Source organism: Nocardia tengchongensis (genome assembly GCF_054781395.1).
The window spans coordinates 1-57,671 of sequence record NZ_BAAGUM010000003.1 but is presented as its reverse complement, the minus strand read 5'-3'; the positions used below and the strand labels follow the sequence as shown (position 1 = coordinate 57,671).

Sequence of the window (57,671 nt, the reverse complement as noted above, 5' to 3'; positions counted from 1 at the left end):
CAGCTGCAATCTCATGTCGGCGCTGTTGGACAGATGGTCCAGCGTCATCGAGTGGAACAGCCACAGCTGATCGCGGGCTCGGGATACCGCGACGTTGTACCGCTGCACGGCGCCGTCCTGGGTCTGCGCGGGCAGCCGCCGATCCGGGCCCGGCGCGGCGACCAGCGACAGGAAGATCACGTCGCGTTCCGCGCCCTGGAAGTCGGCCGCGTCGCCGCAGTGCAGGTCCCGGCGCTGCATCTCCTCGGGTCCGATGCGCGTCACCAGCTTCTGCGCGATCTGCTTGGCCTGCGCGGAACCGAGCAGCGAGATGACACCGAACGACTTGCCGTCGTAGCGGGAATCGGCGAGGCACTGCTCGATCCGCTCGACGATCAGGTCGGCCTCGGCCGGGTTGACGCCCCTGGACACCTCATGGCCGTCCGGCACGTACACAGTCCGCACGGGGTCGAGCCGGTCGCTGCCGTAGCGGCGCACGGGCACCAGCCGCACACCCTGCGGCTCGTAGGCGATCTTGTTCGAGAACTCGATGATCTCGGGCACGCAGCGACGATGCTCGACCAGCGTGAGCCGCTTCGGATACCGCATGATCGCGTCGTCGAACAGGCTGCGCTTGGGATTCCGCCACGACGACAAGTACCGGTCGTCGTAGAGATATTGTCCGGCCAGCCGCTCGAGTTCGGATTCGTCGACACCGACCGCCGACGGCGACACCTGCTTGTCGTCGCCGATCACCACGATGCGCGGCGCCAGGTACTGCAGGAACACCGCTTCGACGCCGGCCTGCGAGGCCTCGTCGACCACGACGACGTCGAACATGTCCGCGGTGACGGAGAACTGCTCGACCACACGATAGATCGGCATGATCCACACCGGCACCGACGAACGGCAGTTCCCCAGCGCCTGCTGGATCTCGGCACGTTTGCGGTCCGCGTACTGGCCGGTGCCTCGGCCCAGGCTCTTCACCAGCTGGGCGTAGTGCTGCAGATCCGCGCGGGCGCGGTTGGTGAGCCGCCCGACCGCCAGATCCCATGCCGTGGTTGCCGCCCGGGCCGCGGCCTGGCCACGCAGTTCGGCTTCGACGTCATCGAGGCCGCGGCACAGTTCGTTGACTCCGCCGAGGTTGTTGGTGGCCAGCCATTGCCCGACCACGGCCCAGCGCCAGGCTTCCTCGAGCCGATCGAGCCGCTCGTCCCATTCCGGATCGGCGGGATCGGCGGCGATCGCGGTGCGCAGTTCCGGCAGGACGAGCAGGTCGGCGTCGATCTCGTGTCGCCGGGCGAGACTGCGGCGCAGTCGATTCAACTCGGCCAGTTGGGCATGTGCAGCCTGGTAGGCGGCCACGTCGCGTTCCTGCGTGGCATCAGCGAGGCGGTGCAGATTGTCCGTGGCACGCGGATCGTCCCGCAGCTCGCCCAGCCGCCGGGCCAGCTCGGCGAGCGGCACGGTCGTCCGGTCGAGCGCCTCACGCGCCTCGACGGCATCGAATGCCTCACGTGCGCTTTGCATTCCGATCTGGTCACCCCAGTTCGGTACGGGCAGACCCAGTTCGTTCAGGCGCATCGCGACGTAGTCGAGTCGGCCCGCGTAATCGAGCAACTGCGTCAGCAGCGTGTGCGCGGCCCGGTGCCGTGCGACCCGATCGCGCAGCAGTCCCGGTCCCGAAACCGGTGCGGGCCAAGCCATATCGAGCTGATCGGCGAAGCGCTCACCACGCTGTGAGTCCAGGAAACGAGTGAGCTGCTCGACCGTGGTGGGAATGCGACCGTCGATCCGCACGTGATCGAACAGCGGGTCGGCGAGCTTGACCATCCGCGCCGTGGTGAATCCGGTCCTGGGGCGCCCGTCGGGTTGCACTTTCAGCTCGCCGTGGGTCTCGATGTGCGACTTCAGGTTCTCGGCCAGGTCCAGCAGCGACGCCGGGTCGTCGACCGTCACCTGGACGGTCGTGTAGCCGAGCGAGGAGATCACGGAATCGGTGTGCCCGAGCAGATCGGCGACGGCCACGGCACGCGAATGCCATTCGAAGACGCGGCCGCCGTGGACATCCGCGAGGGCCGCGGCCGCCCATGGTTCCGGCCGGTGCCGCAGGTGCCGAACCCGGTCGCTGATCTCACCGAGCAGTGCATGCGCCTCCTGCCGTTCGGCGAGGGAGAGCTGCGTGATGCGCGCCGCCGCGGCATCGCCGTCAAACTGCGCGTACCGACGGCGATGATCCGCCGCCTGCTGTTCGGCCGTGCACCACTGGCCGAACCGTTCCGCGGGCGGCAAGGCGGTGGCCGCGACGAGTTCGGGCGCCGCCACTTCCGGATCGGCGAGTTGGTTGTCCAGCAAGAGGTTTCGCCACTCGGCTACCAGAGCGCCGGCGACCGGGCTTTCCGGATCCGCCTGGGGATGCACCAGCTCGGTGATCCAGCCGAACTGCGGCCGCTGCGCGCGCCAGTGCAGTGCGATATCGGCAATCGTCCCGGTGTAGCCCCCGACTGAGTGTGTGGTGACGTCGCGCTCTCGCAGGCTCAGCAGCTCCTGTTGGATCGACGCCCGCCGCTCGCGCAGCTCGGCAATCGCCCGGTCGGTGGCAGCGACCGAGGCTCGGCCAGCGGCCGGATCATGCTCGGCGGCGGCGTGGGAGATCTGATTGACCGAGGCCTTGAGATCCTCGAGCTCCTGCCGCGAGTCACCGACCACCGCGACACTGAGTGGCTTGATCTCCTCGGGCAGCTTGGCCCGCACCTCGTGCAAGGCGCGATCGGTGTGGGCCGTGATCAGGACCCGCTTACCCTGCGCGAGCAGATGCGCGATGAGGGCGGCGGCGGTGTGCGTCTTGCCGGTACCCGGCGGCCCTTGCACGAGGGTGTGGGCGTGGTTGTCCACGTGCTCGAGGATCCGCAGCTGAACATCGTTGAGCTGCAGGGGCAGAAACAGGTCCGCACCGTCACGAACGATCGCGCCGTCATCCGCGGTCGGCGCCGGCACCGGCTCGAAGTCCGGATCGACCAGATTGTGGATGCCCGTGGGCAGTTCGCCGGTGGCGCGAATGGTCTGTGCGATAGTCCGCAACGCGGTCACCATGCCGCGATTGCCACGCTTGCGCAGGATCACGGCCGGCGCGTAACTCGCCGTGGGGTGTGCCGCCGGAGCAGCGGGCCGAATGTCGTCGGTGTACACCGCATCCGGGTTGATGCAGTTGATGAACATGCGCACCAGGGCGCCCACGTTCTCCCGGTCGAAGGGGTCGATGTGACCGTCGCGCGCCTCGTTCTCGGCGCGCTGCAGGTCACCGGCCGCCGACATCTGGGATGGGTCGAGGATGTCCTGCAATTCAGCGGTGTACCCGGTGACGCCCGGGTCGATGGATACCGAGATCGCGCCGTAGTCGGAGTCGAAGCCCAGCACCACCGGCATGGTCAGCACATGTCGGCGCACGGTGCCGACGTCGCCGTGCCGCCAGGCCAGAAAGCCCAGAGCGAGAACGGCTTCGAGGGTCTCGGCCGCGCCGTCGTAGCGCGTGTACATCTCGTACATCGTCTGGTAGAGACGCCGCACGGGCAGTTTGGGGCGCGCCTGGTCGGCCCATTCCCGCCAGACCGGCAGCCATTCCGCGAAGGCGGTTCGAATCTCGGGATGGTCGTCGAGCCGGAGGGTCTCCCCACTCTGCCCCGGCCGAGTCGTGCGCAGAACCGGTTCCGTTTCGGGCTTGTCCCAGCCTGTTTCGAGCCAGCGGCGCAGTTCGATCTCCGGCTCCGGCGCGGACCCGATGGTCACCTTCTGGACCATGAGGAACGGCTTGCCCGGTTCCGCCTCCTGGTAGGTGACAGCCGGGTGCTCGGGCAGGTCGGCGACCCACAGGACTTCACCGTCCCGTTGATAGGTGGCGATGTCCTGGATTCGGGACGCGCGCAACGTCTGTGCCTTCGCCAGGAACTCGAACAAGCGCGCGCCGCGATCAGCGAGATCGTTCATGACCGGCATCCGATCGCCACCCATTGTCGGCACCCTCTCCTCCATCGTTTGTTCCGGTCATCGCGGAGGGCTATCGAAGGTTGATACGCATCCGCTACTCGAGCAATCCATTCCGCCCGAGATTGGCGGATTCATGGGTCTACGAGGGCTTTATGTGGTTGATCTGACCGGCGAGATCCACCACCCGCCGGTCCTGTTCCCCGTAGCGGAGCGCCATCTGCGAATGCAATCGCTTGAGCCGGGTCAGGGCATTTCGGGTGTCGCCCAGGTAGACATGGCAGGTGGCCAGCTGACGCTGGCAGTACATGACCTGGTCGTCGTACGGCCCGCGTTCGGCCGTGAGATCGTCGATCAGTCCGCGATACAGATCCGCCGCGGCGGCGTAGTCGGCGTTCTCGAACCGCAGATCGGCCAGCTTCACCCGTGCCTCGACGACATCGGCGTCACGCGAACCCAATAGTGGGACAGCGGCTTCGACGACGGTGCGTAGCTCGTGGATGGCCGGGGCGTAGCGCGAGTCGTCGGCGAGCTCGCGGGCACGGTGCACAGCTCGCTGGAGGTCTCCGCGGCTGAAATCGGGGACCGGGACAGGATCGGCCGGTCGCTCGACGAACTCGGTCCGATCGTTCGAGGGGGCAACCATTGTGGTGGCGGTTCGCGCGGAGGCCATCGATCCGACTGCCAGGGCATACATGCGAGCAGGACTGTGATTGTCATCGACTTCGGGTAGCTCACCGAGATCACTCGCGTACCGCAACAGCACCGCGTTCACCGTGGCGGCGTCGTCGGGACGCGCTTCGGGGGACTTCGCCAGCATGCTCATGACGAGCCGTGCCATCTCGACCGGAACGCCACGCCGCTCCTGCCGGATGTCCGGAGGAGTGTGGTCGATCTGCTGCTGCCACAGGTTGAATGTCGATTTGCCCGTCATCACCCGATCGCCGGTGAGCAACTCGTAGAGCACCAACCCGAGCGAGTAGAGGTCGGTCTGCGGCGCTACCGGCTTCTCCTGAACCTGCTCGGGAGCCATATACGCCGGCGTGCCGAGAGTTTGGCCGTGGCTGGTGTAGCGAGTGCGACCCGATTCCGGCGCGACGGCCAGCCCGAAGTCGAGCACCTTGACCGTGCCGTTCGCGCACAACATGAGATTCGCCGGTTTGAGGTCGCGATGATAGATGCGGTGCCGATGCGCCGCGGCGAGGGCCGCCGCCGCCTGCGCGCCGAGGTTGGCGACGACGCCGACCGAGTGTGCCCCGCGCCGCTCGAGCAGTTTGTCGAAGGTCGTGCCCTCGATGTATTCCATGACGAGATAGGGGCGTTCGGGCTCGCTCGGGGTGAACGATCCTCTGCCCACGTCATGGATCACCGTCAGCCCCGGGTGGTTGAACTGGGCCATCAGCTCGGCCTCGCGAACGAACCGATCGTCCCAACCCGGGTCATCGTCCAGGCTCGGATGGGTGAACTTCACGGCTACCCGGCGGCGCAGGTTGCGGTCGTAGGCCTCGTACACCCGCCCCATGCCACCCGTGCCGATCTGATCCCTCAGCTCGTAACGGCCGCCGAGGACCTGCCGCTGCACCGCCATTACCTCCGTGAGTCCTGAGAAACCAACACGCTATTGGCCATCCGCGACAGGACGAAGTGTGCCCCTCGCCAGCCCGCCGAATCCGATTCGCACCAATTGTCCGATATTTGCCCGCTGTTGTTGAAATGCGGTCTCCAGCTCGGTCAACTGCTCGAATGCCATGCCGTAGCGGCGTTGCTCGGACCGATCGATGCGAGGCACAGCGACTTCATAGATATCGATGTGATCCCCGTCGGCCGCTTCGAGCGCGGCCCGCAGGATCCCGGCCAGAAAGTGCGGATCGATACCGGAATTGGCGCGCACCAGCCTGATGCCCGGCCCCAACAGCGCACCATCAGACGTGCAGACCCGGACCGCCGGCTCTGTGCTGATCACCACCGCGACATCTCCGGCGCGGACGGCCATCGCACCCGGTGCATCGGCTTTGCCCCAGCGGGAAGGCGCGCGGCCGAGCCGGACATCCTTGGCGGACAACATAGGAGTGTCTCCGCCGGCGGACTCGACGGTCGGCGGAGCTTCATGGACAGCGAGCGCGCCCGCATCGACGAGTGCTTCGAAAGGAATCGGAGGGTGCGAGGCGGTATCCGGTTCCAGGACCGGAGGCTTCCATTTATCGAGGTCGAGCCGGGCCGAGCACCGGTCGTTGTATTCGCCGAAAAGATCCGGGAGCTGGACGATTCCCGGCGCCTCGAGCCCGCCGCCGTCGTCGGCTACTGCGCGGTCCCGCGGACCGGCGACCTCACCCACCATGCCCCCTACCCTCCCCGGCCCACACCAGATTTCCGATCGGCAGCAACGGTAACAGCGCCGTAGCCCCTACTGCGGGGTACGAGGCGAGGATGGCACTCATCGTCCGTCCTCCCGGTCCTCGGGGGCCAGCGCTCCCGCGGTAAGTCCGGTCGTGATCAACTCGGCGACATGTTCGGCGGCGGCGGTGGCCTGGCGAGCGGCGGTACGCAGATGGAACAACTGCCTGAACAGTTCGCCATACCGTTGCTGCTCGGCTAGACCCAGCACGGGGACACGCAGCCGGGACGGATCGAAACGAATGGTGGATGTCCGTGTCGCCGAGACATTCTCGGCGCCGGTCAGGAACCCGGCCAGAAACCAGGGGTCGAGCCGGTCCGGATCGACACGCAGGGTGTGGATGTGCGGACCCCGAATCGCACCGACGTCTCCTGCACCGGCAACGCGGGCGCTGCGTCCGCCGGTGCGATCACTGCGCGCGGCGGGTATCAGCACATCGCCCGCCTCGATACGGATGAGCTGCGCGGTCGCGGCGGAAGCCCCGGTACCCGAGGCCGGACCGCCGTTGGCGATATCAGGGGCGGTCAGCACCCGGACGGCATTCTCGAATTCGGGGGGCTCCCCGCTCGGCTGTTCGGATCGAATCCATTCCAGCTGACCATGATTGGCAAGGTCGGCAATGGTCACGAAACGCCACGACTTCCCTGGGGAGGCAGCCCATCCGCCCAGATCGTCAGAAGCCACCCGTAGGCCGGTCTCCGCGGCGCCGAACCGGCGAATCGCTTCCTCTACCTCGTCGGACACCGTGTCCGAATCCAGCGACGAACGCACATACTCGGCGGGCGTGAGATCGACCTCTTCGGTCAGTACATCCACCAGCCGAACCGCCACGGCCACACCCGATTCAGTCGCATCATCGGGGTTCGGCCCGTCGAAGACATGCCATGCACGCCGAACCGCGTCGGCGATCATCTGCTCCTGGCCGTCCGGGTTCGCGGCCGCTCCGGCCGTGTTCACGCCCGACCTGGTCGCTTTCGAGGCCAACCCGGTCGTATCGACGAACAGGACGGAGTCGGCGACCGGGGCACCCGGTTGCGGCCGACGCAACACCCAGATCTGCAACCCGACGTGCCAGGGTTGCGCGGCGCCCGGGGCCAGGCCGACCACGGCACGCAGTGCGCCTGTGCGCACCAGGTTGGCGCGAATCTTTCGTCCGGATCCGCGGGTCGCCACCGCCGGCGGAAGCAGCAGAACTGCGGTGCCGGCCGAGCGCAGGTGCGCGAGAGCGTGCTGGACCCAGGCGAGTTCGGACTCGGCCCGAGGCGGCAGGCCGTAATCCCACCGTGGATCGAATGCCAATTCCGATGCACCCCAGTCGCGTTGACCGTAGGGCGGGTTGCACAGGACGGCATCGGCGCGTAGGTCGGGAAACGCGTCGGCGGTGAGACTGTCGCCCGCCCGGAGGTGCAGTTCCATGCCGTGTTTCGTACTGACAGGGATTTCCTGCCCGGCAACGGATCTCGGGCCCGTTTCGGCTTCGATCTCGAGCAGTAGCCGGGCGCGCTGCACCTGTACGTTCAGGACGTCTTGTCCGTAGAGCGCGCCCGCGCCCGCTCGCGCCGACGCCAGCAAGAGCGAGCCGCTACCGCACGCCGGATCCAGCACCGATTGAACAGGGCCGGACTCCGGCGAATCCACCAGCGCGGCCATCAATTCCGCCACCCAGCGCGGGGTGACATACACACCGGTGGCGGCAGCGTCCTCGAGCCCGCGCTCGGCCAGGATGTCGATGGCCGCCCGGGCGCCTTCGTCAGCCGCCACCCGCTGCAATGTCCGCACCACCTCGTCGGCGAAACCAGGCACTCGGCTCGGCGGCACGACCCACTCACCATCGTTCCGACGCAGCTCCTCCAGCAATCGCGCGACCGCGTCCGGAGTGGCCTGCGAGCGAACCAGCGTGCGCAGCTCCTGCACCGCGGAGGTGCCGGTATCAGTCCCACGCTCGGCCAGCCATTGCTGCACTTCGACCAGGTCGAACTCCGGCCTGGCCTCGCTACCGCCGACGGACTTGGGAAAGTCGGCGTGCCGCCGCCGCCAGTTGCTGACGGTGGCCCGGGTGACGCCCGCCAGCCTGGAGATCTCAGCGGCATTGACGGTCGCTACGAGCTTCTTCGACATGTCCCTCCTCTCGTGTACGTTCCTCCCACCTTGCTCGACCGGTGAGCAAAAATCAATCTCCATAATCCGATTGACAATGTTTTCACGCCTTCTTAGTGTTTAGCATCGCAACGACATCGAGTCCGATGGATACATCCACTTCGGGCAGGTGGGACACACTGCTAAGCCGTCAGGGCATCGCCAAGCCGTCAGGGGAGGAACACATGACTCGGCATCGCCAACTCCGCAGCCGCGCGCACCGCCGTTCGATGCGCACCCGCGGTCGTGCGCTATCCACCCAGGTCGAAAAGACTCGCAATGCTCAGCGCGACCACGCGGCGCTACCGCGCTGCGTCGACGGCGGCAAGATCCGCTACGCCACCCAGCGCGAGGCCGACCACACGCTGAATACGCTCGATCGCGCCAATCCGGCACGGCGAGAAAAGAACTCGTACCGCTGCGCCGCCTGCGACGGCTGGCACCTAACCAGCTGGACACTCGCCGAGCACGAGAACTATCTCGCCGTCACGAGCGGCGCCACCGCGCACCGCCACCGGGCCTACCCGCTCACGGACTACGTTCCAGCAGTCGAGTTCATGCGGGCGCCAAGGGATCTGAGCAGTATCGCAGCGGCCCCGGCCGCGATCCCGACACCTGGGGAGGTCGCCGCCCGCACCACGCTGGCATCGCTCGAGATCGCAGCAGCGGAACCGCTCCAGCATGCCGAGCGACCGAGCCGCCGCACCGCGTCACCCGCACTCGCCGTGCCCCATCCGAACACGGTGGCGTCACCCGCCGATGGTCGCTCGAACGCGTGTCCCGCAGTCCCGGCCCGACCCAGCACGAATCCTGCAGCCGCGAAGCCGATTTCGCACGTGATGCCTTCACCGGCCGAGGTGGCGGCACGCACCGTGCCGATCAAGCGAGCCGAGGCAGCCCGACGGCAGGCCGAGCTGACCGCGAGCATGACCGCGACGCAGCGTAAGCCGACCAGCGCACCGGCCCGGCCCCGAAACCTGCTGCGCGCCATGCTGCAACGCCTGATGCGGCGACTGCGGCGCAGCTGACCCCACCCTCAGACGTCCGCGACCGGTTTCCCGGCCGCGGCGACCCCGCACGCCCATCCAGGGCGTCGCGGTCCCTTATCCACCCCGTTTCGCGAAGGAATCATGCGCACCATCCCGTCCCTGCTCGCCGCAGGCGCCACCGCCATCGCCCTCACCGCCGCCGCCCCCGCCGCACTGGCCGCTCCCAGCACCGGTTCCGCCGGCGGCTCGTCGAACGGCTCCTCGAGTCCCGGCTGCGCCCCGCGCAGCTCCGCCGACGTGCGGTTCCTGCGCGCCTCGTCCGAGGAAGACAGCAGCTGTTCGGTCCAGGACAGCGCCATCGGCCTCGCGCACGCGCAGTGCCAGTGGCTCGATGCCTACGGCAACTCGGCCCATAACCACATCGTGCTCGCCGAGAAGGCCCGCAGCGCCGTGAAGTACCCCTATCTCTTCCTCGACGCCGCCATCCGCGCGTACTGCCCGCAGTACAAGCTCTGACCGCCTGCCCGTTCACTCACGAAGGAACCGAAAGACCATGCGCAACACCAACTTCACCGCGGGCGGCATCGCCCTGGCCGTGCTCGCCGCCACCGGCGTCTCGCTCGCCGGCACCGCGCAGGCGGCCCCCGCCGCCAAGCTCCGCGAGGGCATGCAGGTGGTCGGCCAGGACGTCCAGCCCGGCACCTACACCACATCCGGCCCGCGCGAGAAGGACTACGGCGTCTGCTTCATCGAGTGGTTGCCCTACAAGGGAGCCAAGTCCTCCGAGGCGACCGACGTCGAGGCCTACACCGGCACGTCCTACGTGCGCCTTAACGCCGGCGACGTCATCAACGTCGAAGGCTGCGTCTGGACGCTCGAGTAACCGAGCCCCGAACACCGTCGTCACGCCCGGCGGGATGTGTGCTCGGCCATTCATCCCGCCACCCCATCGAAAGCGCAGGAATACCAATGACTTACCAGCAGCCCACTCCCCCGCCCTACCCTCAGGGCCCGTACCCGCCGCAGTACCCCATGCAGCCGGTCCCGCCCAAGAAGTCGAACGCCCTCAAGATCATCCTGCTGATCCTGGCCGGCATCGTCGTCCTCTGCGGCATCGGCGGCGTCCTCGGCGGCAAGAGCACCAAATCCGCCCAGTCCCACCCCACTTCGGCCCCCGCCCCGGTCGGCGATGCCCCGGCACCCGGCGCACCCGCCCCGCCCACCGCTGCACCGGCCCCGACCACCGAAAAGCCCGCCGCCCCCGGCCTCAACACCCCCGTACGCGACGGCAAGTTCGAGTTCATCGTCACCAACATCCAGACCGGCATCTCCGACGTGGGCACCAACCCCTACCTCCGCAAAACCGCCCAGGGCGCCTACACCATCGTCTCCCTCACCGTCCGCAACATCGGCAAATCCCCCTACGGCTTCTCCCCCTCGAACCAGTACGTCTTCGACCCCCAGAACCGCAAGTTCTCCAATGACGCCGCGGCCGCCATGAACCTCCAGTCCGACACCAGCCTCTACGCCAACATCAACCCCGGCAACTCCATCACCGCCCAGGTCGTCTTCGACCTCCCGGCCGACTCCGTGCCTGACCACATCGTGTTGCACGACTCGATGTTCTCGGGCGGCGCGACAGTGTCACTGCGGTAGCGCCGAAACCCCAATGAGCGAAGTCTCTTTCACCCCACCCATCGCCATCGTCGACCACATCGACGCCCAGTTCATCGTCTGGTATGTGAATGTCGGTCACGACCTCGGGCTAACTCGGTTGACCGGCGCATGGATCCTCACCGCTGACGAGGTGGATGTCGTCGCCAACCTGACCGTCAACCGTCTCATCGTGTGCGCATCGCCGGTCACATTGCCCGATGCCCTTTCCCCAGCCGGCTTCATCGATCTCGACCGCACTGTCGAGACGGCACGGTCCGAGATCGCCGCAGCCGACCGCCTTTTCACCGAACACCAGACCACAGTGGCCCATCGCCTGGTGCGTCCGGATTGGCCGGCGATGCCGCATCCCGGGCGCCCCCAACGACTGCCACCAACCCTCACCGAGGACCTGATCCCCACCGTGAGCCTGGCTTACGGACTGTGCGATCTGTCCGATGCGTGGGCGCGGTTCGAAGCCCTGCGCATCACTCGCGATTACCTCGTCCACCGCGGCGGACCGTCGGCCCGCCCACTTCCCTTGGAGACCCGTTGACCACCGGATTGTCCTTCGCCGCCATCGATGTCGAAACCGCGAATGCCAAGCGGGGCAGCATCTGTTCCATCGGCATCGCCGTCGTGCGTGACGGCACTCGGGTCGGCACCCACGCATGGTTGTGCCGCCCGCCTGCCCCGCTCGACTACTTCGGCCAGATGCAGATGTTCAAACACAAGATCACACCCGACAGGGTCGCAGCTGAGCCCACCTTCGCACAGCGCTGGCCCGAGGTGCTCCGCGAGATCGGCAACCTGCCGGTCGTCGCGCACAATGCCAACTTCGATATGGACAACATCCGCCAGGCCTGCAATTTCAGCGGAGTTCCCGTCCCGAGATGGGAGTTCGGCTGCACCTGTGAGTGGGCCAAGGGCCAGTTCGCCGATATGCCCAACCACCAGCTGAAGACGGTCACCCGGCTGCTGGGGATCGAGTTGAGGAACCATCACGAGGCGGATTCCGACGCCGCCGCCGCAGCCGACCTGGCGGTCCACCTCGCCCGCTTCGCGGGCGCTACCACACTGCCGGAACTCGCCGATGCCACCGGAAGCAGCTTGCGCCGAATGACCTCCTCCGGAATCGAGCGTCGGCGATGAGCGCCGGAGCGGTCGACCTTCCCGCAGCGCTCGGCGCCGCCTTCGAGATCGCACGCGGCAGAAGGGACGTGCGTCGCTTGACCGCTGCACTGGATGCCGCGAAACCGGGAGAGCAGAGCGTGGCGTCGTTCCGCTCACCGATGTTCGGACCGCACGTGTTCACCGGAGCGATGACACAGTCCGAAGCCACCGACGTCCTCACCATCGCCGGGCAACCACTCGAAACATCCGGCGCTCGCCGCGGACCCGTTCCCGAACTGCTGACTCTCACCACGTTCGAGCCCCTCCGGGACGAACCTGCCACCACAACGCGACCGCCATACCTGGACGATCTACAGCGAGCGGTCGATGAGCTGACACACGGCGACCTCGTCGAGGCGTGCTTCGAACAAGACCCCTACGGCCGATTCTCGGTAACAGGTTTCGCGGTCCGAGCACCCGCCAGCAACGTCTTCGTCGTAGGCGGCGGCTGGTTCATCACCGAGCCCCACCAGAGCGTCCCGGCAGCCCGGCTCGTCGACCTGACCCTGCTCAGCTCGGTACGCCCGGATCATTTCCGGATCCCCGAGCCGATTCACCGCTGGCCCGAGCCCGAATAACCGATCCGCAGACCCAGTCGAGTCATACCATGGAAGCAGCATTGACTATGAAATCCTCACGAGCACTGATAGTTTCGACACTCGCCATCGTTGCCCTGGCCGTTCCGCTGATCTGTTTCGCACCCACTGCACCGAATACCGCCGGCTACGCGAAGCAACTGACCTCCACGCTCGCCAGCGCCGAACTGAACAACGACTCGGCGAAGGGCGCTCCACAGCAGCAGGTCGTCAACGGCTGGACCAACAGGGACCTGACCGCACTACAGATCAAACAAACCAATGAGCTGATCAAGCAAACCCATATCCTGATCGTGATCTCGGCATCGCTGCTGACGGCCGCCGGCGCAGTTGCGTGCGGGATAGCGATCTCCGCCCTCGTCTCGATCCGGCATCGCCGGACCAGAGCGGTACCTCAGCCCATCTCCCCTCTGCAGCTCCGCAGCACCCACGATTAGCCCAACCGGCCCGAACAATGACGCGCTCAGCCCCGGTTTCTCGTCACCCGTTCGTGGTAGTTCGCTGGTGGCTCGCCCGGACTGCGACTCTACCGTTTCCCCTGTACTCGACTCGTTCGAAGGTGTCGAAACCCAACTCGTCGAGTGTCTTCAGCGCCGTGTGCGAGTTGTAGTTGTTGACGGAATCTGCAGACCCCGGGATACCGGTGACGAGCGTCATGAGCTGAATGGGCGGCCAAAGCGTGCCGTTCACCAGCACCCCGTAGGTCTGAATCTTGTCCGGTGTTCGTTCGCGAGTGGCTAGGAAGACCTCATCGTCCGTGAGCTGGACCGGACGGCCGCTGATCATGATTGTGGTGGAGCTGACCATGGCTACGAATCCTGCCAGATCCCATGGTTCGGGGGCGAGCATCACTTCCGAAATCCTGTGCCCGACTGAATAATTGCGGCAACCGGCGATGGTGGCCCATGACCCCACCGCCATACTGGTACCGCGACCCGAGGGCGGGCGGGCGCGGCGCGGACACGCACAACCCGCCGAGAGGCAGGTACGTCCATGACGAAACCTTTCCCGGTCGATCACTTGCTTCGTGCTGTGCGCCTGGAGATCGAGGCCGCGTTATTGGACACTCGATCCGATGACGCGTGTGTCCCGATGCGATTGACTCACAGCGACCAAGCCGGTGTGTACGAGTTCGAGACCCGCCGCAAGTCTCCCCCACTGTCCAAAGTTCTGATCCGAGGCACCGGATCGGCGCGATGGACTTCTGGATCGGCCATGTGGCTTTCGGATAATCAGGTCCGCGTGACCGTCGAGACTCCGATTCACGAGAGTCTCGACCACGCCGAATTGCGCGATGACAGCACTGCACCGCTACGAGCACTCGAACGGCGGATCGATAGCGCACCGGGGTCGATCGATATGGATCGAGCCGGCTGGGTGGTCGGTCAGGGGAGACCAGAATCGGGCCGCCGGGTGGATCCGGCATCGTGGATTCGGAACTATCGGCAGCTGCAGTTGAACACGCAGCAGCGGGCAGCGATCGAATCCGCGCTGGGCAGCGAGCTCACCTTCGTCTGGGGACCGCCCGGGACGGGGAAAACCGCGGTAGTCGGGCACATCATAGAAGGCTGCGTGCGACAACAACACCGGGTGTTGTTCCTCGCGCCGACGAATGTGGCTGTCGATCAGGCGCTGGAGCGGGTCTGCGACCTGCTACACACTGAGCCGGCATTCCGGCACGGCTTGGTTCAACGAGTCGGCAGCATCGAAGCGCTCTCGCTCGCGGATCGGTACGGATTAGCTATCGACCCAGAGCAATTGGCGAACCAGCTCGATTCCAACATCCATGGCCAATTGACAACCGCACAACAATCCAGAGAACAGTGGCTCGTCCTGCTGGATGACCTCGAGGAGCGAGACCAGCTCAGCGCGTGGCGATCTGCTCGAGACGCAGAGGCGAAGATAGCGAACGAGATTCGCCAAATCGGGCAGCCGTCAGGCCTTTTTGCGCAACGGGCGCACCGCAAGCTCGAGCAGCTCCGCCGCGACCTGGCGACACAGCAAGGCGAGCAGGCGCGGACCGCAGCCCTCGTAGGTCGCATTGGGCAGGTTCGCAAACGGCGGATGCCCAGGCCGGAGTCGGTCGATCCTCGAATCGCCCAGCTATCCGAGGCACTCGCCGGTGTTGAACGCGAGGGGATCACTGCTGCCCTCGACGAGATCGACGCCACCGTCGCAAACCTGAACGACCAACGTGGAAAGGTGCGCGAACTGATTGCGGCGCAATGCCGCGTGATGGGCGCCACTGTTTCGAAGGCGATTCAATCCCCACGCCTACTGGATAACGTCGATGTCGTCATCGTCGACGAGGCAGCCATGGTCAACCTGCCCTCGGCGTGGTGCATCGCCGGGATGGCCAGGCGCCGCATCGTTTTCGCCGGTGACTTCCGCCAGCTCCCGGCCGTTACCCAGGCCTCCGGATCGAGATCACTCTCCGATGACGATCGCAATCACGCCCGGCTCTGGATGGACCGTGATGTCTTCCATGCGGCCGGTCTGCTCGGCCCCGATGGCAAGATCCGACCCGATCCAAGACTCGTCGCACTCTCCGAGCAGTACCGGATGCGTACCGGGATCTGCGACCTGGTCAATGCGATCGCCTACCCGGATATGCCGCTCACAACCGGTCGAGCGGAATCGATCTCGGTCTCGGAAGAGTCGCTGGTGGCGAGCCCACTGGTACTGATCGACACGTCCGGAGCCCAGGGCCGGCTCGGGTATCCGGGTCAGGTGCTGACGGGGTCCCCGACCTCGAATCATGTGCACAGGGCCGTCATTCACGAGCTGGTGCGTGCCCTGCAGTACGAATCCGTCCTTCCTGCACGCTATTCGAACGAGGGCAGAGCAGACTCGACGTTGGCCGTCATCACACCGTACCGAGACCAGGTGCATGCATTGACCGCCAGTTTGAACTACCGTTTCGGTGAAAAATACACCGGGTTGGTCGACACCGTGCACCGCTTTCAAGGCAGCGAACGGCCGATCGTCATCATCGACACCGTCGCGGGCGCCGGCAAGGACGTTGGAGCGTTCTACAAGAGCGCGGGCTTGTCATCGAGCACATGTCGCCTGTTGAACGTGGCGGTCAGCCGCGCCCGCGATCACCTTGTCGTGGTAGCCGATCTGAGCTTTCTGCGTGAAAAGCTGCTGGAGAACGGCGAGGCCCGCAGGATGGTCGACTACCTGTCCGACTACGCGTACCGCATATCAGTCGACGAGCTCATACCCATCCGCTCGGCCGACGAGCTCGGGAAAATGTCCTCGGACCAGCTGGCCAGACCGGCCTTCTTTCCACACGACGAGGTACCGCTGGCCGTCGACTGGGATCTGCAGCGCGCGGGTTCGAGTATCGATATCTATTGCGCATTCCTCGACACTGAGGCGGTGAACCGGTGGCTGCCACGTCTAGCGGCTCGGATCAAGCTGGGGATAGCGGTCCGCATCTACACCCGTAACCATCAATCTGGTTCGAAGGCAGGGCAATTGATGCAACGACTCCGCGAAGCGGGCTGCGAGATGCACTGTCGCGAACAGATGCACGAGAAGGTCGTCATCATCGACGAGGAGGTGCTTTGGCACGGTTCCCTGAACCTTCTCGCCAACAGAGGCCCATCCGATCTAATGATGCGAATTACTGACAAGGGCTCGTGTGAACGAGTCCGGAAGATCATCGAACGATCCCGTAGAGATCAGTCCGATGATCACAGGAGGAACCTGAACCGCTCGAACAAGCCCGCGACCGTCGAGGGCGATCGACGGTACCTTCGTAGCGACATCCCCATGGCGGACAATGCGGAAATTAAGCGGACCGTTAAGGGGCGCTGGGATCCCGCCCGCCGCCAATGGTGGGTCAGCAAAGATGTCCCTGTTGATCTGATCAAGAAGTGGTTGTAGCGCAAGGAATCTAGTCGTAGACAAACCAACGGAACTCGTAGCCCGATGCTTGCATGGAGCGAAGCTCATTGCTCGGGTCCAGCCGAGTCAACTGCGTGTGCCAGGTCGTCAATAGGTCGGCGATCGGGACTGGCAGCTGTGCGTCGGGATACTGGCTGGCTCGTCCCCAGTGAGGAATCACCGTGGGCACTCCGAGCGGCCCTACGGGTCCGAAAACCGGCTGGTACGGTCGCGACGTCAGTAAATGTCCGTCGAAGGTCGCCTCAACGGTGACCAACGAATCCGGGTGGTCGCCCGGTCCCACCAACGAAGCTCGCAGATCACACTCTTCCCACAGCACCACAATCTGGGTCGCACACAATGCCGCTGCCGCACGGCCGAGCCCCGCGATCGCGGCGTGCGCGTCTGCTCCTTCGTAGTACGGCCGTGACAGGACGTAGCCAACATGGGGCTCGGGTTGATCTTCCAGAATGAAGTGGACCTGCGGACGGGGCGCCATCCCATCGAGCAGACCCTCGACGGCGCGCGCAACGATGCGATCTTCGATGCAGTCAATGTAGTCCCGGTCCATCGGCATGTTCGGTATCCCCCAGCGCAGTCTCGCAGCAGCCTCACACATGAGGCGTCGACTCGGACCCTACGCGAACTACACTGTGTTGCAATATATTCAGCGAATCAAGCGCATCGGAGCAGCCTGCGGCACAGGTTGGACGCGACCACTGCACGGTGCGCAATCAGACTTTGGGGAGGGTGTCGTTGCTGGACCAATCGGAGTACTTCATGCATCGTCCGGGCGATGAGTTCACCGCGGCAGACTCTCCGCTACTGACCTGGCCGGGAAGCGTCGTTCTCGCCATCCCGCGAACCACAAATGCTGATCCATTGGAGATCTCACGCGCGCTTCAGATCCTGCCGCCACCACCCGTTCGATCGCCAGTTCCCACCATCGAGAGTGAACTGGCGAAAGTCCGTGACTACCCGAACGACGAGTATTGCGCGGGTCAGACCGCGGCATACGAATGGGCTCTTGGGCACCGGACCGTCCGACCAGGTTCCGGATTGCCCTGGCGAAGCGGAGTACCGTCTTTGGACGAGATCGCGGCCGAATGGAACCTCAACACGGGATACCTCTACGATCCTCTCCTCCAGAATCGACCTCGCGCATCCGGAGTTGACGAAGCGCTGGCCAACATCGTCTTCTGCGCAACCGACAGGTAAGCCAGACACCTGTTCCTATGGGTCAAAGTCCAACTGCAAGTCAGCACGACGTACCGATCGTTGAGCGGCGAGGAGTGCCGACCGTCGTACCTGCCTACCAACCGGAACGATGCCCGGATGTCGGCTACCTGTAGACAAGAGCTATGACTGTCGAACACCTCCAGCAACTGGTCGCCGATTTCGCCGCTCGCCGGGAGTGGGAGCGGTTCCACACGCCGAAAAACCTGGTGATGGCTTTGACCGGGGAGGTCGGTGAGCTGTCGGAGCTGTTCCAGTGGCTCACCGCGGAGGAGAGTTCCGCCGTCTGCCAGGACGAGGGCCGCCGCGAACGGGTGGAGGAGGAGGTCGCCGACGTCTTCATCTATCTGCTGCGGCTGGTCGATGTGCTGGGCATCGACCTGGGTGCGGCGGTGGAGGCGAAGCTGCGCAAGAACGAGGAGCGCTATCCAGCGGAGGTGGTGAGGGGCCGGGCGGTGAAGTACACCGAGCTGTACCAGCCCTGAATCACCATGCGCTAGATAGTCATTCGTTCCAGGAATTCCTGGGTCTCCGGGTCGGTGGAGTACAGGCTGACACCCTCCATGCCTCGGGTCAGCAGTACCTTGTACGTGTTGCGGATCAAGCCCATGAAATGCAGCGAGTCGGCCTTCTTCACCGCCGGATCGTGGGAGTACTGCGGGCGAGCTTCCCAGCGGTCGCCGCGGCGCACGAAGTCTGGTCCGAAGATCACTCCAGCCCAGTCGTATTCGAAGCCCTGCGCGGTGTAGACGCAGCCGACCTGACCGAAGCCGCGGTCGTCTGAGGCCCAGAAGTCCGAGACCGGGACGTCGGGGACTCGTTTGCCGTCCTTGGCGTTCCACGGGCGACGCCAGCCACCGATGACGACGTCGTCGACCAGTCTGCGGCCGGTAGGAGTGTCGACAGGATCACTCCAGGGCCAGCAGTAACCGGCGGCGATGCGGGCGGTGCCGCCCTGCCCCTCCTGCTGTGTGGTCAGCCAGGCTTCCAACGCGATCGGGGAGGCCGCGCTGGTGACCCGAAAGTCATCGTCGGTTCCGGCGGTCAGTTTGCTCCATGGGATCGGCTGCTCCGGATGCAGGCCGAGCAGACGCGCCACCCAGATGTCGAAGGATTCCGAGCCGCCGCAACGGAATTGGCCATCGAGCCGGACCACCTCGAGCTGGCAGCCAGCGGCGACCGCGGCGGCGCTGATGTCCTCGAGTGATCCCATCTCACCAGGTCGCACGATCTGGTTCTCGTCGAGCAGGAAAACCGGCACCGCCGCGACGTTGATGAGTTCTTCGATCTGGGGGCCGGCCTTCGCGCGCACTTCGGCGGTGGTGTACCGGTTGATGCTGGTTTCGCGGAGTCGGTGCGCCTCATCGCAGATGATGACGTCGAGTTCACGGGGTTCAGCGCCGATGTAGTTGTTGAAGTATTTGAAAAGGTCCTGGACGCGTTTGTTCCGGCTGCCGGCCACCCGTCGCATGGTCTTGGTGAAGGCTTTCGACCCGGTCGCGTGGTGCACGGTGCGTCCCTTGCGGGCCAGCTCGCCGAGCAGACTCAACGCGATGACGCTCTTGCCCGATCCCGGTCCGCCGAGCACCACGACCACCGTCTGATTGCGCGCGGCGCGCGCCTTGGCGACGGCCTGCATGACCAACTGGTAGGCGATGCGCTGTTCATCGAGCAGCACGAATTGTTCGCGGTCTTGAATCTCCTTGGCGGCCAGGGTGAGCAACGCCTTGCTGGGTGCGTGGTGGAAGCTCAGGAAGTCGTCGGCGGCGGCGCGCGCCATGTCGCGTCCGGCGTCGACGGACAGTACCGCGCGTAGTCGGTCGACCATGGCTGCCCGGTTGTCCATAGTGAACATCTGCCCGAAGTCGGCGGGCGGATACTGGAGCAGAGTCCGAACGTCGGCGTCGTGCGCGTTGTGCAGGTAGGCGATGCCGAAGACACAGTCACGCCGTTCGGCGAGCGCCGGGGTGGCGTCAACCAGGTACTGGCAATAGGCGTGCACCTGTGCGGCGGGATGCAGAGCGGTGTACCTGCCATTCGAAACCTCGGCGCGCGGCGGCGTGGCCGGGTCCAGGTCGGCCGAGACCAGTTCCGCGGCAATGAGTTCCGCCTTGGACCACTGTTTCAGCTCGACCAACACATAGCTGGCGACACCGGTGCGCGGATGCACCCCACACAGGATGACGTCGACCCGTTTGGGACTGTGTGGTAGCCGGTGCTCGAGCAGCACCTCGACCTCACCGAGCCCCGCGTCTACCAGATCCGACAGGAATTGCGGCAGACTCCGCAGCCACGAGTTCACCTCACCCTGGGAGATCTTCTGTCCCCATTGGTAGCCGGCCTGTTCGACCAGCTGCGGCGAGAGTTGCTCTTGCTGTGCATCACTGAGCAGTTTACCGGCGCTTCCCCGGACCAATGCCACCTTGTATTCCCCACTTAGGCACGCGAAATCGACGTGCGGGTGGGGGCAGCGACGAAGGTGACTTCGGTGCCCGGCGGGCCGCGTGGATCACAGTAGCGGACGGGTGCGACAGCTCCGGGGAACAGGAGCGCACGGTCGTGCGTGGTCATTGTTCGCCCCGGCCCGGCCCGAATGCGGGCGTTGCGCGCCCTTCCGCGACGGGCGGAACCGCTCGGATGGCTCACCGGCTGTCGGATCGACGCGATAGTGTTGCCACAGCACGTCGGCCCGCTCACGGATTCCGTCGAATCGGGCGGAACGGCGAGGTTAGTGCAGGACATCTGGCTGGTTCACCGCTGGTAGCAGGGGGGGATACGGGGATGCCGTGACGACGAGAACAGGATTGCGCACGCATGGACGAGGGTCGGTGGACCACGGTCACCGAATCTGCTTTCGAGCACGAGCGTCGTGGCTTGGAGGCCATCCGGACGCGGTTGCCGGAGCACGATCCCTGGTTCGCGTGGTCGAACTTCACCTTCACCGCCAATACCGGGCATGTGCGCGAGGTCGATCTGCTGGTGATCGCCCCCAATGGGGTGTACATGATCGAGCTCAAGGATTGGAGCGGGCGGCTCACCTCCGAGAACGGGACATGGGTGCAGCAGCTGTCGCGGGGCGGGCGGCGGTTCCACCACAATCCGCTGCATCTGGTGAATCAGAAGAGCAAGGAGCTGGCCGGGCTGCTCGGCGACAGCGGGTCGCGGGTGTTTGTGAGTTCGGCGGTGTGCTTCACCAATCCTGGGCTCAAGTTCGAGCTGCCCGCGGGTGACCGTGCCGGCACGCACACCGTGCGCGAGCTGATCGAGCGGCTCAACGCCCCGGTGCGCAATGTCAATCACCGGATCGACGCCAACCGGGCGAAAGGCATCAAGCAAGCCCTCGAGAAGGTGGGTATCCGGCGCAGCGACGCCGACTTCACCGTGGGTCCGTACCTGTTGGAGCGCCGGCCCTTCGACGCGGGGTCGACGTGGCAGGACTATCTCGCGTCGCACACCGAACTGCGGGAACCCGCACGGGTGCGAATCTATCTGCGCGAGCGCGGAGCCGACGAGCAGATCCGCAAGTCGGTGGACGCGGCCGCACGCCGGGAGGCGGCTGTGCTGCGGCGTTTCCGTCATCCGGGTGCGGTGCAGCTCGAGCATTTCGACCCGTCCGGGCATAACGCCGGGCCCGCGCTGATCTTCCGGTACCACCCGGAGACGCTGCACCTGGACGACTATCTCGCCCAGCACGGCGGCCTGCTGGATATCGACGACCGGCTAGCGCTGGTCCGCCAGTTGGCCGAGACGCTGCGATCAGCGCACTCGACGCGGCTGTATCACCGTGCTCTGGCGGCTCGTTCGATCCACGTCATTCCGCGGCGCGGGAACACCGACGCGGAGCGTTGGCGGCGGCCACTTCTGCAGATCTCGGATTGGCAGGTGGCCACGCAGCGCAGCGCCGGCACAGCGCTGAGCATGACCCGGCACGCTCCGACGGTGCTGTCGGCCGAGCATCTCTCGGCCGGGTCGGACGCGTATCTCGCGCCGGAGTTGCAGGCGGTCGCGCCGGACCCGATCGGCATGGACGTCTACGGCCTTGGGATGCTCACCTATCTGCTGGTGACCGGCAAGGCCCCCGCCGGTACACAGGCGGAGTTGCTGGCGCGCTTCGAATCCGGTGAGGATCTGCGGCCGAGCGCGCTGATCGACAATCTGCCGCAGCAGACGAACGAGGATCTCGACCTGCTGGTGGCGGCCGCCACCGACTATCAGCCGACCAAACGGCTCACCTCCATGGACGAGTTCCTGGAGTTACTTGAGGGCATCGAGCAGTCACTCGTCGAACCCGAGGAGACCGAACCCGACGCGCCGGAGAAGGATCCGCTCGACGCGGTGCCGGGCGATGTGCTCGGCGGCCGGTGGATGGTGCGCCGCCGCCTGGGCACCGGTTCGACCAGTCGCGCGCTGCTGGTACGCGATCTGCAGGTCGAGGACAAGCAGCGCGGCGCGAAGGCGTACGTGGTCCTGAAGGTCGCGCTCTCGGATGACCGCGGTGAGGTGCTCACCCGTGAGGCGGATGTGCTGCGCAACCTGCGCCAGCACTCCGGGGTGATCAACCTGGTCGACCCCAGGGTGATCACGCTGGGCGGCCGCACCACGCTGGTGCTGGAGTACGTCGGCGACGAGCAGGGCTTGGACCCGAATGACGCTGACGGCGACAAGAAGTCGAAGCACCGCACCGAGGAGACCGTCGCACGCGAACTGCGCGACAATGGCCGGCTGCAGGTCGGCCGCCTCGAAACCTACAGCGAATACCTGTTCTCGGCCGTCGACTTCCTCGAGGGCGAGGGTGTCTGGCATCGCGATCTGAAACCGGACAATATCGCGATTCGCGTGCGCCCCAACCGGACTCGCGAACTGGTGCTCATCGACTTCTCGCTGGCGGGCTATCCGGTGCAGCGCGTGGACGCCGGCACCGACGGCTATCTGGACCCGTTCATCGGCTCCCTGACCCGCTCGGTGTACGACGCTCACGCCGAACGGTACGCGCTGGCGGTGACGCTGCACGAGATGGCCTCGGGTGAGCTGCCGCGCTGGGGTGACGGCAGTGTGGTGCCGCGTCAGCTCGACGCCGCGGAGTTCCCGTATCCGGAGGTCGCCGCGGACGCGTTCGACCCGTCGGTGCGCGACAGTCTGGTGGCGTTCTTCCGCCAGGCGTTGCATCGGGATGTGGCGCAACGGTTCTCGGACCTGAAGCCGATGCGCGACGCCTGGCGCAAGATCTTCCTGGATATGACGCGCGCGGTCCCGTCGCGCCCGTTGAGCACGCATCCGGATCTGCCAGCCGACGTGGATGTCGTCTCACCGGAGGAGCAGCGGAACCTGATCGCGGGGCAGGCGACCCGCGACACCCATCTGTCGCAGGCGGGCCTGACCACGGCCACCGAGCAGTTCCTGTACGGGCTGGGCGTCAACACCGTCGGCGAGCTGCTCGATTACGGCCGCGGCAAACTGATCAACGCCCCGGGCCTGGGCGCGCGAGCCCGCCGCGAGATCCAGGAGCGTCTCAAGGAGTGGGGCCGCCGCCTCGGCAACGCCGAACCGGCTCCGCTGGATCCGGAGTCGCGCAAGGACGCCCGCGAGGAGATCGACGCCGCCGAGGCCGATCTCAGCGAGGGCCTGCTGCGCACGCTGAGCCTGGACACACTGGCCGCGCGTTTCGTTCCGGAGCGCAACAACAATGGCCAGAACGCCACCAAGGTGGACGCGGTGGCGCGGCTGCTGCGTATCCCCGGCGCCGGGGACCTGCCCGCGCTGGACGCGTGGCCGACGCAGGCGCAGGTCGCGGACTCGATGGGGCTGACCTCCGGTCGCATCGCACAGTTGCTGAAATCCCAACGCCAGCAGTGGAAGAAGGATCCGGCGGTGCAGGCGCTGCACGCGCAGGTCTCGGAACTATTGGAGGGCTTCGGCCGTGTCGCCGCCGCGACCGAGCTGGCGGACGCTCTGATCGCCCGGCGCGGCACCCGGTTGCACGAGCGCGCCGAACGCCGTGCCCTGGGGTTGGCCGCGGTGCGGGTAATCGCCGAGGTGGAGAGCCTCGCTCCCGACGAGCGCACCATCTATGTCGCTCAGAAACGCGACACCGGAGCGCATCCGGTCGTGGTGCTGGCCCTGGAGGTCGGCGAGGACATGAGCGACCTCCCCTCCGGCCCGGCGCTCGCGGATTACGCTCTGCGCCTGGGTAAGTCGGCGGACGTCCTCGCCGAGCAGGAGACCTTGCCGACCGCGGCGACCGTCCTGGACCGCCTCGGCGCGATCGACCCGCCGGACGGCGACCGCACCCTGGACGAGCGCCGCTTGGTGCAGGTGGCGGTCGGGGCGTCCCGCAAAGCGGCGATCACCCCGCGACTCGAGATCTACCCCCGGGACCTGCCGCTGGTCCGCGCGGTGCGCCTGACCCAGGCTGGTCTGATGACACTCACCCCGGGCCTGCCGCACGCCAAACAGCCGGGTCTGCGCGCCGAGCAGGTGTTCGACCGCATCCTCGCCCGCTTCCCGGAGCTGGTCATCGCGGGCAGCGACCAGGACCGGCCCACCGCCGAACTGACGAAAGCCTTGCAGGAGGCCGGTTTCGAACTCGTCGTCGAAACCCACCCAGAATCCCGCATCCAGCGCTACCTACCCAAACACTCCGACCTGACATCCAGCTACACCGCGCACACCCCCCGCTGGACCACCACGGTCACCTCGCACGCCGCAACCCGCTACTCCGACGACCAGGACCTGGCCAGGGCGGCCCGCGCCGAGGAGCAGCTGGCCGGCGCCGCACCTCGCGACGGCTTCCGTGTGCTCACCTCACCGACCTCCCCCGCCGCGTCCACCACCCGTAAGTCGGCCATCAACCAGACTATCGAGCAACTGCGGGAACGCTTCTCGGCCCGCCCCCTGTCGGTGACCGCACTGTTCCTGGCCAACATGCACGACCTGGTCCCGCCGGGCAGCAAACCCACGTGGGAAACGATCCTGCGCGCCGACATCGCCGAGCAGGGCACCAAGGGCGCCCTGAAGTTCTCCGAATACTCGCGCACAGCGTGGAGCCGCATCGAACCCGAACTGTCCCACCTCATCTCCGGCGCCGGCCCCCTCCTCCTCACCGACACCGTCGTCTTCGCCCGCTACGACGCTATGGGCGTCCTAGCCCGCCTGGCCGAACAAGCCCGCCGCGGCAAGGGCGGCCTCTGGCTGCTCTGCCCCCAATCCGACCCCTCCCGACCACCCCACCTCGGCACCACCGCCATCCCCTACCAGTCCGCTCTCGACGAGTGGATCTCCCTGCCCGAGTCGTGGATTCGCAACGTCCACCGCGCCACCCCCGCCACCGACACAGGAGCCACCGCATGATCGCCCCCGACGCCCTGCTCTCCGACCTGAAGAAGCGGGTCAGCGCCGTCGAGGACGACCTCAACAAACAGCTCCGAGCCCTCCCCGACATCAAATCCCGCCTCCACGAGGAATGGTCCCAGGCCCGCAAACTCAACCGCACCGCCGCCACCGAAACCTCCTGGCTCGACGAACGCATCACCCAAGTAGCAGTCGCCTGGGTCCTCGGCACAGTCTTCGTCCGCTTCTGCGAAGACAACCACCTCATCGCCGACCCCTACCTCACCGCTCCCACCGACGACCGCCGCGAACTAGCCCAGGCCCGCTACGACGCCTACGTCGAAACCGACCCCGACCCCACCTACCGAGGCTGGCTTGAACGCGCCTTCGCCGAACTCGGCGCAGGCCAAGCCGGCAAACTCCTCTTCGACCCAGCCCACAACGCCCTCTACCAAATCCCGCTCTCCCATGACGGCGCACGAGAACTCATCGAATTCTGGCGCGAGCGCGACGAACACGGCGTCCTCATCCACGACTTCACCGACCCTCTGGACGAGGACGGCATCAACGGCTGGGATACCCGCTTCCTCGGCGACCTGTACCAAGACTTGTCCGAGGCCGCTCGTAAGCAGTACGCCCTCCTCCAAACCCCTGTGTTCGTGGAAGAATTCATCCTCGACCGCACCATGGACCCTGCCATCCGCGAGTTCGGATATGCCGACTTCAAACTCATCGACCCGACCTGCGGCTCCGGCCACTTCGTCCTCGGAGCATTCAAACGCCTCGCTAACCGCTGGGCTGCAGACCATCCGACAACGGACCGCCACGAACGCGTCCGCGCCGCCCTAGAATCCGTCCACGGCGTAGACATCAACCCCTTCGCCATCGCCATCGCCCGCTTTCGTCTCCTGGTCGCCGCGATGGCCGCCGCCGACATCCGCACCCTCGCTCACGCCGCTCGCTACGAATGGCCCATCAAACTCGCTGTCGGCGACTCACTCATCAAGGCGCGTCAGCTCGAGCTCAGCTTCGAAGGCGAAGAAGGCGATCCTCTCGCCAGATTCTCGTATGCCACTGAGGATGTGCAGCACTACCCCGGAATCCTGGATCCCGGCAGCTACCACGTGGTTGTTGGCAATCCGCCATACATCACAGTCAAGGACAAGAATCTCAACGAGCTCTACCGCGGCCTGTACAAAGCGTGCTCCGGCAAGTACGCGCTGTCGGTCCCCTTCGCACAGCGCTTCTTCGAACTCGCCAAACTCGGCGATACTGATGGGAACGGATTCGGCCGCGTCGGCCAAATCACTGCCAACTCCTTCATGAAGCGTGAGTTCGGCACCAAGCTCATCGAGGAATTCTTCGCCCACGCAGTTGAACTCACCGAGGTGATCGACACCTCCGGTGCATACATTCCGGGCCACAGCACCCCCACCGTCATCCTGGTCGGGACGAGACGTTCAGGGAAGAACCGCCGGACCACCATCCGCACCGTACGAAGCGTTCAAGGCGAGCCTACGGCGCCGGATGAACCAGAGAACGGCTTCGTCTGGAAAGCAGTCGTCAACCAAATCGACTCGGCCCCCAGTGTAAGCCAATGGGTTTCGGTCGACGATCTGGACCGAGACGAGTACTTCAGCAAACAGCCCTGGATCCTTATCGACGGCGGCCTGGAAATGGTGCAACAGATCGAGACCCACGGTGCAGGCCGTCTTCGTTCAGCCCTTGGGCGAGATATTGGATTCGCCAGTTTCCCAGGCCAAGATGATGCCTTCATCACAACGCCAGATTCACTGGCTCGACGCGGAATCGTGCCGCCCGTCGCTCGCTGGCTAATCATTGGCGAAGTGGTTCGCGACTGGGATACACATTGCTACGAACAAGCAATCGTTCCATATGATTCCAAACTTGAGCCCCTTCCATTCGACGCCAAAAGCCAGTGGGGCAGCCTCCTCTGGAGCGTTCGAAGCCATCTCCGATCCACGACCGACTTTGACGGCAAAACCCAGGCCGATCTGGGCAAGTCGTGGTGGACCTGGTACCGGTGGGTACCCGAACGCTATCGAACCCCGCTGTCGATAACCTTCGCGTTCGTAGCGACGCACAACCATTTCGTGCTGGATCGGGGCGGGAAAGTGTTCAAGCAGTCCGCGCCGGTGATCAAGTTGCCGGAGGGGGCGAGCGAGGAGGAGCATTTGCGGCTTCTCGGGCTGCTCAACAGCTCCACCGCCTGCTTCTGGCTCAAGATGGTCAGTCACAGTAAAGGCAATGCGACAGCATCGAGCGGAATGCCCGACCAGCCGTGGTCATGGAACTACGAATTTACAGGAACGACATTGATGGACTTCCCACTTCCAGCGGAAGTCCCTGTTATCCTCGCAACAGAGCTAGATAATCTGGCGAATCAGATTTCTGCGACGACCCCGGCTTCGACCATTCGGGACGGCCTCCCAACTACAACCTCACTTCGCGCTGCGAGAGACAAGTGGGAGCACCTGCGCGGGAAGATGATCGCACTACAGGAGGAACTGGACTGGCAGGCTTACCGGTGCTATGGCCTCGCAGACCAGGTGGCGACAGCAGATGCCGACGACATTCCTGCCATCACATCCAGCGAACGTGCTTTTGCGATCGTTTTAGCGAGGCAACAGAAGCAAGGATCCGTATCCACCGCTTGGTTCAATCACCACAATCATAAGTTTACTCCGGTCACCGAAATACCTTCGCATTGGCCGGATTCATATCGCGGAGCCATCCAAAGGCGAATCGAGATTATCGAATCAAACCGGGCGATCGGCATGATCGAACATCCGGATTACAAGCGGCGGTGGGCAACCGACGGTTGGGATACCATGCAAGAGAAGGCACTTCGCACATGGCTCCTGGCTCGCGCAGAGTCTCGCAACTTGTGGTTCACCGACAGCGGTCAGCCTAAATTGCTCACATTGCCACGGCTTACCGACCAATTGGCAGCCGACCAGGACTTTGTTTCGGTTGCAGCCCTGTACGCCCCGCGCACCGAACTGGCTCAGGTAGTCGCCGGACTGATCACAGAAGAGCACGTCCCCTTCGTGGCGGCCTTGAGGTACAAACCTTCCGGCTTGAAGAAGCGCAAGGATTGGGAGAGCGTCTGGGATCTACAGCGGCAGGAGGATGCTGCGGCGGACGAGCCCGCCAAGCGGAAGGTTCGGGATTCGATTGCGGTGCCGCCCAAGTACACATCGGCAGATTTCCTGCGGACCTCGTTCTGGTCGGCGCGGGGGAAGTTGGATGTGCCGAAGGAGCGGTTCATCTCGTATGGGTCGGCGAATGTGGCTACGCCGGAGCTGTACGGGTGGGCCGGGTGGGATCATCGGGAGCAGGCTATGGCGATCGCGATTCACCTTGCGGAGCACAGTCTTTCGACCGAGGAGATCACGCCGTTCCTGGCGGGGTTGTTGGAGCTGCAGCCGTGGCTGGATCAGTGGCATGGCGAGGTGGATCCGGAGTACGGCATCTCACCTGCCGAGTTCCTGTCCGGCGATCGCCGCACCATGCAGGGCGAGCATGGGCTGACCGATGACGATCTGCGCAACTGGCGGCCTCAGCCGGCGACGCGCGGCGGGCGGCGGGGCACGAAGAAGAAGCCGACCAATCCCTCAAAGGACGAGTAGCGGGGTAGTCGGTGGCGTCGGTTCTCCGAAGCCGACGCCACCTATCCAGGGTTCGACAGTGGTTGTCTGTCAGCCCTTTTCAACCTCGCCAAATCCCGCTGACCAGGAACCTGTCCCATTGGTCAGCGGAGAACACCAGAGCGGGTCCGGTCGGGTCCTTCGAGTCTCGGACCCCGACCGCCCCCGCCGAAAGGTGGGCAATCTCCACACACGCATCGGCGTTCGGGCTCTTGCTGGACTTGAACCACCGAGCATTGGACAGATCGATCACGTCAGGCACTCCTCTGCGATCCTCAAAAACAGCTTCCTGGTATCGCTTTCGCTCAACGCTACCTGTTCGATGGCGTCGATCGCCCTTCTATGACGCTTGATTACGTCGGAGTCCTCCGGGTAGAGGGCACCCTCGTAGCCTTCGACGTAGACGACCGGCGGCTCGCTCAGGTTCCGACTCGCCAAGGCCGGGAACTCGAGCAAGGTGAACGACTGAACAGCAAGACCCGGATGGCCGCCGACGTCCAGTGGGACGACGCGAAGGGTCACGTTCGGCCGCAATGCGAGTTCGCTCAGATACCGCGACTGCTCTGCCATGACCTTGCGACCGCCCGGTTGGTGAAGCAGGACCGCTTCGGAAAGCAGCACATTCACCGTGAAGGTATCCTCGCGTTCCTCCAACATCAGCTGCCTGCGCGACGCCAGTTCGAGTCGACGCTCGACGTCGACCGCCGACACGTTCGGATCGGCGAACCGGATCATGGATCGGCGGTACTCGGGGTGTTGCAGCAGACCGGGTAGCAGCACCAGTTGGAAACTCGTAATGCGCCAGGCTCCGGCCTCCAGGGACAGGTAGTGGTCGAAGTGGTGGGCATACTGGTCCGAATACGCCCGCCACCATCCAGCCGACGACTGCCCCGATCTCGAGGCCCGAATCTCCTGCTTCACCTCGTCCCAGAGCCCCATCAGCTCGGTACGTTCCTTGCTGGGGTTACACAATCCGTAGAAGTCGAGTAGCGAAACAAGCTGCACGGTCGATATTTTGACCTTCTGCCCATCTTCCATTCGTCCAATGGTCTGCGGCGATAGGTCAATATTCAGACCGGCCGCCAATTGACTCTTACCTGCGTGGATTCGATGCTCGCGCAAAATGCGCCCAAGAGCTCTCATGGGAAGTGTCGACCCAGCCATTTCGTTAGCCACGCTATCCGGGATCATCCAGACTGGAATGCCCCACACGGGGGCTCCTGCTATTTCGCGGAATCATTGGCTTGCACATTCCCAATTCTATTGCCGCAGGTGTCTACTGAATTGGCAATCCACCAAACCCGAAGGGAGTGACCGTGACCGCGCAGTTGCCCTCGAAAGACCTGCTCCTGGAAGCGTGTACCGGACTCGTAGTGCACCCGCACCCCATCCTGCGGGCGGCCTACCAACTGGCCAGCCTGCACGAAGCCCGCCGCGCGACGGACGCCCCGCCGATCACCGAGATCGACAGCGCCAGAGCCGCTCTGACGCGCGACGTCGACCGTTGGATCGCCCGCGAGCTCCCCCGCCCGCACGCCGCGGCGACCCTGCACACCGAGACCGTCGGCATGGTCGTCGACCGCATCGCCCGCTACTCGGTGGACGCCCACTCCGCCCTCGACCACCCGGACTCGGCGACCGCCCTGCACTACGCCTGGCAACGCCTGGTGGAACTGTCTCTGGCCTACGCCGACCTGGCCCACGACCTCACCGAACGCACCCGCCGCATCCCCGACTGCCTCACTCCGCAACCGGATGACCTTCAACCCCAATGAGTTCGATAACCAAGGAGATGGTGCCCGATGTCCGCAGCCCTGCTCCCCTTCCTCCTCGGCGTGACCATGGGAAGCCTTCTGGTCTGGATCGCACACGAACTCACGACACGCAGCCGTGCGTCGACCTCCGCGGAGTGGACCGTGGCCGCTATCGCCGCTCGGATCGAGCGCGAAGCAGCTGTCGGTGGTCGCGCCTATCCTCCAGTGATCACGAGGGGTGATGGCGACAACGACAGGGGGATCAATGGGAAACAACCGTTTTCGGAATACGCTCGGTTACGACGGCCACTACTTGATGAACTTTCTCGTCGCGAGGGTCCGCTGCCATGTGGAGATCGCCGGTTCGGAGGCCGATCGCGAGCGAGCGCGTGAGTCGCTCACCAGTGTCGGCTGGGTGCGGCTGGACACCTCGGAGAACGGTCCGGACTACTATGTGCGCGATATCCGTGGTTCCGGATCACCGAGCAGTGTGGAGGAAGCCACCGTTCGCTTGTACACCCGGCTGGTGGACGCCTACTGCCATGCGACCGTCGAACGGATTGCGCTGGAACCGATTCGGTACTCGTCGCTGCACTTCACCCATCATGCGCCCACGCTTCAGGGCATGACCTACAACGGCCGGCGGGTTGCTGCCCTCGCCGATGTGTCCGCGGTGACGCCCCCGCCGTCAGAGGCCACCGCGGCCACCGCGACCGGCCCCTCCTTGATTGAGCGAGTGCGCGACGTGCTTGCGCGTCTCATGAACCCGGCCTTCGGCATGCTCTGCAAGTATCTCGAGATCGCGGCGGTCTGGATTGCCCGGCAGGCTCGGTCACATGCGCCGCAGCGATTCCGGAGAATCGGACGATCATTCACCCGCGACGACGATCCCGCCTATATGAGGAACAGGTGGATCACGCTGGTCGCCACATCCATCATCAGCGCGTTGATCGCCTTTGCCTGGTGCGCCGAGACCGGGTACACATCCAACCTTTCCCGATCCACGACGGCCGTTGTCGTACTGCTGTTCGCGGTGTATGTGGCACTCCTGCTGATCACTGGGACGATGAATCTCTTTGCGAGAGTCGCGATCCATCCGTTCGTCGCGACGTTGCCGGACGCCTATCCCCGCGCTGGAGCTTCACGCTGGGCGACGGCTGACGAGGCCGACGCCACAGCGGTCATCGGTCTGGACCGATTCCGGGCGATCAAAGCGTGCTGGCATATCGGCACGCTCCTCTGCGGAGTGGTGTGCATGGCCGCGGTCGGCCCGACCCTGGCGTTGATTGTGCGTGCCATCTTGTACGGACGTGACGAGATCGTCTCCGTACTCACCGCATTCGGTCTGGTACTGGCGTGGATTGTCGCAGCGGATATGTTGCGGGCGCGACGACGGTCGGAAGTCCGCAGGGTCGTCCGCCGTATCGGAATCTCCATTGTCCTGGCCGGTTTGGGCGGAATCATCCTGCGGCTGCCGTCCTATCTCTACTACAAGCGGCTTGGATACCCCGGTCTCGCCTTCGACATCAGCTGGCACGACAGCGTCGTCAATGGAATCTTCTTTCTCATCGCGGTGGCGTTATCCGCGGTATCGTTCGGGCTCTATTGGTTGTCCGCACCCAGGCTGCCCCGATTCATCAGATCCTGCCTGGGGACGGTGGCAACACTGTCGGCTGCGGCAACCGTCCTCGCGGGCATCAGCGCGTATGGTAATCAAGCCCAGCACATCGCCGCCGAACAGACGACGACGGCCGGCGGAACTCGCTATGCCGCATGCCGTACCGACAGCGGCCACGAAATCCCGATCTGGGTCATCGGCCAGACTTCGAGCCGCTGCTGATCGGAGACCGTGTGCTCACCGATCCCACGCACGTGAAGATCGCCAAAGTGCGATTGGTCCCTGCGAACATGGGTTACCGCGTGGTGGATGCCACCGCGCAATGCTGACCTCCGACCGACGGACGTCGGCTGTCCGACCGCCGCGATAGGGTTGGCGTCGAGATCGAGTGTTCTCAACAACGACACACGCTGCCGCCATGGCGGGAGGGGATAGGTGATGGACCAGCGTCCGCTGCTGCGCGACCTCATCGACATCAAGGAACACGTCGCCGGGTCGGATTACGTGCTGACCTTGGCGGACGCGGTGACCACCGAGGGGTCGACCAAGGCCGTCGAGGACTACGTACTCACAGAGCGGCTGCTCGGGAACTTCGACGAGGCGCTGTCGCTGATCAAGTCCGCGCTCGATGGGAACACCTCCAAGCCCGCCTTTCTGCACGGGTCGTTCGGTTCCGGTAAGTCGCATTTCATGGCGGTGCTGTACGCGCTGCTGTCGGGCAATTCGGCGGCTCGCGCGCGCGGTGAGTTCGATCCGGTGCTCACCAAGCACGAGTGGTTGCTGACCGAGGGCAAGAAGTTCCTCATGGTGCCGTATCACATGATCGACGCCAAATCGATGGAGCAGCGGGTGCTCGGCGGGTACGTCGAGTTCGTGCGCAAGGTGCATCCGGACGCGCCGATTCCGCCTGTGTACCGCACCGATGCGCTGTTCACCGACCTGCGCCAGCTGCGAGCCACCATGGGCGAGGAGTCGTTCCTCGCCGCCCTCAACCGCGACTACGCCGGTGACGAGGACGACGAGTGGGGCGACTCGGGCGCGTTCTGGACCGGCGAGCGGATCGATGCCGCGCTCACCGCGGACGAAGCGCAGGACGCCAGCGGGCTCAACCTGGTGAACCCCACCACGCCCCGTGAGCTGCGCGCCAAACTCGTGCACGACGCCAGCACCACGCTGCTGCCTGGCTTCACCCAGCGCGCCGCCGAGGACGAGAGCGGGTTCATCTCCCTCGACGCGGGGCTCAGTGTCATTGCCGCCCACGCGAAATCGCTGGGCTACGACGGCATCATTCTGTTCCTCGACGAGCTGATCCTGTGGCTGGCCAGCCTCATTCACGACGAGAAGCGGGTGGCCAGGGAAGCCAGCAAGATCACCAACTTCCGGGAGGGCGGCGACGCCCGCCGCGCGATCCCGATCGTCTCTTTTGTCGCCCGCCAGCGCGACCTGCGTGAGCTTGTCGGCGAGGAGCTTGCGGGAGCGGCGGAGTCCGCTATCCAGGACGCCCTCAACCACGCGTCGGGACGGTTCGAGCTGATCAGCCTCGAGGACCGCAACCTGCCGCAGATCGCGCACGCGCGTCTGCTCAAGCCGCGTCAGGCCGACGCGGCGGCGCAGATCGAGGCCGCCTTCGACAAGACCAAGAAGCTCGGGCCCAAGGTCTGGGACACCCTGCTTGGCTCGGATGAAAGCACCACCGGTGCGGACGAGGCGTCCTTCCGCCTGAGCTACCCCTTCTCCCCCGCTTTCCTCGACACCCTGGTCCACATCTCGGCGGCGCTGCAGCGTTCACGCACCGGTCTGAAATTGATGGGGCAGCTGCTCGCCGATCATCGCAACGAACTGCGACTGGGTGACCTGATCCCGCTCGGCGATCTCTACGAGCAGCTCACACGGGGCGGCGACCGGCCGTTCGTGGCGGACAAGAAGGTGCTCTTCGACGCCGCCGACAAGCTCTACAAGACACGACTGCGCCCGTACCTGCTGAGCACCTGTGAGGTCACCGAGGACGATGTCGACGCCTATGTGAATCGGCGCGACACCGTCACCGATCCCAAGCTCGCGGGCAACTGCAAGAAGTTCGTCGGCCAGAACCGGTTCATCTGCACGATCCTGCTGGCGGCCCTCGCCCCGAGCGTTCCGTCCCTGCGGGACTTGACGATCCGGCGGCTCGGCGCGCTCAACCACGGGTCGATCACCTCCATGATCCCAGGCCGTGAAGAGACCGTGATCAAGGATTACGTCGCCGAATGGGCCTCCCGGTTCCCCGAGATCAAGCTGACCGGCACCGATGCCAATCCCGGTGTGCGCCTGGAGCTCTCCGGCGTAGACGTGGAGACGGTGATCGCCAATGCCCAGGCCAACGACAACCCGTCCAACCGGGCGGCGCTGGCGCGCGAGCTGCTGTGCGACGAGCTGGGCGTGGACCGCATCGACGGCCGCTACGACGCCGATGAGCTGCGACTGGTGTGGCGCGGCTCGAACCGGGTGCTAGAGGTCATCTTCGGCAACGTCAGCGACGAGGAGAACCTGCCCAACCAGGACCTGCAGCCCACGGTCGCGGGCAACTGGCGGATCGTCATCGATCTGCCGTACGACGAGGGGCAGCACTCCCCCATCGAGGACGCAGACCGCATCCAGCGGTTGCGCACCGCGCAGGGCGGCAATCATCCCCGCACGGTCGCCTGGCTGCCCACGCATCTGACCAAGCCTCGCTGGGAGGACTTCCGCCGGCTGCTGGTCATCACCAAGGCACTGGCCGACCCCTACCGGTTCGACACCCAGTACGCCCAGCATCTCAATCCCGACAACCGGGCCAGTGCCAAGCAGCTGCTCGAATCCCAATGCGAGACATTGCGTAAGCAGGTACTCGGGGCGTTCAAGCAGGCGTACGGCTTGGCGGATCGCAAGCCGAGCGACGTCACCAACGATCTCGAGCAGCTGTTCTATCCGCTGCCGGACATCGACGGCCTGACCGTGTCCATCGGACAGTCCATGTACGACGGCATCCGCTTCGTCGCCGACAAGCTGCTCGCCTACCAGTTCCCCGACCACCCGAACCTGGACCCGCGCAACACCGGCAAGGCCGTCAAACTGGCCGACGCGAAAACGGTTCTCACGCATGTCCGTGGCGCGGCCGAGGCGCGCGACGGGCGCGTGGAGGTGACGCAGAAGGATCGCGACCTCATGCGCACCCTCGCCGAACCGCTCGGCCTGGGTCAGCAAAAGGAAGCCTATTTCGAGCTGTCGCGCCGCTGGTCGGACCACTTCCGCGCGACCGCCCAGAATCAGGGCGAGACCGGTGACCTGTCGGTCATCAAGCTCGTGGACTGGACCGACCTGCCCCGCGAGCGCGGCCTCGAATCACATATCGCAAACCTGGTGATCGCGGCGTTCGCGGAAATGGACGATCGGGTCTGGGTACGCGGCGGCGTGCCCATCGACACTCCCGAACTCAACCGCATCCAAGCCGGTGACGCGCTGCGCACGCAGCCGCTGCCGAGTGAATCCGACTGGAACACTGCGCGAAACCGCTTCGAAGTCATCTTCGGCGAGAAGCCCCCGACGCTGCGGCGCGGCGGGCTGGTGCAGCAGTTCGCGCGCCAGATCGTCACGGCGGCGGGCAAATACCGCGATCCCGCTTCGCGGCTGGTCGAACAGCTCGAGAAGCACGCCGAATTCCTCGCCCTCGACGACCTCGAGCCGGACGAACGATTGGCCCTGGCCCGGCGTTCGATTACGCTCCTCACCACACTTGCCGGGGCGGGCGGCGGTTCGGCGGGTGCGAAGAAGACGGTCGAGGCCCTGGCGCATTTCGATCTGGCGGGGGTCAATGCCGACCGGTACGCGACCTCGATCAAGACTGCCGAGCAGGTGGTCTCCGCGCTCACCCACGCCGCCTGGGACACGCTCGGGCAAGCGAATCACCTCGGCATGGAGGGTGCCGCCCTGTTGGATTCGCTGCGCACCGCCGCCCGCGCCGACCAGAGGTCCGCGAATCTGGCCGAGGCACTGCGCAGTACCGGGGTCAAGGTCACCGAACTCTCGACCCGCAAGCTGCGCGAGGCCGAGCGCCTCAAAGAAGCCGAACGCATCAAAGAAGCGCAGAACTCGGCGAAAGTCACACCCGTTCGTCCGCAGGACCCCACTCCAGTGCGGGTCGATTACGAGAACAACGGTCAGCAGGCCCACAACCTCACTCAGTCCGATGCTCCGACCCCGTCACCGGTCAACACCCAGACCGACGGCCGTGCGGGCCGTCGCACCACCACGGTGGGTGAGGCGGTGCGGGAGCTGTCCATCGACCTCGCCGAGCTGGTAGAGCTGGAACCCGGGACCAGGATCGAAATCAGCTGGCGGGTCGTGGAATGACCCGGGTGTCGGTTCCCACGGCGCTGCGGCTGTCGAGAAATACAGTCGCCCAATATCTTTCCGCGCATGCGAAACTCTCAGAGATCCTCACCGTGCCGGGGTCGCCGGAGACCCTGCTGCTGCGCGGAGAACCGGCATGGGAGGGTGATCCGGTCCTGACGCTCGGAGACGGCCGCCGAGCCCGGGTGAGGGTCGCGCCGTCACCCTTGGCCGTGCACGAGACTGTGCTCGAGCACGCTCGCGACATCGAACCGGACCCGCGCGTGCTCGTGGTTCTGACCGATGTCGAGGAACACGACCTCGACCCGGCCATCCTCGCCCGCACCCACCGCGGCCGTGTCTACGCCGTCGACCGGTGGGATGTCGTGCGGGAAACCTTCGGGGCCACCGCCATCGACCCGCGACTCAAGCGGGAGACGTGGGCGTGCGAGGCCCTGTTGGACGCCTCCGGTACGCACCGCTGGCCCTCGACCTTGGCCGGCGGCGTGCTGGCGCGCACTCCCGCGCTGGCCGCCCTGGCGGCCCGACGGCTGCAACTTGGTGTGACCGACGACCGCATCGACGCGCAGACCCTCCTCGAATGGTCCCAGCGTCCGGGCGGCCCGCAGCTGCTGCTCGACCTGCGCGGCCCCGAACGCGACGGCCTCATCGAATTCCTCAGCGAGGCCGAACAGTCCGGTGCCGCCGGACGTGTCCTGGCGGCACTGACCCGCACCGGTCACGGTGGCGAGGCGGTCGCCTACGGTCTGGCGTGCGCGGCGCTGTGGGAGCACGCCGCACCCAGCAATCTCGTCTATCAGGCCCGGGGCCGCGTCGAGCGCTGGCTGGGTGATCACCCACCAGCCTCGGGAACGGCACTCGACGGGGTGCTCGCCGCCTTCGGCCGCACCTGCGAGAACTATGTCCGAGCCGCCCTCGAGAAGGCGTACGCCGCAGCCGACCTCGACGATGAGGCCGACGAAACGGCGCGGCAGGCGCGCAAGACCGCCGATACCGTTCTGGCCCAAGCCGATCTGCTGATCCGCCAGTTCGGCGCGGGCGAGGCCGCGACCGCCAGTCCGACCCTCACCACCGGTCTCGAAGCGCGCTTCACAGCGGTAGGCCTGGCACTGGGCCGAGGGATCGAAGCCCTGGACCGCAACCAGCCCGCGGAGATCGCTCAGGCCCGCGACGCGATCGATCGGGCCGTCGACCGGCTGCGCGACCACACCCTCGCCCCTGACCACCGGGTTCGCATCAGCCGAGTTCGCATGGCGCAGCGCCTGTTCCGCTGGCTGGACACGCAACCGGACCCCACCGTCGAATCCGTGGCCGGGGCCCTGGACCGCCAGATGCGAGACACCGCCTGGGCCGACCGTGCACTCGACTACCTTGACGCGGGCGGCGACGATGACGCCCCGCTACGGGTCGCCTATCAGGCCATCGTGGGGCGCACACGCGACCTGCGCCGCGAGTTCGATCGAGAGTTCGCCCAAACCCTGGCCAATTGGACCGAGGCGGGCACCGATCCCGGGTCAATGCTGACCGTCGAATCCTTCCTGCATCGGGTGGTGCGGCCACTGGCGAGCGCCGACAGCCGGATCCTGCTGATCGTCGTCGACGGTATGAGCGCCGCCATCGCGACCGAATTGGCGGGCGAATTGCGCAGCACCTTCGCCGAATACGATCCGCTGCCCGGCGCGGGCCGCCCGTACCGTCGCACCATGGCCGCCGCGCTGCCAAGCCTGACCGCCGTCTCGCGCACTTCCCTGTTCGCCGGACGCTTGATGAAGGGCGATCAGACGGTCGAAAAGCGTCTGTTTCCCGAGCACAAGTTCTGGGGCGCGAAGAAGGCGAAGGTCTTCCACAAGAACCACCTGCGGAGCGAACCCGGTGATCGGTTCGGCCCGGAACTGACAGAGGCGCTCGCGGACCCCCACTGCCATGTCGCGGTCGTGCTCAACACCGTCGACGACCGCCTCGCCAAGGAGGCCAAGCTCGACGACTCCGGCTGGGAGACACGGGAGATCGGTGATCTGCGGGCACTGGTCGGCGCCGCCTCCGGGCAGGGCATGACGGTACTGATCACCAGCGACCACGGCCATGTCATCGACCGGCACGGCGTCGGAATCCAGGCCGCCGGTGTCGAATCGGCCCGGCATCGGCTCCCCGCCCCCGAACACGACCGTCTGGGCGACACCGAGGTCGCGCTGAGCGGGCCACGAGTGGTCTGGCCCGAACCCGACGCGTCCATTGTCGCCCTGTGGGACAACGACTCCCGCTACACCACGCAGAAGGCCGGATACCACGGCGGTGCGTCACTGGCAGAGATCACCATCCCGATCCTGGCCTTCCTGCCGTTCGACGCCGACCCGCCGAAGGGCTGGCGGGAACTCGGCGACCAGCGCCCTGGCTGGTGGAAGGACGATTCCGAGATCCTGGCGCCCGCGGAGGCGGTCGCGCCACCACCACAGCGGGCCAAGAAGATGGAACGCCAGATCAAGGAGAAGCTCACCGATCAGATGTCCCTGGACATCGCAATGCCCGCGGAACCCGTACTCGCGTTGGCATCGACCGCCACGAGCCCGATCGACGATCTGGTCGCGAGCCTGCTCGCGTCGCCGGTCTTCGAAGCCCAGCTCGAGCAGTTGGCACGCAAACCGGCGATCATCAAGCTGGACAAGGCCGTTCGCGCCCTGCTCGACGGCCCGCAGTCGACCACCGCGCTGGCTCAGCGAGTCGACTATCCGATCTCGCGCGCGAGCGGATTCGCGGCCGTCCTGGGCCAGCTGCTCAATGTCGACGGCGTTCAGGTGCTGGAGACGCTCCCCGACGGCCGCACGCTGCGCCTACATCCGGGCACCCTCCGCGATCAGTTCGGATTGTCATGACCGTGGACGCCACCGAGCCGGGCGCGGGCCCGGGAACCGCCCCGGCGCCGTGCGAAACTGATCGAGTGAGTAGCGTCCAGCCCCTGCCCGTCAGCGCGGTCCGCCGGCGCGCCGTCATCGACGCGCTGCGCCGCGGCGCCGTCCCCGACAGCGGACTGGATCTACTCGCCACCGGGCTTGATCGATTCGAGGCAGCCCTGGATGCCGAACTCGATGCCACGGCATCCGGGTCCGCGGTCTTCAAGGCGGTGCGCGGTGAATACGGGTCCGGCAAGACGTTCTTCTCCCGATGGCTCGGTGAGCGGGCGAAGCGCCGGAACTTCGCGGTCGCGGAGATTCAGATCTCGGAGACCGAGACGCCGTTACACAAGCTGGAGACGGTGTATCGGCGGCTCACCGAGCGGCTGACGACGTCGAGTTTCCCGCCCAGTGCCCTGCGCCCGGTGGTGGATGCCTGGTTCTACGCCCTCGAGGAGGACGCGCTCTCCGACGGGGCCACCGAGGACGACTTGGCCGCGGCCGTCGATGCGCTGCTTACCGCGCGCCTGGCCGAAGTTTCCAGGCACGCACCGGCTTTCGCGACAGCGCTGCGCGGCTACCGCTCAGCGGTACTACAGGGCGACGACGCCACGGCAGCCGCCGTGCTGGCGTGGCTGGGTGGTCAACCCAACGTCGCGGCCTCCTTCCGGCGGGCCGCCGGTGTCCGCGGCGACCTCGACCACTTCGGTGCGTTCGGATTCCTGCAGGGCCTGCTGACCGTGCTGCGCGACAGCGGTCATCGCGGGCTACTCGTGGTGCTCGACGAGGTGGAGACCCTGCAACGGGTCCGCTCCGACGCCCGGGACAAGGCGCTCAACGCGCTACGCCAACTCATCGACGAGGTGTATTCGGGCCGCTTCCCGGGCCTGTACCTGCTGATCACCGGAACGCCCGCCTTCTTCGACGGCCAGCAGGGCGTGCAGCGCCTGGCCCCCTTGGCGCAGCGGCTGGCGACCGACTTCACCACCGACCCGCGCTTCGACAATCCGCGCGCCGTGCAGCTGCGGCTGCCGGGCTTCACCCTCGACTCGCTGATCGGCCTCGGCATCACCATCCGGGACCTATATGCCGGTGGCGCCGAGAACGGCGATCGGATCATCGCCGTCGCCAACGACGCGTACATCGCCGACCTCGCGCGGGCGGTCACCGGATCGCTGGGCGGCAAGGTCGGCGTCGCACCGCGACTGTTCTTGAAGAAGCTCGTCGGCGACGTCCTCGATCGCATCGACCAATTCCCGGATTTCGATCCGCGCCAGCACTACCGATTGACCGTCGGCTCCAACGAATTGACCGACACCGAACGCAATCTCGTCGCCGCCGACGACATCGACCTCGAATTGTGAGCGAGACGCCGGAGGCCGCTGATCCGATCGACGAGCTCGATCCCGTCATCGTGCACCACATCGCCAACTCCCTCGGATGGCCCGACCTTCGACCGCTGCAGCGGGAGTCGATCGCACCGCTGCTGCGGGGCGACGACGCGGTGCTGCTGGCCCCGACCGCGGGCGGCAAAACCGAGGCGGCGAGTTTCCCGCTCCTCACAGCCATGACCCGCGGTGACTGGCAAGGGATTTCGATCCTGTACCTGTGCCCGCTCAAGGCCCTGCTGAACAATCTGGTCACCCGAGTCGACACCTATGCACAATGGCTGGGCCGCCGCGCCGCGCTCTGGCACGGCGATACGGCCGACTCACAACGCAACCGCATCCGCCGCGAACCCCCAAATATCCTGCTCACCACGCCGGAATCGCTGGAAGCCATGCTGATCGGAACCAAGACCGATCACGACGAGCTGCTGAGCAATATCCGGACCGTCGTCGTCGACGAGGTCCACGCCTTCGCAGGCGACGATCGCGGTTGGCACCTGCTCGCCGTGCTCGAACGACTGCAACGGGTGACCGGTCATCCGATTCAACGCGTCGGATTGTCTGCCACGGTCGGCAATCCGCACGAATTGCTGGCCTGGCTCCAGGGATCCGGCGCGGGCGCCCGGCGCGGCACCGTGGTCGCACCGGACCTTCCGGCGGCCGACGAACGGAAGTCCGCTACACCGCAGCTGTTTCCGGCTCACGCCGCGCCCGCCCCGCCGCCGGGCGAGGTGGAACTCGACTACGTCGGTTCGCTCGACAATGCCGCCAAGGTCATCGCATCACTGCACCGTGGTGAGAAACGGCTCGTCTTCTGCGATTCCCGCCGCCAGGTGGAGCAGCTCGGCGCGGCCCTGCGCGAGCGAGAGATCACGGTGTTCCTGTCGCACGCCTCGCTGTCCAGGGACGAACGCGCCCGCGCCGAGCAAGCCTTCGCCGAGGCCCGCGACTGCGTCATCGTCTCCACCTCGACCCTCGAACTCGGCATCGACGTCGGCGACCTGGACCGGGTCATCCAAATCGACTCCCCCGGCACGGTCGCGTCCTTCCTGCAGCGCATCGGCCGCACCGGACGCCGTCCCGACAGCACCCGCAACTGCCTGTTCCTGGCCACCAGCGCGGACGCGCTACTGCAGGCGGCCGGACTGCTGCTGCTGTGGAGTCGTGGCTGGGTCGAACCGGTAACCGCGCCACCCGAACCCCGCCACCTGATCGCCCAGCAGCTGCTCGCGGTCACGCTGCAGCATTCGACACTCGGCGACCGGATCTGGCCACAAGAATGGAATGGTCTGCACCCCTTCGACCGCACCGCCGCACCGATTCTGAGCCACCTGATCGAATCGGGCTTCCTCGATCAGGACCAGGGTCTGCTGTTCCTCGGCCCGGAAGCCGAGAAACGCTTCGGTCGCAGGAACTTCCTGGAGCTCACGGCATCGTTCACTGCCCCACCACAATTCACCGTTCTGGCCGGTCGGCAGGAAGTCGGGCAAACCGACACCTCGGTGCTTACCGACGACCGTCCCGGCCCGCGCCTACTACTGCTGGCCGGGCGCAGCTGGAAAGTCACCTATATCGATTGGAAGCGCCGCCGAGTCTTCGTCGAACCCGCGGAGGGCGGTGGCGTGGCGAAATGGTCCAGTACCGGACTGCGCGGACTGTCGTATCAACTCACGCGCGCCATGCGCGAGGTGCTCCTCGGCACCGACCCGCTGGTATCGCTGACTCGACGCGCGGATACCGCTCTCGCCGAACAACGAGCCGAGCGCGCGGGAACCGTCGCGGCCGGCGCGACCCTGATCACCCGCGGCAACGAAGCGGCGCGCTGGTGGACGTGGGCCGGGTTCCGCGCGAATGCGACATTGGCCGCAACGCTCGAGGCCATCGCCGATCCGAATCAGCGTCCGACCGATGTATCCATCAAGCTGAGAAGTGACTTGACCCCGGAGATATGGCGCGCGGCAACCCAATCCATCGACACCGCGTCGCTGACGCTGCCGAGCGTCGATCCGCGCGCCGCCGCCGGGCTGAAGTTCTCCGCGCTGCTAACCGAGCAACTCGCGGCCGCCACCGTCTCGGCGCGGCTGGCTGATCTGCCCGGGGCACGCGCATGCCTGTCCGAGCCACGGAAGTGGCACGTCACCCCGTCGATCTGACGATCGATCAGCCATCGCGAGCAATCGTCGCGGACGCTGGCCGATCACACCGCGCGGTGCCATCGCAGTGGTGACCAAAGCGAAGCGGTCTGTCTGACTGACTAGTTCGATGGGAAAGACCGCCTAGATGTCGAGTAGGCCGAGCTCGGGCTGCGTCTGCGGTTCAGGCATGCGTTCTGCGCCCTCGTGGGTCTTGCATCGACCACCCCCGGTCGCGATGCCGCAAGGCTTGCCCTTCGCGTTGCGTGCACCGCACTGCAGAGCGGGATCGTGAATATGACAAAGCCCTGATGCTCCCGCACCATTCGGGCAGGGAGCACCGGTTTTGGTAGTGGTTCGACAGAGTGCAGCCGTCACCTTGGCGGGTCGATGGACCGTAGGTTCGCGGCGGACCGGTCTGCCGGGTTGTTCCTCGGTCGCGCCAGCCTCGCGAGCGCCGCGCACCGCCAACCGATCGGCCCGTTCGTTCTCGGGGTGGCCGGCATGTCCTTTCACCCATTCCCACTCGACCTCGTGCCCCTCACAAGCCGCCACCAGCCGCTGCCACAGGTCTGCGTTCTTGACCGGTTCCTTCTTCACGGTCGTCCACCCATTGGCCTGCCACTTCAACACCCAGGAGGTAATGCCGTCCCGCACATACGTGCTGTCGGTGTAGATCCGAACCTTCGATGCCCACTTGAGTAGTTCGAGCGCCTCGATCGGCGCGGTCAGCTCCATCCTGTTGTTGGTCGTCGGCCCCGGATCACCGCCGTGGATTTCCCGTTCACTCGAACCGTACCGAAGCACGGCACCCCACCCGCCCGGTCCCGGATTCGGACTACACGCACCATCGGTATAGATCTCGACCTCCACGATCATCAGGCTAGCGTCGCACACCTGAAGTTGCACGGAGACAACAACTCTCACACCGACGACCCGCTGGACACCACACCAGAGAACCGACCAGTCAGCCTGCAATACCTTGCGCCTGCTCAATTCGTTTGTGATATCTGGTATTACGCGCAAACCAGCATCCGAACGACGCCCACGGGGGAACGATCTTGGCGCTCGACAGTCCCAAGCTGCACACGGTCCTGGAGTTGATCAAGACCGGTGCGATGCAGCTTCCCGACTTCCAACGCGACTGGAAGTGGGATGACCTGCGCATCCGCGAACTCATCGCGACCATCACCCTCGACTACCCGCTCGGGGTAGTGATGACGATGGAGACCGGCGGCAAGTCGCCTTTCCGCGCCCGGCCGCTCATCGGATCGGCTGCCGAAGAGGGAACCGATCCGGACCTCCTGCTGCTGGACGGGCAGCAGCGTCTCACCTCCTTGAGTCAAGCGTTGTTCATGCCCGCACCCGTCCAGACCCGGGACGTGCGGGGCAACGACCTCGCCTGCTGGTATTACATCGACGTCAAGAAGGCCATCCACGCGCCCTCCGACCGGGACGAGGCCATCGTCGCGGTGACTCCCGAGAAGGTCTGGCGGACGAAATTCCCACGCCCGATCGAGATCCACCTCCCGGATACCGAATCCGAGTGCCGCGCAGGGCTCTTCCCACTGAACATCGTCTTCGATATCGACCGGGTTCACGCATGGCAACGGACGTACGTAAAGCTGGATGATGCGAACTGGTCGTCGTGGACCAGCTTCGAAGGGTCTGTCCTCCAACACATCCGGTCGTACCTCATCCCGATGATCAAGCTCGACGCCACCACTACGCCGGATGCCGTCTGCGCGGTATTCGAGAGAGTCAACACCGGCGGCGTCCCCTTGAACGTGTTCGAGCTGCTCACTGCCTCGTATGCGGGCGACCGTGACTACGAAAGCGAACACGGAGACTACTATCGGCTGCCGGAAACGTGGCGAGAGATCAAGAAGGAGCTCGCGACGGCGTACCCCGTCTTCGAACGCCAGGACAACGGTACCGAGGGCGGGCTCAGCAATACCGACTTCCTGCAGGCCGTCACCCTGGTGCACACTTGGGAACGAAAGCAAGCCGGGCTCGCCGCCTCGGTATCGGCCAAGCGCAGAGACCTGCTGAGCCTGCCCTTGCTGGACTTCGATCGACTGGCCCCACGCCTGCGCGACGCGTTCGCGTGGGTGGGCGACTTCCTCACGACACAGTGCATCGTGCGCAATGCCGACCTGCCATATCAGACACAGCTCCTGCCGCTGGCCGCTCTGCGGGCGATCCTTGGTGAGGATCTCGATGGCGAGGCCGTCATGGAGAAGATCACCCGCTGGTACTGGTGCGGCGTGCTCGGCGAGATGTACAGCGGTTCAACGGAAAGCCGCATTCCCCGCGATCTCGAACAGCTCATCGATTGGACTCGCGGCGACGGCTCGAGCCCGGACACAGTCACCGAGGCGGTCTTCCTGGAAGACCGGCTCGACACTCTCAGCACACGGAACAGTGCCGCGTACAAGGGCATCTACGCACTGCTCGCCAAACAGGGCGCGGTCGACTGGTATTACAACCAGTCATCGCTGCACCCGACAACATTGGTGCAATACGCGGTCGATATTCGCCAGGTCTTTCCCAAAACATGGTGTGCCAAGAACGGGATACCGAGCAGCCGGGCGAACTCCATCGTCAACAAGACGCCGCTCTCACTGCGCGCGAGCCGGAGCGTCGTCGGCGCTCCGAGCTCGTACCTGCCCCTCCTCGCCAGTGAATCCGGCACCCGCGACGAATGGTTCGACGATGTGGTGGCGACCCATCTGATGAGCCCGACCGCCCTGCGTGCCGACGACTTCGAGGCCTTCTACGCCGACCGCGCCAAACAACTCATCACGCTGGTCGGATCCGCGATGGGCAAGGGCACCCTCTTCCGCGAACCGGAGCAGCGCTGACATGACCGAACTACCCAGCCCCGATCAGATCCGGTCGGAGTTCAAGGGACAGAAGAAGACCGTCGCCGAGCTGCTGACGTTCTTCGGCTACACGCATCGCACCTACGCATGCGTTCCGGTCGTCGAGTCCGCCCTTCACGGTGCGAAACTGACGACAAAACCCAGCTTCGCCCTGTGCCCCCACGACAAACAATTGGAGTTCCTGGAGCTCGACGAATCATCGGCCCCACTGGACGAGTTCGAGATCGACAGCGACGATGCACCCGTCGGTGCCATGCCGCAACGACCGTTTCTCATCAGCGACATCCCTTCGTCGCAGCAAGACTTCGCCAAGGTATCGTCGGAATACACCTTCGCGCAGGCTGTCACGACCATGCGCGGCGACGGAATCAACCATCTCCCGGTCGTCGATGGGGACTCCCACCTACGTGGGGTGCTCACGTGGCAGTCGATCGCGCGCCGTCTCGAGTCCTCGACAACGCCCACCTTGGCGAATTCCATCGAATCCGGCCACGTGGCAGGTCTCGATGACAGGCTGTTCGACAAGCACCTGCTGACGATCTGCACCCACGGTTACGTGCTGGTCCGCGACGACATGGGCAAGCTCTGCGGCAAAATCACCTTGGCGGATCTATCGACGCGATTCCACGAGGTCACACGCCCCTACTTCATGGTCGGCGATATCGAACTCCGGCTGCGTAAGCTACTGGGCGCACGGCTCGACGCCGAGGCCATCATGCAGGTCCAGCCCAACGCCAAGAAGACCGGCAAGATCGACGACCTGCAGTTCGGCCAGTACATCAGTCTGCTCGCGAACAGGACCATGCTGAATCACGGTTGCCAGAACGCTGACGAGAACTGGGCCGCGCTCAGCTGGCCGACCGTGGACCGAACCATGTTCCTGAGCCTGCTCGAATCCGTTCGCAAGATCCGGAACTCGATTGCGCACTTTCACACCGCGCCCATCACCGAAGCGGATTTGAAACAGCTCGAGCTGCTGTCCGGGATCCTGGGGCCGGCTGAGTGAACCAGACCCGCTGCCCCCACTGAAACAGACTTGATCGCTCACTTGCGCCGACAAGCCTCCCGCGGACGCGTCGACCGATAGGCACTCAGCCCTCTGCCGTACCTGGAGCCACTCGCCATCCTCTCCATCCGACCGACACCACTCCATCGTCGCGCCGGACCTGTGATACAGATGTTCTGGTCGGACATGCCACACAGCCGACTCAGGGATATCGATTGGTGCGCAATGGCTTTCAATGTAATGGTGACCTATGTCGGACGAGCCGGAAGAGAGAATGTTCGATTCGCACTGGATCACCGCCGCTGGGGGTTGAGCCGGATCCGCCAGTCCGCTGTTCTCGATTTCCCCATCGGACTGATCGTGTCGGACGCGAAAGACCCCCAGGGCCGGGGTGTCTCCCGCCCGTCAGCCGCTAATTGGGAACCCATGGAGGTCACAGTGACGATCACTGTGATCGGACGTATGGGTGAGGTCGAGCAGGGCGATGATCCGTTCTGGCCGAACGAGATCGCCGACAACAGGATCTACTATCCCCATCGATTCGACCTAGCTCTGATTGGGCAGATCGATGACATCCCGGTCGGAAAACTGCCCAGAACTCTGCATGAATCGATCCGTCTCCGTATAGCCTCCGGCTGCGCGGATACGATCCGGCTCAGTCCCGAGGATCTCGGATTCGTCATCGAATCGGCGGATCCGGCACCGGCCGCAGCGGAATTAGTGCGCCATCTGCTCCAGGAATGATTAAGTTTCAGGGTCGGTCGAGTAGACAGCCACACCACGCATACTGCGGGTCAGCAAGACCTTGTACGTGTTTCGGGTCAAGGCAGCGAAGTCTCGGTCGTCGGCCTGCTGTACCTTGCCGTCATGCGAGTACTCGCGTCGCGCCACCCAATGTGCACCGCGGCGCACGAAGTCCGGGCCGAAAATCACGCCCGCCCAGTCGTATTCGAATCCCTGCGCGGTGTAAATGCAGCCCACCTGGTCGATGCCGCGCGGATCAGTTGCCCAGAAGTACGAGTCGGGTGCGTCCGGGACCTTGATGTCCGGCCAGGCATTCCAGGGTCGTCGCCAGCCGTTGATATCGATGTCATCGACCAATCGCAGCCGACCGTCGACATTCACCGGTTTCGAGCTCCAAGGCCAGCAGTAGCCGGCCGACAGACGTGCGGTGCCGCTTCGTTGCCCCCGTACCCAGTCCTCAAGTGCGTACGGGGTCGGTCGACTGGTCACCTGGAAGCTCTCATCGCCCTTGCCCTTCAGAGCGCTGGCTGTCGAGCCGCGTCGATGCAGACGGCGGTCGCGGTGGTGTCGATGGGAGTCGTGGTGCAAGACCTCTACCGCGCAGCCGGCATCGAGACCTGCCCGCTCGATCTCGGCTCGCGAACCCGACTCTCCGGGCCGCACAACTTGGTTCTTATCGAGCAGAAAGACCGAAACCCACGCCACATCGATCAGTTGCTCGACCTGACGACTTCACCATCGACGACCTGATCGCTGACGCGCCCCTGCCACCGAACCTTCGGTTGGACGAAACCATGCCGGTCCCGAGTCGCGGACGCGCCGAGCTCGAGGCGATGCTGGACGATCTCACGATGTGATCAGCTGCACTCGGATTGGTGCAATTGTTTTCCATTCCAGGCGAACCGGGCGGTGGTGACCGCGTCGTCACCGTCGCTGCCGAGGATCTGGCGGACGGCGATGCCGGGAAGCCCGCGCAGGTGCACCATTCGTGGTCTTTCGAACGCGCTGAGGGATCTGCCGAAGCGATCGAGCGCCTCACGCTCAGGGGGCACGCCGCAGTCAGCGGACAGTTCGTTCATCGCCAGCAACCACGCGCACCGAGCGCTCACGGGTCCCGAGACCGGAGACCTGGGCATCGCATCACACCGCTCTCGCAGCGGCCAGCGAAGCCAATTGGTCACCGTATCGGTCGATTCGCACCCGCGCCCTGCGGCTTGTATAAAATCCGTGCTGACCTGCGAACCGGGCCGATCACTGAGTATCTTAATCAGACTGTCCAGGAGTGGTTTTGACGAAAACAACCGATTCTCTTCGGGCGCACGAATATGCGCGTGCAAGGTCCTCGAACGTAATCTCGTTCGTGTAGCTGTCGCGAGTATCGTTGATATGTCGTCAATTCGCGTCGACGGGCCCGCGTGGTGCGTACCTGGACTCGACCATCGCACCGGGCGGTATCCGCTGGCGGTGGAGCCTCCGGTGCTGACCATGGTGGACAAGCTGGTTCCCGGTGTTACCACCCTGACGCAGTTCGGGCGCTACTATTCGCTGTACTGGGCCCTCGCCGACTTCTCGGCCGAGCGCGACCTCGATGCCGAGACCTGCCGCACCGTACTCCGGCGTTCCGAAGCCGCGCTCGCCTGGGCCTCTCTGGAAAATCGTGACCAGGACCCGCTCGCCCCGCTCCTCCACGGCGCCGATCGCGTCCGGTCTCGCGTCGACAAAGGCGCGGCCTCGCGGATGTCGGACTCCGGCGGCGACTCGTATTCGCCTCGGGAATGGGGATTCTGGTCGCAATACGGCGGTCCCAGCGCCACGCTCGGCACCGTCACCGTGGAGGAACGGGCGCTGCGGGCAGGTCCTCGACGATGCCCGCCATCGGTCCGAGGCATGTTCACACCCTTGTTCGACTTGGTCCTCGCTCGACCCGTCACCGAGGGCGACATCACGGAACTCACCGCGCTAGCCGACATCAGCATCGACTCCGACGATGTCGCGCCGCTCCGCGATATCCTGCTGGCGACGAGTTCCGGGGCCGGAGAACAGAGCGGCAACGACAGGACCCGGAGATCGGTATTCCGGATGCTGGCCCGCGCGGTGCAACTCCAGCAAAGCTCCGAACCGAGTTGGGCTGCGCTGTACGAGAACACGATTGCCTATGGGCCCGCCATTGATTCGGATCCTGTTCTCGCCCAGGAAGAAAAGGCGCAGGCGTGGCGAGGGACATTGCTGCGACACCACTCGGTAGGGGCCTGGCGGCGGTTGTGGTCGACGCTCATCGCGCATGTCTTCGAGAACGGCGAACCCGTCACCAGGGAATCGCTGCACGATTGGCTTCGCACCCTGGTCCGACAGTCATCGGTACGGGAGTTCATGGCATCGTGCCCGGACACCGTCGACGACCGAGGCCATCCCTACCCCGCCGAGAGAGAAGTGTCCGAACATCTCCGCGCCGGCGAGGCGGAACTCGCGATCCTGGTCCTCGGCGCACGCCGCCACCAGCAGCTGACTGGACTGACATTGGAAGCCTTTTGCGGCGGGCACCCGACACGACGCCAGTTCCTGAATCCTCTGTGGGTCCGCCACCAATATCAGGAACATGAGAATCGGTCGCTCCCTGACTTCCTCTGTGCGATCGCCGACGACATGCTGGCACAATCGCGCCGGGTCGCGCTCCGCAAGCTTCGATTCGAACCCGACGGCCGGATGACGATCTTCAGCAAGCTACGCGAATACGACGGCCGATACACCGCCGTCGCGAGAGAGAGCGCGGACAATATCGGGCTCCGGCTCGAGCAGCTCGGAGACCTGTCCGTGCAGCTCGGAGTACTCGAAATCCACGAAAATAGCATCACTGTTTCCGATCTGGGCCGCGATCTGCTGGAACTTCGAGCATGACCGAATCAGACTTCGAATTCCATTCACCCTTGACGCTGCTGCGCCGGTGGGAGTCCGAAAACGACTCACTCGCTGAGGTGTTGATCACCGGATACACACACGATCTCACCTTTCTGGAGCAATATTTCGTGCCGCGCGTACGGCATTTCGGCGCCAGGCTGACCATTCTCACCGACGCCGATCAGGGACTTCACGATCCGGTCGACGTACGGCACGCGGGACGCACGTATCAGCACGCGAATGCCAGGTGCGGCGGGGCTTTCCATCCCAAGCTGGTGGTGTTCGTCGGGGAGGAAAATGTCTGGGTTGCAATAGGTTCCGGCAACCCCACGATGTCCGGGTGGGGCTATAACAATGAGCTGTGGCTCGTCGTCGAGGCCACCCGCAGGTCCGGGCCATCGGCGTTCGTGGATCTCGCGACCTGGCTCACTCGGCTGCCGGATGTTGTCGAGATGCCCGAGTGGACCGCCCAGACATTGGCCACCATCACGGCCATGATCCGCCCGGCCGAGATTCTGGAACCGCCATCCGGTTTGCGGATCCTGGGCAATCTGGACATTCCGATCCTGGACGAGCTGCCCGGCGGTCCGGTCGCATCGCTTGGGATCAGCGCACCGTTCCACGACCGCGAGTCAGCAGCGGTCCGGGCGCTGGTGACCCGGTTCGAGCCCGAGAGTCTCACCGTCGCGCTGCAGCCAAGCCAGACTCGATTCCACGGCGAAAGTCTCGTTGCCGCAGTTTCATCGGTTCCCCAAGTAACCTTCCGCGCCATCGAGGACGACCGCACCTCGCACGGGAAGCTCATCGAATGGCAGACCGCCCGCGGCCGGGTCGCGCTGGTCGGAAGTCCCAACCTCAGCCGCGCTGCACTGCTCACCACCACCTGGCAACGCGGCAATTGTGAACTCGCCGTGTGGTATTCGGCACCCCTCTCCCTGGTTCCCGGCGGCGTCTCGTTGCCGGTACGCGAGGTGCGCTCAACATCGACGATCCGGGCCGATTCGACACCGCGGCCCGCCGCCCCGGTGACATTGCTCGGGGCGCGGTGCATCAAGAACGGCATTCAGCTGGAACTGCTGCTCGGGCGCGCGGGCCTGGTCATCATCGAGACCTCGCCGACCGGCGCACCCGGCAGCTGGCACCAGGCCCTGCGGCTCCAGATCGCGCAGCCCGGGCGGACAACCACGGTTCTCCAGACCATAGAGGCCGCCGGGGCCGCCATCCGCGGCCACATGGATGTGGATGGCCGCCATTATTTCTCCTCGGTCGTCTTCGCCACCGATACGGTACGGTGTCAGCCGCGCTCATTCGATCCCTCGCTGCCACGATTGGCCGTGGATTACGCCTACGGCGATGTCATCAACGACCCGGCCCTCGCCGAGCAGTTCCATGCGAACCTGCTGCGCTTGATGAACACGATTGCCGAGCATCGGGTGACGACGCCGTCGGGCAGCACTGCAACGCAAACCGCCGCCCGATTCAACGACGATCGTTGGGGTGCGTGGATCCAACACCTCCAACAGACCGTCGGGCCGTCCCTGGCCGGGCTCCTGTTCCCCGGCGAAGGACGCGCCGACACCGAACGATCCGAGCAATGGTCCATCGACATGGACTACTCCCTCGATCTCGCCGACGAAGACTCCGATCTCGATGATGAGCCCCGGATCGACGGCCGACAACCGCTGGATCTGGACCCGTCACAGCATGGGGCATGGCGGCGATGGGCGGGAAAACTACGCGGCAACCTCGCACGGAATCCCCTACTGCCGTTGGAGATACGGATGCTGGTGAACCGGTTGTATCTCAACCTGCTCGCCGCCGGGCTGTGGGGACCCGATGACGAGTGGCGCACCGGTTTTGCCGAGGTACTCACCACCCTAAGGCCGACGGACGAGGAGTACGACGCACTGCCCATGCGGGCCGCCGACGCGCTCTGCACGCTGATCGCCGTCGGTCTGGCGCTTCTCTTCCAGGACGCCAACCTGCACGGCGGAGCGGCCGAGGACACCATCCTGCGATCCGCGTGGAAGGAGTTGGGCGAATGGGCCGCATACGCGGACGAAAACCTGGTCGACGAGTACCTCATCCCCAGCTCGCGAGGCTACTCCCGGATCCCCGGAGAGGGTGGAATCATCAAGGTCATCGAATTGGCGCGCTCCACGGCCGATGATCCGCACGCCCAGATCCGCGAAACCCTCGAAGCCGAGGGAATCGAGGCAGAATTCTATGACGGTGCATGGGTCGCGAGAATCGACAGCAATCCCCGCAAGCTCGCCGCCAGAATCGCAACCTACGCCGGCAACCCATGCACGGTCATCGTCTTCTCGAATGCGGGGAACTGCACCGTCATTCGCTGCGGGAGCACACTCGCCTTCGGCGACGCTCGCACTCGCAGATGGCGGATCTACCCGATATCGGCGGTGGGATCACCGATCACGGTTCTCGGCAGCCCAGACGGCCTCCCGTCCACGCGAGCCAATTTCAGACTGACACCACCGCCGGCATCAGTGACGGCCCTTGCCGAGGAAGCGGAGACCAATCTGGCTCGGCTGCTGGCAGTGCTGGTCGAGCCAGGACACTGATCGGCGATCGTGGTGATTAGCAGCATCGTCGCGGGATGGCGTGCACGGTTCCGTCAGTTCCTGGCAATCCTGTCAAGGAATTCGTAGGCGATTCTGTACAGATTGCGGCCCTGATAGACCCCGCATCCGGGCCGGACAGCACGCGGCGTTCGGGATTGCCGATCGCCTCGGAATAATCTGCTGCGCCAACCCTGTCGTGGTTCAGGTATCCGCGCCTGCGGCGTCCGCGCACCATCGCAGGGGCCGGTGACGGTCCGCTACCCACCGAGCCTTACCGCAGTCCGGGTCCTGAGCGATCCAAGCCCCGCCTGGTTCACGATATCGGCAATGATGCAGCCCTCAAGTTCGAGGAACAGCAGTGTGCCGGGTTCCAACAAGCCATTGTCAACGATCAGGGAACATGCCACCTGTCTGGACGGTGACAGCTCATACGCTCGACAACCAGCCCCAGCATGAACGGGACTAGTTCGGGGGCATGTGGTATTCAACCTGGTTGTCGGGGATGTCGATGCCATGCCGCCGGAGGTTGTCCAGGAGTTGGCGGGTGAAGCGGCGGGGTGGGCGGTAATGGGTGCTGTGGTCGGAGATGAGGTGGAGGTGGCCGGATTTGGCGGAGAGTTCGCCGGCGGCGGCTACTGGGGCGCCGGACAGGAAGCTGGAGTGGTGGAACTGGCCGAGGATGTGGTGGGGGGAAGAGTAGAGGGTGCCGTGGGCGTCCATGACAAAGATGGCTCGGCCGCCTTGGGGGGTCCAGAGGTTTCGGGACGTGGTGGTGTCGAAGGGGGCGCCTTGGGCGTCGTACAGGAGGCCGTTGGTGATGGTGAGCTGGTATGGGATGCGTTCGGCGGGGGTGAGGTAGCGGACGTGGGTGCCGTTCCAGCGGGTGTTTCCTGGAAGGTGCTCGCCTACGAACTCGGGGCGGAGTGGGGTTGTTTCGTAGGGTATGGGGGCCGAGGGGGTCGGCAGGACTGTCACTTTGGCGGGGTCGAGGGATGAGGACGACAGAATCTCCTGGACTATCGCGGAGGCGTTCACGTTGTTCTCACGCGCTACCAGAGCGGTTGCGCTTCGGTCGTGCCAGCCGGGCCAGATGAAGCCCACTTCGGTGCCGGACTTCAGGCGGAGCAGCAGTACCTCGCGGTTGTGACCGGCGGGCTTTCGGAACATCTTTCCGAGGATGGGCTGGATGTCGATCCAGGACAGGTCGATTCGGGCGATGGGGTCGAGGTGGACGAACTCTGACCACATTTCGAGTGGGATCTCTCGGTAAGCACGGTCAGGCCAGGGGCGCATGGAGTCGAGGTCGGCGACTATGCGGGTGAGGAAATGACGCTTTTCTGCCTCGGTGAATGGGGTATGGACGACTGGGTCGAGGGCCGTGTTGGAGTCGAGGGCCGTGGTGAGGGCTTGGTGTTCCTCTTCGACTGTCAGGTCCCAGAGGGGTTGGTGAACAAGCCATTCTGCGGTGCGACGGGCCTCCGTGTCGCCGAGGGCACTGGCGAACTGGGTTCGGTACAGGACGGCGGTGACAACTGCCCGCCATGGCTCGGTCATGTCGAATCCTCTCTTGCTACTTCGGGGCTCGCAGGTCGATCTGGGTGGGATCTATTCGGAGGCCTTCGCTGCGAAGTTGGTCTATGACCTGGTTCGAGAACTTTTGGCCGGGGCGGTAGTGGCCGCTGGAGTCGGTGAGGAAGCGGATTTCGCCGTTGACTACTTCGAACTCTCCCGCGCCGGCTACCGGGGCGCCGGATAGAAAGCTGGAGTGGTGGAATTCACCTGGGGAGTGGAACTTCGAGGCGTAGAGGGTGCCGTTCTCGTCCATGACGAAGATTGCTCTTCCGTCGTTGAAGTGGGTCGCTGAGGTGGTGGTGTCGAAGAGGGTGCCGGTGGCGTCGTAGAGCTTGCCATCGTGGATGGTGAGTTGGAAGCTTTGACGTTCTTCGGGGGTGAGGTAGCGGACGGATTGGCCTGGCCAGATGGAGTTTCCGGGGAGGTTCTCGCCCTTGTAGTGGGGGCTCATGGAGGTTGTCTTCAGTTTGGGGACGGAACCTGTGCGGCGGCCGAAGACTGCCAGCCTTGCGGAGGCCTCCTGGACCCATTTGGCGAGCTTCGCCGCCAGGGCCTGGATTCGGGTGGCGAGGGCGCCGACCAGGGTTGCGGATTCCTGTGCCTTGGTGGCCAAACCGGTGATGATCGACGCGATGCGGGCCGCTTTGACGGCTATGCGGGCGGCCCAGGCGGTGTTGCCGATGTACTCGGAGAGGCCGGCGGTGACGGGGGCCAGGACTGCGAGGCCCAGTTCGACCGCGGCGGTTTCGAGGCCGAGGTCCTTCAGCTCCTCCAGGATTTGGTGGTGGGCCTCGTCGAGGTGGTGGGCGTAGTCGGCGCAGGCGGTGGCGAGTTGGGTACTGATGGCGCCGAGGTCGTTCAGGTCGGATTGGCGGGACTGGGCGGCGGCTATCGCGGCGGGGATTTCCTCGGACTGTTGGTTGGTGAGGAGATCGATGGCTTGGGAGGTGGTGCCGGCCATGGTGTGGAAGTTCGCGGCCGCGATAGACCAGGCCGACTGGGCCGCGAGGAGTTCGGACTGGTGGCCGTTAGGCCACATTGCGCCGACGGCGTCCTTGATGATCGACCAGCCGAAGGGCTCGGGGATGCCATCGCCTGCCGCAGAGGGAGCCTCGTCCGGGAGGCAGGACGGTGGGGTCAGAACGGGTGGCGGGGGCGGTTCGACGTCGTTGTGGTTGGCCGCGGACTCGCCGGATTCGTGGTTGTAGGCGCCGACGACTATCAAGTCGTGGACTTGCGCTGCGGCTGCGACCAATTGGGCCGAGGCCTGGAGAGCCGCGGTAGCTGCCTGGTCGTAGGCAGTGGACCAGGTCTGGCCGATGGTGTCGCTGCCTGCCATGCCGGCGTTCGCGCGCAGGACCGCGAGGAGGCCGGTGTGGGTGTCGAGAGCGTCCGAACCGAGAGTTCCGAAAACCTCTCCGGCAGAGGTGTATTCGTCTGCTCGGCAGATGATCAGAGGGACCGTCGGGGGCGGGCTCATGGCCACATGGACGCGTTGGTGGCACCTACCGTTCCGTAGGCGGCGTGGGCCGATGCCAGCTTCTCGCGGAGGGCTCGCAAGGCCTCGCGCATGATGGCGACCGCGGCTACGCGGTCGTCGTGGGCTGCGCGGTGGGCGCGGGCGGAGTCGCCGGACCAGTCCATGTGCAGCTCGTCGACTCGCTGCTCGATCGCGGCGATCCGGGCCTCGATCGTGGAGTCCAGTTTGGCTGTGCCGTCGATCAGGTGCTGCAAGCCTCCCAGGTCGACCCGATAGTCGCCCACTACAGCACCCCGGGCAAGTCGAGGCCCGGGCCGGCCTGGGTGAGAGCCTGCGCGCGGTGGTGGTCGGTCTGGGTGTGTTCCGCGGCCACCCGGCGGAGAAGATCCGCGTCGGCTCGGAAGGACGTCAGGAGCCGGTCGGCGCCGGCCTCCCAATCGGTCCACGGCGTCTCGTGCGAACCCGCCGCGTCACCCTGCCAATCGCTGCCGAGGAACTCGCGGACTTGCCGCATGTGCGCGGACACCTCGTCCGCGAGATCCTGGGCCGCACGATCCAGCCACTCCGCGGCCGCTCGTACCCCGGCCGGGTCGATGTTCAGTATCCCCACCATCCGCACGAAGGTAGTTACGGAAGTCGCTGGTGGAGGGCGACATTCAAACTTCGCGCACTAGCCGGCGGGGGCGTGCATCCATTCCGTGGTGAATCGGGGGCGGGGGCGGTGGTAGGAGAGGATCGAGGACGGGGTGAGGTGGCGGCGGATGATGACCTCGAGGGCCTGCGGAAAGGTGGGGGCCACGAGGTCGAGGGAGAGGACACCGTCGGAGACGACTCGGCCGTCTTCGAGCATCAAGAGGAAGGTGGTGCCGGCGGCGTTGGCTGCCAGCGGGGTCATGCGGCGGCCCAGTGCCTGCTCGAAATCGGCGTAGCGGTCGTACATGCCGCTGGCTACGTCGATGGGGTCGAAGAATAAGGGGTCTGCGGACCATAGGGCGGAGGAGAGTTCCGGAGGCTGCAGAGTCAGTCTGCCGAAGCTCTGGAGGACGGCTGCGGCGGGACGCGAGACAGCGAAGCCCTCGGACTCCAACTGGTCGGTCCAGTCGGTGATGTCGATTCGACGGGAAGGGGTCCAGCCCGCTGCGGCGAGGGCGTGGAACGTCACCGGATTCGGCCAAAAGTAGCGCATAGTGACTATTCGGTACTGGAAGTCACTGCGCACGTATCGATTTGATGGACAAACGCAGAAACCCCCTGACCGAAGTCAGGGGGTTTCGCGAAGGATGTTCCGGCGGTGTCCTACTCTCCCACACCCTGTCGAGTGCAGTACCAT

Annotated in this window: 40 protein-coding genes and 1 pseudogene (1 of these 41 running past the window's edge); 24 read left to right on the top strand and 17 right to left on the bottom strand. The window is 65.2% G+C overall.

What is annotated here, in order from left to right; translation table 11 throughout:
- From ACYVKL_RS03050 to ACYVKL_RS03035, 4 genes are all read right to left on the bottom strand, one after another.
- Positions 1 to 3,963: the 5' portion of an AAA domain-containing protein gene (locus ACYVKL_RS03050; RefSeq protein WP_379171359.1), read on the bottom strand. 1,380 nt of this gene lie to the left of the window's left edge; 3,963 of the gene's 5,343 nt are visible here — the first part of the coding sequence; the start codon lies at positions 3,961 to 3,963; its stop codon lies off the left edge, out of view.
- Positions 3,964 to 4,102: 139 nt separating this feature from the next.
- The gene (locus tag ACYVKL_RS03045; RefSeq protein WP_379171360.1) at positions 4,103 to 5,548 is read right to left on the bottom strand and encodes a serine/threonine protein kinase; all 1,446 of its coding nucleotides are present in this window, start codon (positions 5,546 to 5,548) and stop codon (positions 4,103 to 4,105) included.
- 30 nt (positions 5,549 to 5,578) lie between these two features.
- Entirely contained in the window at positions 5,579 to 6,298 is a 720-nt protein-coding gene (locus ACYVKL_RS03040; protein WP_379171362.1) for a hypothetical protein, read from the bottom strand.
- A gap of 96 nt (positions 6,299 to 6,394) precedes the next feature.
- Positions 6,395 to 8,473: an N-6 DNA methylase gene (locus tag ACYVKL_RS03035; RefSeq protein ID WP_379171364.1), complete on the bottom strand. Its 2,079-nt coding sequence runs from the start codon at positions 8,471 to 8,473 to the stop codon at positions 6,395 to 6,397.
- Positions 8,474 to 8,676: 203 nt separating this feature from the next.
- Between ACYVKL_RS03035 and ACYVKL_RS03030 the strand changes: the two genes are divergently transcribed.
- The 8 genes from ACYVKL_RS03030 (at position 8,677) to ACYVKL_RS02995 (ending at position 13,339) form a co-directional block, all read left to right on the top strand.
- Positions 8,677 to 9,519, top strand: a complete 843-nt coding sequence (locus tag ACYVKL_RS03030; protein ID WP_379171366.1) for a hypothetical protein — start codon at positions 8,677 to 8,679, stop codon at positions 9,517 to 9,519.
- A 102-nt stretch (positions 9,520 to 9,621) separates the two neighbouring features.
- The gene (locus ACYVKL_RS03025) at positions 9,622 to 9,996 is read left to right on the top strand and encodes a DUF732 domain-containing protein (RefSeq protein WP_379171368.1); all 375 of its coding nucleotides are present in this window, start codon (positions 9,622 to 9,624) and stop codon (positions 9,994 to 9,996) included.
- Between the two features lie 37 nt (positions 9,997 to 10,033).
- Positions 10,034 to 10,363 carry a hypothetical protein gene (locus ACYVKL_RS03020; RefSeq protein WP_379171370.1) on the top strand — a complete coding sequence of 110 codons (330 nt, stop codon included), beginning with the start codon at positions 10,034 to 10,036 and terminating at the stop codon, positions 10,361 to 10,363.
- An 86-nt stretch (positions 10,364 to 10,449) separates the two neighbouring features.
- A complete protein-coding gene (locus ACYVKL_RS03015; protein WP_379171373.1) occupies positions 10,450 to 11,136 on the top strand; it encodes a DUF4352 domain-containing protein in 687 nt (228 codons plus the stop codon).
- A gap of 13 nt (positions 11,137 to 11,149) precedes the next feature.
- Entirely contained in the window at positions 11,150 to 11,689 is a 540-nt protein-coding gene (locus ACYVKL_RS03010) for a hypothetical protein (RefSeq protein WP_379171374.1), read from the top strand.
- Positions 11,686 to 12,285, top strand: coding sequence for an exonuclease domain-containing protein (locus tag ACYVKL_RS03005; protein WP_379171376.1), 600 nt, complete (start codon positions 11,686 to 11,688; stop codon positions 12,283 to 12,285). Before ACYVKL_RS03010 ends, ACYVKL_RS03005 begins: the two co-directional genes overlap by 4 nt.
- On the top strand, positions 12,282 to 12,884 hold the full coding sequence (locus ACYVKL_RS03000) for a hypothetical protein (RefSeq protein WP_379171378.1): 603 nt from the start codon (positions 12,282 to 12,284) through the stop codon (positions 12,882 to 12,884). Before ACYVKL_RS03005 ends, ACYVKL_RS03000 begins: the two co-directional genes overlap by 4 nt.
- Positions 12,885 to 12,913: 29 nt before the next feature.
- Positions 12,914 to 13,339: a hypothetical protein gene (locus ACYVKL_RS02995; RefSeq protein WP_379171381.1), complete on the top strand. Its 426-nt coding sequence runs from the start codon at positions 12,914 to 12,916 to the stop codon at positions 13,337 to 13,339.
- Between the two features lie 43 nt (positions 13,340 to 13,382).
- Here ACYVKL_RS02995 and ACYVKL_RS02990 read toward each other — a convergent pair whose 3' ends face one another.
- Positions 13,383 to 13,709, bottom strand: a complete 327-nt coding sequence (locus tag ACYVKL_RS02990; protein WP_379171383.1) for a hypothetical protein — start codon at positions 13,707 to 13,709, stop codon at positions 13,383 to 13,385.
- Positions 13,710 to 13,895: 186 nt separating this feature from the next.
- Here ACYVKL_RS02990 and ACYVKL_RS02985 point away from each other — a divergent pair, with 186 nt between their 5' ends.
- Complete coding sequence (locus ACYVKL_RS02985) at positions 13,896 to 16,796, top strand: AAA domain-containing protein (protein ID WP_379171385.1); 2,901 nt, start codon at positions 13,896 to 13,898, stop codon at positions 16,794 to 16,796.
- 10 nt (positions 16,797 to 16,806) lie between these two features.
- On the opposite strand, the gene ACYVKL_RS02980 is transcribed toward ACYVKL_RS02985, so the two are convergent.
- The gene (locus ACYVKL_RS02980; RefSeq protein WP_379171387.1) at positions 16,807 to 17,373 is read right to left on the bottom strand and encodes a hypothetical protein; all 567 of its coding nucleotides are present in this window, start codon (positions 17,371 to 17,373) and stop codon (positions 16,807 to 16,809) included.
- A gap of 173 nt (positions 17,374 to 17,546) precedes the next feature.
- Here ACYVKL_RS02980 and ACYVKL_RS02975 point away from each other — a divergent pair, with 173 nt between their 5' ends.
- Positions 17,547 to 18,014: a hypothetical protein gene (locus tag ACYVKL_RS02975; protein ID WP_379171389.1), complete on the top strand. Its 468-nt coding sequence runs from the start codon at positions 17,547 to 17,549 to the stop codon at positions 18,012 to 18,014.
- A 143-nt stretch (positions 18,015 to 18,157) separates the two neighbouring features.
- On the top strand, positions 18,158 to 18,517 hold the full coding sequence (locus ACYVKL_RS02970) for a nucleotide pyrophosphohydrolase (protein WP_379171392.1): 360 nt from the start codon (positions 18,158 to 18,160) through the stop codon (positions 18,515 to 18,517).
- An 11-nt stretch (positions 18,518 to 18,528) separates the two neighbouring features.
- Here the strand turns inward: ACYVKL_RS02970 and ACYVKL_RS02965 are convergent, their stop codons facing one another.
- The gene (locus tag ACYVKL_RS02965; protein ID WP_379171395.1) at positions 18,529 to 20,454 is read right to left on the bottom strand and encodes a DNA/RNA helicase domain-containing protein; all 1,926 of its coding nucleotides are present in this window, start codon (positions 20,452 to 20,454) and stop codon (positions 18,529 to 18,531) included.
- A gap of 392 nt (positions 20,455 to 20,846) precedes the next feature.
- Between ACYVKL_RS02965 and pglW the strand changes: the two genes are divergently transcribed.
- Entirely contained in the window at positions 20,847 to 25,379 is a 4,533-nt protein-coding gene (pglW, locus tag ACYVKL_RS02960; protein WP_379171397.1) for a BREX system serine/threonine kinase PglW, read from the top strand.
- Entirely contained in the window at positions 25,376 to 29,011 is a 3,636-nt protein-coding gene (gene pglX / locus ACYVKL_RS02955) for a BREX-2 system adenine-specific DNA-methyltransferase PglX (protein WP_379171399.1), read from the top strand. Before pglW ends, pglX begins: the two co-directional genes overlap by 4 nt.
- 79 nt (positions 29,012 to 29,090) lie before the next feature.
- Here pglX and ACYVKL_RS02950 read toward each other — a convergent pair whose 3' ends face one another.
- Positions 29,091 to 29,282, bottom strand: coding sequence for a DUF397 domain-containing protein (locus tag ACYVKL_RS02950; RefSeq protein ID WP_460770986.1), 192 nt, complete (start codon positions 29,280 to 29,282; stop codon positions 29,091 to 29,093).
- A complete protein-coding gene (locus tag ACYVKL_RS02945; RefSeq protein WP_460771178.1) occupies positions 29,279 to 30,172 on the bottom strand; it encodes a helix-turn-helix domain-containing protein in 894 nt (297 codons plus the stop codon). The genes ACYVKL_RS02950 and ACYVKL_RS02945 overlap by 4 nt, the downstream gene beginning before the upstream one ends.
- A gap of 173 nt (positions 30,173 to 30,345) precedes the next feature.
- On the opposite strand from ACYVKL_RS02945, the gene ACYVKL_RS02940 reads away from it, so the two are divergent.
- The 6 genes from ACYVKL_RS02940 to ACYVKL_RS02915 all read left to right on the top strand — a co-directional run bounded on the left by ACYVKL_RS02940 (position 30,346) and on the right by ACYVKL_RS02915 (position 43,198).
- Entirely contained in the window at positions 30,346 to 30,804 is a 459-nt protein-coding gene (locus ACYVKL_RS02940) for a DUF4254 domain-containing protein (RefSeq protein WP_379171403.1), read from the top strand.
- 244 nt (positions 30,805 to 31,048) lie between these two features.
- Positions 31,049 to 32,623, top strand: a complete 1,575-nt coding sequence (locus tag ACYVKL_RS02935) for a hypothetical protein (RefSeq protein WP_379171405.1) — start codon at positions 31,049 to 31,051, stop codon at positions 32,621 to 32,623.
- Between the two features lie 216 nt (positions 32,624 to 32,839).
- A complete protein-coding gene (gene pglY / locus ACYVKL_RS02930; protein ID WP_379171407.1) occupies positions 32,840 to 36,769 on the top strand; it encodes a BREX-2 system ATPase PglY in 3,930 nt (1,309 codons plus the stop codon).
- Entirely contained in the window at positions 36,766 to 39,639 is a 2,874-nt protein-coding gene (gene pglZ / locus ACYVKL_RS02925; RefSeq protein ID WP_379171409.1) for a BREX-2 system phosphatase PglZ, read from the top strand. Before pglY ends, pglZ begins: the two co-directional genes overlap by 4 nt.
- Before the next feature lie 65 nt (positions 39,640 to 39,704).
- Positions 39,705 to 41,021, top strand: coding sequence for a BREX system ATP-binding protein BrxD (brxD, locus tag ACYVKL_RS02920; protein WP_379171411.1), 1,317 nt, complete (start codon positions 39,705 to 39,707; stop codon positions 41,019 to 41,021).
- Complete coding sequence (locus tag ACYVKL_RS02915) at positions 41,018 to 43,198, top strand: DEAD/DEAH box helicase (RefSeq protein WP_379171413.1); 2,181 nt, start codon at positions 41,018 to 41,020, stop codon at positions 43,196 to 43,198. Before brxD ends, ACYVKL_RS02915 begins: the two co-directional genes overlap by 4 nt.
- Positions 43,199 to 43,621: 423 nt before the next feature.
- On the opposite strand, the pseudogene rnhA reads toward ACYVKL_RS02915, so the two are convergent.
- Positions 43,622 to 44,056, bottom strand: a pseudogene (rnhA, locus tag ACYVKL_RS02910) (ribonuclease HI); the annotation flags it as partial.
- Positions 44,057 to 44,238: 182 nt separating this feature from the next.
- Here rnhA and ACYVKL_RS02905 point away from each other — a divergent pair.
- From ACYVKL_RS02905 to ACYVKL_RS02895, 3 genes are all read left to right on the top strand, one after another.
- A complete protein-coding gene (locus tag ACYVKL_RS02905; protein ID WP_379171416.1) occupies positions 44,239 to 46,041 on the top strand; it encodes a GmrSD restriction endonuclease domain-containing protein in 1,803 nt (600 codons plus the stop codon).
- A gap of 1 nt (position 46,042) precedes the next feature.
- The gene (locus tag ACYVKL_RS02900) at positions 46,043 to 47,068 is read left to right on the top strand and encodes a CBS domain-containing protein (RefSeq protein WP_379171417.1); all 1,026 of its coding nucleotides are present in this window, start codon (positions 46,043 to 46,045) and stop codon (positions 47,066 to 47,068) included.
- 225 nt (positions 47,069 to 47,293) lie between these two features.
- Positions 47,294 to 47,812, top strand: coding sequence for a hypothetical protein (locus ACYVKL_RS02895; RefSeq protein ID WP_379171418.1), 519 nt, complete (start codon positions 47,294 to 47,296; stop codon positions 47,810 to 47,812).
- Here the strand turns inward: ACYVKL_RS02895 and ACYVKL_RS02890 are convergent, their stop codons facing one another.
- Together ACYVKL_RS02890 and ACYVKL_RS02885 are read right to left on the bottom strand one after the other, a co-directional pair.
- Complete coding sequence (locus ACYVKL_RS02890) at positions 47,813 to 48,517, bottom strand: DNA/RNA helicase domain-containing protein (protein WP_379171420.1); 705 nt, start codon at positions 48,515 to 48,517, stop codon at positions 47,813 to 47,815.
- Positions 48,518 to 48,669: 152 nt separating this feature from the next.
- Positions 48,670 to 48,891: a hypothetical protein gene (locus ACYVKL_RS02885; RefSeq protein WP_379171422.1), complete on the bottom strand. Its 222-nt coding sequence runs from the start codon at positions 48,889 to 48,891 to the stop codon at positions 48,670 to 48,672.
- 406 nt (positions 48,892 to 49,297) lie between these two features.
- On the opposite strand from ACYVKL_RS02885, the gene ACYVKL_RS02880 reads away from it, so the two are divergent.
- Both ACYVKL_RS02880 and ACYVKL_RS02875 read left to right on the top strand, forming a co-directional pair.
- Entirely contained in the window at positions 49,298 to 50,707 is a 1,410-nt protein-coding gene (locus ACYVKL_RS02880; protein WP_379171500.1) for a hypothetical protein, read from the top strand.
- Positions 50,708 to 50,736: 29 nt separating this feature from the next.
- Positions 50,737 to 53,289, top strand: coding sequence for a hypothetical protein (locus ACYVKL_RS02875; RefSeq protein ID WP_379171424.1), 2,553 nt, complete (start codon positions 50,737 to 50,739; stop codon positions 53,287 to 53,289).
- 462 nt (positions 53,290 to 53,751) lie between these two features.
- Here ACYVKL_RS02875 and ACYVKL_RS02870 read toward each other — a convergent pair whose 3' ends face one another.
- Genes ACYVKL_RS02870 through ACYVKL_RS02850 form a run of 5 tightly spaced genes read right to left on the bottom strand, consistent with a single transcriptional unit; the run spans position 53,752 to position 57,527 of the window.
- The gene (locus ACYVKL_RS02870) at positions 53,752 to 54,843 is read right to left on the bottom strand and encodes a hypothetical protein (protein WP_379171426.1); all 1,092 of its coding nucleotides are present in this window, start codon (positions 54,841 to 54,843) and stop codon (positions 53,752 to 53,754) included.
- A 16-nt stretch (positions 54,844 to 54,859) separates the two neighbouring features.
- Positions 54,860 to 56,341 (bottom strand): WXG100-like domain-containing protein, encoded by a 1,482-nt coding sequence (locus tag ACYVKL_RS02865; protein ID WP_379171428.1) that lies wholly within the window; start codon positions 56,339 to 56,341, stop codon positions 54,860 to 54,862.
- On the bottom strand, positions 56,338 to 56,625 hold the full coding sequence (locus ACYVKL_RS02860) for a WXG100 family type VII secretion target (protein WP_379171430.1): 288 nt from the start codon (positions 56,623 to 56,625) through the stop codon (positions 56,338 to 56,340). Before ACYVKL_RS02860 ends, ACYVKL_RS02865 begins: the two co-directional genes overlap by 4 nt.
- Positions 56,625 to 56,954, bottom strand: coding sequence for a WXG100 family type VII secretion target (locus ACYVKL_RS02855; protein ID WP_379171432.1), 330 nt, complete (start codon positions 56,952 to 56,954; stop codon positions 56,625 to 56,627). Before ACYVKL_RS02855 ends, ACYVKL_RS02860 begins: the two co-directional genes overlap by 1 nt.
- A gap of 57 nt (positions 56,955 to 57,011) precedes the next feature.
- Complete coding sequence (locus tag ACYVKL_RS02850; RefSeq protein WP_379171434.1) at positions 57,012 to 57,527, bottom strand: SUKH-3 domain-containing protein; 516 nt, start codon at positions 57,525 to 57,527, stop codon at positions 57,012 to 57,014.
- Between the last annotated feature and the right edge of the window lie 144 nt (positions 57,528 to 57,671).

Coding starts and splice junctions, on each gene's coding strand:
- ACYVKL_RS02870 (WP_379171426.1), bottom strand. CDS start 54,843: ATGACCGAGCCATGGCGGGCAGTTGTCACCGCCGTCCTGTACCGAACC.
- pglX (WP_379171399.1), top strand. CDS start 25,376: ATGATCGCCCCCGACGCCCTGCTCTCCGACCTGAAGAAGCGGGTCAGC.
- ACYVKL_RS02880 (WP_379171500.1), top strand. CDS start 49,298: ATGGTGGACAAGCTGGTTCCCGGTGTTACCACCCTGACGCAGTTCGGG.
- pglW (WP_379171397.1), top strand. CDS start 20,847: ATGGACGAGGGTCGGTGGACCACGGTCACCGAATCTGCTTTCGAGCAC.
- ACYVKL_RS03010 (WP_379171374.1), top strand. CDS start 11,150: ATGAGCGAAGTCTCTTTCACCCCACCCATCGCCATCGTCGACCACATC.
- ACYVKL_RS03020 (WP_379171370.1), top strand. CDS start 10,034: ATGCGCAACACCAACTTCACCGCGGGCGGCATCGCCCTGGCCGTGCTC.
- ACYVKL_RS02935 (WP_379171405.1), top strand. CDS start 31,049: ATGGGAAACAACCGTTTTCGGAATACGCTCGGTTACGACGGCCACTAC.
- ACYVKL_RS03035 (WP_379171364.1), bottom strand. CDS start 8,473: ATGTCGAAGAAGCTCGTAGCGACCGTCAATGCCGCTGAGATCTCCAGG.
- ACYVKL_RS03045 (WP_379171360.1), bottom strand. CDS start 5,548: ATGGCGGTGCAGCGGCAGGTCCTCGGCGGCCGTTACGAGCTGAGGGAT.
- ACYVKL_RS02985 (WP_379171385.1), top strand. CDS start 13,896: ATGACGAAACCTTTCCCGGTCGATCACTTGCTTCGTGCTGTGCGCCTG.
- ACYVKL_RS02850 (WP_379171434.1), bottom strand. CDS start 57,527: ATGCGCTACTTTTGGCCGAATCCGGTGACGTTCCACGCCCTCGCCGCA.
- ACYVKL_RS03025 (WP_379171368.1), top strand. CDS start 9,622: ATGCGCACCATCCCGTCCCTGCTCGCCGCAGGCGCCACCGCCATCGCC.
- pglY (WP_379171407.1), top strand. CDS start 32,840: ATGGACCAGCGTCCGCTGCTGCGCGACCTCATCGACATCAAGGAACAC.
- ACYVKL_RS02970 (WP_379171392.1), top strand. CDS start 18,158: ATGACTGTCGAACACCTCCAGCAACTGGTCGCCGATTTCGCCGCTCGC.
- pglZ (WP_379171409.1), top strand. CDS start 36,766: ATGACCCGGGTGTCGGTTCCCACGGCGCTGCGGCTGTCGAGAAATACA.
- ACYVKL_RS02980 (WP_379171387.1), bottom strand. CDS start 17,373: ATGCCGATGGACCGGGACTACATTGACTGCATCGAAGATCGCATCGTT.
- ACYVKL_RS02855 (WP_379171432.1), bottom strand. CDS start 56,954: ATGGTGGGGATACTGAACATCGACCCGGCCGGGGTACGAGCGGCCGCG.
- ACYVKL_RS02995 (WP_379171381.1), top strand. CDS start 12,914: ATGGAAGCAGCATTGACTATGAAATCCTCACGAGCACTGATAGTTTCG.
- ACYVKL_RS02945 (WP_460771178.1), bottom strand. CDS start 30,172: ATGAGAGCTCTTGGGCGCATTTTGCGCGAGCATCGAATCCACGCAGGT.
- ACYVKL_RS03040 (WP_379171362.1), bottom strand. CDS start 6,298: ATGGTGGGTGAGGTCGCCGGTCCGCGGGACCGCGCAGTAGCCGACGAC.
- ACYVKL_RS03015 (WP_379171373.1), top strand. CDS start 10,450: ATGACTTACCAGCAGCCCACTCCCCCGCCCTACCCTCAGGGCCCGTAC.
- ACYVKL_RS02865 (WP_379171428.1), bottom strand. CDS start 56,341: ATGAGCCCGCCCCCGACGGTCCCTCTGATCATCTGCCGAGCAGACGAA.
- ACYVKL_RS03030 (WP_379171366.1), top strand. CDS start 8,677: ATGACTCGGCATCGCCAACTCCGCAGCCGCGCGCACCGCCGTTCGATG.
- ACYVKL_RS02895 (WP_379171418.1), top strand. CDS start 47,294: ATGGCTTTCAATGTAATGGTGACCTATGTCGGACGAGCCGGAAGAGAG.
- ACYVKL_RS03000 (WP_379171378.1), top strand. CDS start 12,282: ATGAGCGCCGGAGCGGTCGACCTTCCCGCAGCGCTCGGCGCCGCCTTC.
- ACYVKL_RS02990 (WP_379171383.1), bottom strand. CDS start 13,709: ATGGTCAGCTCCACCACAATCATGATCAGCGGCCGTCCGGTCCAGCTC.
- ACYVKL_RS02885 (WP_379171422.1), bottom strand. CDS start 48,891: ATGAACGAACTGTCCGCTGACTGCGGCGTGCCCCCTGAGCGTGAGGCG.
- ACYVKL_RS02900 (WP_379171417.1), top strand. CDS start 46,043: ATGACCGAACTACCCAGCCCCGATCAGATCCGGTCGGAGTTCAAGGGA.